The organism is Bacillus sp. FSL K6-0042 (genome assembly GCF_038006685.1).
GTDB classification, from domain to species: domain Bacteria; phylum Bacillota; class Bacilli; order Bacillales; family Bacillaceae_G; genus Bacillus_A; species Bacillus_A pseudomycoides.
On sequence record NZ_JBBOVS010000001.1, the window covers coordinates 3488358 to 3546028 of the forward strand.

The 57671-nt window shown below is 37.7% G+C and carries 51 protein-coding genes, 2 pseudogenes and 1 riboswitch (2 of these 54 cut by a window edge); of the genes and pseudogenes, 32 read left to right on the forward strand and 21 right to left on the reverse strand.

Translation table 11 applies throughout. The features are described from left to right. From MHH45_RS17815 to MHH45_RS17850, 8 genes are all read left to right on the forward strand, one after another. Positions 1–148: the end of an ABC transporter substrate-binding protein gene (locus MHH45_RS17815; RefSeq protein ID WP_016112601.1), read on the forward strand. 887 nt of this gene lie to the left of the window's left edge; the window shows 148 of its 1035 coding nt (coding positions 888–1035); its start codon lies beyond the left edge, outside the window; the stop codon is at positions 146–148. Positions 149–167: 19 nt separating this feature from the next. Further along, entirely contained in the window at positions 168–1508 is a 1341-nt protein-coding gene (locus MHH45_RS17820; RefSeq protein ID WP_016112600.1) for an MFS transporter, read from the forward strand. A 368-nt stretch (positions 1509–1876) separates the two neighbouring features. Then, positions 1877–2323: a hypothetical protein gene (locus MHH45_RS17825; protein WP_016112599.1), complete on the forward strand. Its 447-nt coding sequence runs from the start codon at positions 1877–1879 to the stop codon at positions 2321–2323. A gap of 221 nt (positions 2324–2544) precedes the next feature. Continuing rightward, complete coding sequence (locus MHH45_RS17830; RefSeq protein WP_016131114.1) at positions 2545–3735, forward strand: efflux RND transporter periplasmic adaptor subunit; 1191 nt, start codon at positions 2545–2547, stop codon at positions 3733–3735. Then, on the forward strand, positions 3732–4412 hold the full coding sequence (locus MHH45_RS17835) for an ABC transporter ATP-binding protein (protein WP_016112597.1): 681 nt from the start codon (positions 3732–3734) through the stop codon (positions 4410–4412). The genes MHH45_RS17830 and MHH45_RS17835 overlap by 4 nt, the downstream gene beginning before the upstream one ends. Beyond that, a complete protein-coding gene (locus MHH45_RS17840; RefSeq protein WP_016112596.1) occupies positions 4409–5608 on the forward strand; it encodes an ABC transporter permease in 1200 nt (399 codons plus the stop codon). Before MHH45_RS17835 ends, MHH45_RS17840 begins: the two co-directional genes overlap by 4 nt. A gap of 133 nt (positions 5609–5741) precedes the next feature. Further along, the gene (locus MHH45_RS17845) at positions 5742–6437 is read left to right on the forward strand and encodes a Yip1 family protein (RefSeq protein WP_016112595.1); all 696 of its coding nucleotides are present in this window, start codon (positions 5742–5744) and stop codon (positions 6435–6437) included. 215 nt (positions 6438–6652) lie between these two features. Beyond that, positions 6653–7126 carry a sigma-70 family RNA polymerase sigma factor gene (locus tag MHH45_RS17850; protein ID WP_016112594.1) on the forward strand — a complete coding sequence of 158 codons (474 nt, stop codon included), beginning with the start codon at positions 6653–6655 and terminating at the stop codon, positions 7124–7126. Between the two features lie 63 nt (positions 7127–7189). Here MHH45_RS17850 and MHH45_RS17855 read toward each other — a convergent pair whose 3' ends face one another. Continuing rightward, complete coding sequence (locus MHH45_RS17855; protein ID WP_003209016.1) at positions 7190–7681, reverse strand: competence protein ComK; 492 nt, start codon at positions 7679–7681, stop codon at positions 7190–7192. Positions 7682–7914: 233 nt separating this feature from the next. On the opposite strand from MHH45_RS17855, the gene MHH45_RS17860 reads away from it, so the two are divergent. Next, positions 7915–8313 carry a DUF4359 domain-containing protein gene (locus tag MHH45_RS17860; protein WP_016112592.1) on the forward strand — a complete coding sequence of 133 codons (399 nt, stop codon included), beginning with the start codon at positions 7915–7917 and terminating at the stop codon, positions 8311–8313. A 20-nt stretch (positions 8314–8333) separates the two neighbouring features. Here MHH45_RS17860 and MHH45_RS17865 read toward each other — a convergent pair whose 3' ends face one another. Both MHH45_RS17865 and MHH45_RS17870 read right to left on the reverse strand, forming a co-directional pair. Then, on the reverse strand, positions 8334–8549 hold the full coding sequence (locus MHH45_RS17865; RefSeq protein ID WP_003203134.1) for a DUF2922 domain-containing protein: 216 nt from the start codon (positions 8547–8549) through the stop codon (positions 8334–8336). Positions 8550–8577: 28 nt separating this feature from the next. Beyond that, a complete protein-coding gene (locus tag MHH45_RS17870; protein ID WP_003203136.1) occupies positions 8578–8802 on the reverse strand; it encodes a DUF1659 domain-containing protein in 225 nt (74 codons plus the stop codon). 109 nt (positions 8803–8911) lie between these two features. Between MHH45_RS17870 and MHH45_RS17875 the strand changes: the two genes are divergently transcribed. Beyond that, positions 8912–9397: a VanZ family protein gene (locus MHH45_RS17875; protein WP_003203138.1), complete on the forward strand. Its 486-nt coding sequence runs from the start codon at positions 8912–8914 to the stop codon at positions 9395–9397. A gap of 81 nt (positions 9398–9478) precedes the next feature. On the opposite strand, the gene MHH45_RS17880 is transcribed toward MHH45_RS17875, so the two are convergent. Continuing rightward, positions 9479–12235 carry a DEAD/DEAH box helicase gene (locus MHH45_RS17880; protein ID WP_016112591.1) on the reverse strand — a complete coding sequence of 919 codons (2757 nt, stop codon included), beginning with the start codon at positions 12233–12235 and terminating at the stop codon, positions 9479–9481. Next, complete coding sequence (locus MHH45_RS17885) at positions 12219–13838, reverse strand: SWIM zinc finger family protein (protein WP_016112590.1); 1620 nt, start codon at positions 13836–13838, stop codon at positions 12219–12221. The genes MHH45_RS17880 and MHH45_RS17885 overlap by 17 nt, the downstream gene beginning before the upstream one ends. Before the next feature lie 153 nt (positions 13839–13991). Between MHH45_RS17885 and MHH45_RS17890 the strand changes: the two genes are divergently transcribed. Genes MHH45_RS17890 through MHH45_RS17900 form a run of 3 tightly spaced genes read left to right on the forward strand, consistent with a single transcriptional unit; the run spans position 13992 to position 17420 of the window. Beyond that, positions 13992–14483 carry a zinc ribbon domain-containing protein gene (locus MHH45_RS17890; protein WP_016112589.1) on the forward strand — a complete coding sequence of 164 codons (492 nt, stop codon included), beginning with the start codon at positions 13992–13994 and terminating at the stop codon, positions 14481–14483. Between the two features lie 5 nt (positions 14484–14488). Further along, positions 14489–16027, forward strand: a complete 1539-nt coding sequence (locus MHH45_RS17895) for a zinc ribbon domain-containing protein (RefSeq protein ID WP_016112588.1) — start codon at positions 14489–14491, stop codon at positions 16025–16027. Positions 16028–16040: 13 nt separating this feature from the next. Beyond that, positions 16041–17420 carry a zinc ribbon domain-containing protein gene (locus tag MHH45_RS17900; protein WP_016112587.1) on the forward strand — a complete coding sequence of 460 codons (1380 nt, stop codon included), beginning with the start codon at positions 16041–16043 and terminating at the stop codon, positions 17418–17420. 56 nt (positions 17421–17476) lie between these two features. Here the strand turns inward: MHH45_RS17900 and MHH45_RS17905 are convergent, their stop codons facing one another. Both MHH45_RS17905 and MHH45_RS17910 read right to left on the reverse strand, forming a co-directional pair. Next, complete coding sequence (locus tag MHH45_RS17905) at positions 17477–17770, reverse strand: DUF3910 family protein (RefSeq protein ID WP_016112586.1); 294 nt, start codon at positions 17768–17770, stop codon at positions 17477–17479. A gap of 194 nt (positions 17771–17964) precedes the next feature. Beyond that, positions 17965–18861: a cell wall-binding protein EntA gene (locus tag MHH45_RS17910; RefSeq protein ID WP_098116716.1), complete on the reverse strand. Its 897-nt coding sequence runs from the start codon at positions 18859–18861 to the stop codon at positions 17965–17967. 656 nt (positions 18862–19517) lie between these two features. Here MHH45_RS17910 and opuD point away from each other — a divergent pair. Continuing rightward, positions 19518–21032 (forward strand): glycine betaine transporter OpuD, encoded by a 1515-nt coding sequence (opuD, locus tag MHH45_RS17915; protein WP_016112584.1) that lies wholly within the window; start codon positions 19518–19520, stop codon positions 21030–21032. Positions 21033–21286: 254 nt separating this feature from the next. After that, complete coding sequence (locus MHH45_RS17920; protein WP_003205060.1) at positions 21287–21421, forward strand: hypothetical protein; 135 nt, start codon at positions 21287–21289, stop codon at positions 21419–21421. A gap of 357 nt (positions 21422–21778) precedes the next feature. Here MHH45_RS17920 and MHH45_RS17925 read toward each other — a convergent pair whose 3' ends face one another. From MHH45_RS17925 to MHH45_RS17940, 4 genes are all read right to left on the reverse strand, one after another. Continuing rightward, complete coding sequence (locus tag MHH45_RS17925) at positions 21779–22990, reverse strand: NupC/NupG family nucleoside CNT transporter (RefSeq protein WP_016112583.1); 1212 nt, start codon at positions 22988–22990, stop codon at positions 21779–21781. A 623-nt stretch (positions 22991–23613) separates the two neighbouring features. Beyond that, positions 23614–25326: a C40 family peptidase gene (locus tag MHH45_RS17930; RefSeq protein WP_016132414.1), complete on the reverse strand. Its 1713-nt coding sequence runs from the start codon at positions 25324–25326 to the stop codon at positions 23614–23616. Positions 25327–25537: 211 nt separating this feature from the next. Beyond that, positions 25538–26422 (reverse strand): D-amino-acid transaminase, encoded by an 885-nt coding sequence (locus MHH45_RS17935; protein ID WP_088093762.1) that lies wholly within the window; start codon positions 26420–26422, stop codon positions 25538–25540. A 429-nt stretch (positions 26423–26851) separates the two neighbouring features. Beyond that, complete coding sequence (locus MHH45_RS17940) at positions 26852–28780, reverse strand: LTA synthase family protein (protein ID WP_016112580.1); 1929 nt, start codon at positions 28778–28780, stop codon at positions 26852–26854. An 899-nt stretch (positions 28781–29679) separates the two neighbouring features. On the opposite strand from MHH45_RS17940, the gene MHH45_RS17945 reads away from it, so the two are divergent. The 3 genes from MHH45_RS17945 (at position 29680) to lldP (ending at position 32634) form a co-directional block, all read left to right on the forward strand. Further along, positions 29680–30045: a YkvA family protein gene (locus MHH45_RS17945; protein WP_016112579.1), complete on the forward strand. Its 366-nt coding sequence runs from the start codon at positions 29680–29682 to the stop codon at positions 30043–30045. A gap of 50 nt (positions 30046–30095) precedes the next feature. Then, complete coding sequence (locus MHH45_RS17950) at positions 30096–30590, forward strand: metal-binding protein (protein ID WP_016112578.1); 495 nt, start codon at positions 30096–30098, stop codon at positions 30588–30590. Between the two features lie 382 nt (positions 30591–30972). Then, a complete protein-coding gene (gene lldP / locus MHH45_RS17955; RefSeq protein ID WP_016112577.1) occupies positions 30973–32634 on the forward strand; it encodes an L-lactate permease in 1662 nt (553 codons plus the stop codon). Positions 32635–32917: 283 nt separating this feature from the next. Here lldP and MHH45_RS17960 read toward each other — a convergent pair whose 3' ends face one another. Further along, positions 32918–33172, reverse strand: a complete 255-nt coding sequence (locus tag MHH45_RS17960) for a SunI/YnzG family protein (RefSeq protein WP_016132413.1) — start codon at positions 33170–33172, stop codon at positions 32918–32920. Between the two features lie 414 nt (positions 33173–33586). After that, a riboswitch (TPP riboswitch) is annotated at positions 33587–33702 on the forward strand. A 266-nt stretch (positions 33703–33968) separates the two neighbouring features. Between MHH45_RS17960 and thiC the strand changes: the two genes are divergently transcribed. Continuing rightward, entirely contained in the window at positions 33969–35729 is a 1761-nt protein-coding gene (thiC, locus tag MHH45_RS17965) for a phosphomethylpyrimidine synthase ThiC (RefSeq protein ID WP_016112575.1), read from the forward strand. A gap of 150 nt (positions 35730–35879) precedes the next feature. On the opposite strand, the gene MHH45_RS17970 is transcribed toward thiC, so the two are convergent. The 3 genes from MHH45_RS17970 to MHH45_RS17980 form a co-directional block, all read right to left on the reverse strand. Next, positions 35880–37238, reverse strand: coding sequence for an arsenic transporter (locus MHH45_RS17970; RefSeq protein WP_077294677.1), 1359 nt, complete (start codon positions 37236–37238; stop codon positions 35880–35882). 432 nt (positions 37239–37670) lie between these two features. Continuing rightward, a complete protein-coding gene (locus tag MHH45_RS17975) occupies positions 37671–38696 on the reverse strand; it encodes a cytochrome d ubiquinol oxidase subunit II (protein WP_016112573.1) in 1026 nt (341 codons plus the stop codon). Further along, the gene (locus tag MHH45_RS17980) at positions 38689–40044 is read right to left on the reverse strand and encodes a cytochrome ubiquinol oxidase subunit I (RefSeq protein WP_016112572.1); all 1356 of its coding nucleotides are present in this window, start codon (positions 40042–40044) and stop codon (positions 38689–38691) included. Before MHH45_RS17980 ends, MHH45_RS17975 begins: the two co-directional genes overlap by 8 nt. A gap of 281 nt (positions 40045–40325) precedes the next feature. On the opposite strand from MHH45_RS17980, the gene MHH45_RS17985 reads away from it, so the two are divergent. The 3 genes and pseudogenes from MHH45_RS17985 to MHH45_RS17995 all read left to right on the forward strand — a co-directional run. Further along, the gene (locus tag MHH45_RS17985) at positions 40326–40469 is read left to right on the forward strand and encodes a hypothetical protein (RefSeq protein WP_003205090.1); all 144 of its coding nucleotides are present in this window, start codon (positions 40326–40328) and stop codon (positions 40467–40469) included. Between the two features lie 108 nt (positions 40470–40577). Beyond that, positions 40578–41663, forward strand: coding sequence for a glycosyl hydrolase family 8 (locus tag MHH45_RS17990; protein ID WP_139350032.1), 1086 nt, complete (start codon positions 40578–40580; stop codon positions 41661–41663). 210 nt (positions 41664–41873) lie between these two features. Further along, positions 41874–42083: pseudogene (locus MHH45_RS17995) on the forward strand (YhgE/Pip domain-containing protein); the annotation flags it as partial. A gap of 38 nt (positions 42084–42121) precedes the next feature. On the opposite strand, the gene MHH45_RS18000 reads toward MHH45_RS17995, so the two are convergent. Together MHH45_RS18000 and MHH45_RS18005 are read right to left on the reverse strand one after the other, a co-directional pair. Next, entirely contained in the window at positions 42122–43291 is a 1170-nt protein-coding gene (locus tag MHH45_RS18000) for an acyltransferase family protein (protein WP_140385961.1), read from the reverse strand. Between the two features lie 170 nt (positions 43292–43461). Beyond that, positions 43462–44063, reverse strand: a pseudogene (locus MHH45_RS18005) (cation:dicarboxylate symporter family transporter). 232 nt (positions 44064–44295) lie between these two features. Between MHH45_RS18005 and MHH45_RS18010 the strand changes: the two are divergent. From MHH45_RS18010 to celF, 9 genes are all read left to right on the forward strand, one after another. Continuing rightward, positions 44296–44598, forward strand: coding sequence for a PTS sugar transporter subunit IIB (locus MHH45_RS18010; protein WP_003202011.1), 303 nt, complete (start codon positions 44296–44298; stop codon positions 44596–44598). 14 nt (positions 44599–44612) lie between these two features. Continuing rightward, positions 44613–45923 carry a PTS cellobiose transporter subunit IIC gene (celB, locus tag MHH45_RS18015; RefSeq protein WP_077294671.1) on the forward strand — a complete coding sequence of 437 codons (1311 nt, stop codon included), beginning with the start codon at positions 44613–44615 and terminating at the stop codon, positions 45921–45923. 1 nt (position 45924) lies between these two features. Then, positions 45925–46242 (forward strand): PTS lactose/cellobiose transporter subunit IIA, encoded by a 318-nt coding sequence (locus MHH45_RS18020; RefSeq protein WP_016112563.1) that lies wholly within the window; start codon positions 45925–45927, stop codon positions 46240–46242. 133 nt (positions 46243–46375) lie between these two features. Beyond that, the gene (locus MHH45_RS18025; protein WP_016112562.1) at positions 46376–46825 is read left to right on the forward strand and encodes a LytTR family DNA-binding domain-containing protein; all 450 of its coding nucleotides are present in this window, start codon (positions 46376–46378) and stop codon (positions 46823–46825) included. A 6-nt stretch (positions 46826–46831) separates the two neighbouring features. Next, on the forward strand, positions 46832–47245 hold the full coding sequence (locus MHH45_RS18030) for a DUF3021 domain-containing protein (protein ID WP_016112561.1): 414 nt from the start codon (positions 46832–46834) through the stop codon (positions 47243–47245). A 534-nt stretch (positions 47246–47779) separates the two neighbouring features. Then, positions 47780–48082 (forward strand): PTS sugar transporter subunit IIB, encoded by a 303-nt coding sequence (locus MHH45_RS18035; RefSeq protein WP_077294668.1) that lies wholly within the window; start codon positions 47780–47782, stop codon positions 48080–48082. A 16-nt stretch (positions 48083–48098) separates the two neighbouring features. Then, positions 48099–49406, forward strand: a complete 1308-nt coding sequence (gene celB, locus MHH45_RS18040) for a PTS cellobiose transporter subunit IIC (protein ID WP_077294665.1) — start codon at positions 48099–48101, stop codon at positions 49404–49406. 184 nt (positions 49407–49590) lie between these two features. Further along, on the forward strand, positions 49591–49911 hold the full coding sequence (locus MHH45_RS18045; protein ID WP_077294663.1) for a PTS lactose/cellobiose transporter subunit IIA: 321 nt from the start codon (positions 49591–49593) through the stop codon (positions 49909–49911). Between the two features lie 3 nt (positions 49912–49914). Beyond that, positions 49915–51240 (forward strand): 6-phospho-beta-glucosidase, encoded by a 1326-nt coding sequence (celF, locus tag MHH45_RS18050; RefSeq protein ID WP_077294661.1) that lies wholly within the window; start codon positions 49915–49917, stop codon positions 51238–51240. Between the two features lie 317 nt (positions 51241–51557). On the opposite strand, the gene MHH45_RS18055 is transcribed toward celF, so the two are convergent. Further along, complete coding sequence (locus MHH45_RS18055; protein WP_077294659.1) at positions 51558–52718, reverse strand: chromate transporter; 1161 nt, start codon at positions 52716–52718, stop codon at positions 51558–51560. Positions 52719–52941: 223 nt separating this feature from the next. Here MHH45_RS18055 and MHH45_RS18060 point away from each other — a divergent pair, with 223 nt between their 5' ends. Beyond that, the gene (locus MHH45_RS18060) at positions 52942–53367 is read left to right on the forward strand and encodes a CHRD domain-containing protein (protein ID WP_077294656.1); all 426 of its coding nucleotides are present in this window, start codon (positions 52942–52944) and stop codon (positions 53365–53367) included. 43 nt (positions 53368–53410) lie between these two features. Here MHH45_RS18060 and MHH45_RS18065 read toward each other — a convergent pair whose 3' ends face one another. The 3 genes from MHH45_RS18065 to MHH45_RS18075 all read right to left on the reverse strand — a co-directional run. Then, positions 53411–56086, reverse strand: a complete 2676-nt coding sequence (locus MHH45_RS18065; RefSeq protein WP_088093764.1) for a PRD domain-containing protein — start codon at positions 56084–56086, stop codon at positions 53411–53413. A gap of 102 nt (positions 56087–56188) precedes the next feature. Further along, the gene (locus MHH45_RS18070) at positions 56189–56923 is read right to left on the reverse strand and encodes a polysaccharide deacetylase family protein (RefSeq protein WP_375337731.1); all 735 of its coding nucleotides are present in this window, start codon (positions 56921–56923) and stop codon (positions 56189–56191) included. A gap of 200 nt (positions 56924–57123) precedes the next feature. Next, positions 57124–57671 carry the 3' portion of a glycosyltransferase family 4 protein gene (locus MHH45_RS18075; RefSeq protein ID WP_016112550.1) on the reverse strand. Its footprint extends 523 nt past the window's final position, so the window shows 548 of its 1071 coding nt (coding positions 524–1071); its start codon lies off the right edge, out of view; it ends in the stop codon at positions 57124–57126.

Genomic DNA, 57671 nt, shown 5'->3' on the forward strand with positions numbered 1-57671 from the left:
TTTAGAAAAAGTTTCGTTTGGCGTACCAACAATGCTTGCGAAGAATCAGAAAGAAATAGAAGGTCAGCCTGTTAGAAGAACGAATAAAAATGTATCAGATAGTGGAGTAATCGAGATATGGAATAGACAACGTCTCTCTCAAAAGTGAGAAAAGGAGAAGAGATGATATGTTTAAATGGCTTAAGCCAGCGCCAATAATAGAGCGCTTACCAGCAGATATGATTGATAAAGTATACAAACTCTTGCGTATTCGCGTGTTACTGGGAATTTCGGTTGGGTATGCAGCGTATTATTTAGTTCGTAGTAACTTTACGTTATCTAGTACGTACTTAATGAAAGAATATGGTTTTAGTGCAACGGAATATGGTTTATTAGGTTCCGTTACGGCGATTGTGTATGGACTAAGTAAGTTCTTTATGGGAAATTTATCAGATAAAGCGTATGCTCAGCGGTTTATTGCGGTTGGTTTATTCTTATCGGCAATTATAAATATTTGTTTTGGTTTTGCAAATTCATTTGGCATGATTTTAACATTATTAGTTTTCAATAATATTTTCCAAGGGATGGGGGCACCGCCTTGTAGTACCGTAATGACAAAGTGGTTCTCGAAGAAAGAGCGCGGTACAAAAACAGGACTTTGGAATATTTCACATAATGTTGGTGCGATGCTTGTAGCACCACTTGTTGGAATTGGTATTGGTATTTTCGGTGAAAGTCATTGGCAAGCTGGCGTGTTTATCTTCCCAGCGATCATTGCAATGGTCATTTCAGTTCTTATGTGGGTGAATGCAAAGGATACACCAGAATCTGTCGGTCTTCCACCAATTGAAGAATATCGTAATGACTATGAAGGTCTTGAGAAGGCAGACAATGCTAACGAAATGTCACCAAAAGAAATTCTGATGAAATATGTAGTGAAAAACAAATTTATTTGGTATTTATGTATTGCGAACGCATTTGTATATTTAATTCGTTTCGGTGTTATTAACTGGGTACCGATTTATTTAACAACGGTTAAAGGATTTACAAAAACAGAAGCGCATGCAGCATATTCAATTTTTGAAGCAATGGCAATTCCAAGTTCATTAATCGTAGGTCTGTTAAGTGATAAGTTATTTAAAGGAAAACGTATGCCACTATGTGTGTTTAGTATGGTTGGTGTTGTTATCGGAACGCTAGTATACTGGCAAGCATCGAATATACTTGTTGTGAGTGCGGCAGTTTCGATTATTGGTTGCTTAATCTACGTACCACAATTTTTAATTGGTTTAAGTGCAATGGAATTAGTACCAAAATTCGCAGTAGGTACAACAGTTGGTATGTGCGGCTTGTTCGGTTATTTAGGAGGAAGCCTTGTTGCAAACGCAGCGATTGGTGTTATCGTTGATCGCTCTGGTTGGGACGGCTGTTTCATTCTATTATTAGCCGGCGGTATTTTATCTACTGTATTCTTATTTATCGTTCAATTTGGTCATGAGAGAAAAGGTCCTGAGAGCAAAATAGCATAATCGTTTATTTAAGGGAGCTGTCCAAAAGTACTACTTTTGGGCAGCTCCTTTTATGTACATCTTATCAGTATAGATTTATATAAAATGAAAGAGATAAGGTGTAGTTTTTGAAACTTAGTAACAGTTTATCAAAAAGGCACTCGTTTTCGGATGCACTTATTACATAATGTTATTTCTAGTACATACAGTATGATGGTTATAAATTAATAGATTATATGCGATATCTATTAAGAATGAGTGAAGGGGTAGAGTGAAAGTACATTATATATAGAAAATTAACATTTATTTTACAATATCTTCAAAAATAAATGTTAAAATTTAGTAGGAGTTAGCAAGACAAATTATATGTATGAAGGAGATGCTGAAAAGTGGGAATCTTTGTATCAGAAGTAGAAACGTTTTTATTCTGTTCCGCAACAGTCACACAGCAAGATTGTACATTTGATTTTGTCGTTCGTAGTACGCCGATAGGGATTGCGATTTGTTTAGTAGAAGATTATGAAGTAGAGTGGCTTCCGATGAGAATTGAAACATATTTGAAAGTAAACGGAAGTATGTTTCCAGATGAAGATGCCAAAGAGGAATTTCGCAAGCAGTTAAATAGTGAAAATGGCTGGATGTTAGACAAGCAAGGTGATAACCCAGAAGGCATTGTTCAAAGGGCAATGCAAGCTGACGAATATGAAGCGTTTCAAACGGTAGAAAAGAATATTCCGCGTGAGATGAGAAAAGATGTGACAACTCTTCCATTTGAGCATGATTTGGATCAAGCGAAATTGAGTACTTGGAGGAAACGTCCAAACCGCCTTATGTAAGGCGTTTTTTTTTAGTCTTTTCATATGGCTTTTAGGTTTCTTAAAAATTGCTTAAAAGATAAAGTGTCATATTTCTAAACATTGGTATTTTTGTTACAATATAAAGGATAGTGTAAAACTTTGTAAAGAAAGCGTAATAATTTAAGAGATGCGAGTATCGTTTTCTGAAAGTCTTACATAATTGAAGAAACACTATATAAAGATATAAAAGGAGCGAGAATATGTTACCAAATACGGTTCGTACTCCAAACAAAAAGAAGAAATGGATTATCATTGGGGTTATTGCATTAATTGTCGTCGTTGCAGCCGTCAATATTTTTATCATGCAAGGAAAGAAAAAAGGCGCGACACAGGGAGACGCTGTTAGCTTTGAGAAAGTAACAGAACGTACATTGAATAATACGAAATTGATTTCCGGACAAGTAAAGCCTGGAAATATTGAGAGCTTCTACGCAGATCCGACAAAAGGAAAAGTGAAGGATATTGCGGTGAAAGAAGGACAGGAAGTAGAAAAGGGCGCGAAATTATTCTCTTATGATAATGAAGAAATCAATTTACAAATGAAACAAGCTGAGCTTGATCAAAAAATGGCAAGTATGCGCTATGATCAAGGGAAAAAGAAAATAGATTCACTAAAGAACCAGATTAAGAAAGCAAAAGATAGCGGTGCTGGGAAAGAGGTAACAGATCCGTTAGAAGAGCAAGTAAGCGAATTAGAAATAGGGCAAAAAACAATTGACCTTGAGAAAGAAAAAGGTCAATTACAATCACAACAATTAAAGAAAAAACAAGATGAACTCACAATTTATAGTAATTTCGCTGGTGTTGTGCAAAAGTTAGATAAAGATGCAGCACAAAGTTCAGCGCAAGCAATGGGTGGACAAGGAAAATCATTTTTACAAATCGCTTCTAAAGATTCATTCCAAATTCAAGGGACATTAACAGAACTTCAAAAATCACAAATTCAAAAAGATCAACCATTTACTGCAACTGCAAAAGCAAATAGTAAGAAGAAATGGACAGGTAAAATTACAGAGGTAAGTGAGTTCCCGACAAGTGCAGAAATGGCGCAAGCAGCTGGCGCGGGTGAGGGAGCACAAAACATGTCTCAGTATACATATAAAGCTAGTTTAGATGGACAAGAAGGTTTATCCCCGGGCTATCATGTATCTCTACAAGTAAACCTAGAAAACAAGAAAATGATTGCTGTTCCTAGTAAGAGCATTGTAGAAAAAGATGGTGAACCATTTGTTTATATGGAAGAAAAAGGGAAACTTCGTAAACAAAATGTGAAAAAAGGTTCTACTGATGGAGACTGGACAGAAGTTCTTGAAGGCGTAACAGTGGGGCAAAAGGTGGTTAAAAATCCTTCCGACAATGTATATGACGGAATGGAAGTGAAAGAAAAATGATTACGTTAAACAATATTCATAAAACATATTATCAAGGGAAACTGGCGGTACCGATTTTACACGGCATTAGTTTAACGATTCAAAGTGGTGAGTTTGTTTCCATTATGGGACCATCTGGATCAGGGAAATCGACGCTCATGAATATTATCGGTTGTTTAGATCGTCCAACAGAAGGCGAATATATGTTGAACGATGTGAATATCTTAACAGCAGACGAGTCAAAGCTTGCTCTCATTCGCAATGAATATATCGGCTTTGTATTCCAGCATTTTAACTTATTGCCACGTCTTTCAGCGGTAGAAAATGTAGAACTTCCGCTTATATATGGCGGCGTGAAGAAAGCGGAGCGCCGTCAGAGAGCTCTTGAAGCACTTGGGAAAGTCGGATTGTCTGACCGCGTGCATCACTTGCCAAGCGAACTTTCAGGTGGGCAAAAGCAGCGTGTTGCTATCGCGCGTTCCATTGCAAATGATCCAACTTTTATTATGGCCGATGAGCCAACTGGTGCTCTTGATACAAAGTCTGGACAGCAGGTTATGGATATTTTTACAAAGTTAAATGAAGAAGGTACAACGATTGTTATGGTTACGCATGAGGAGGAAGTTGCGGCGTATTCTTCGCGCCGAATCGTGCTACGAGATGGAAAAATCACAGAAGATAGAAGGTGTGCGGTATGAGTTTACTAGATAGTATAAAAATTGCCCTATCTTCTATTCTAGCTCATAAACTGCGCTCAGCACTTACAATGCTCGGGATTATTATCGGCGTTGGTTCCATTATTACTGTTGTTGCGATTGGGCAGGGCGGGGAGGCAGCGTTAAAGTCGCAATTCGTTGGATCTGGTAATAACGTAATCCCAATTCACTATAGTGCGGATATAAATGATCAGTTTGGTATGGGAATGATGGAACAACCAAAGTTAACTGAGGAAGATATTTTTGAAATAAAAAAACTTCCAGAGATTGCGCATGTTCTTACAACCAATTCAAGTATGGAGCCACTCGATATTGAAGATAAAAAAGAGATGGTGAGTATTACAGGATTAGATAGTGAGTACTTCTCAGTAAATAAAGTGAAAGTGTTAAAAGGCCGATCCTTACAGGAATCGGATATTGCGCAAGGTAATAACGTCGTGATGATCAGTAAGAGTATGGAAGAAAAGGTCTTCAAAAAGGAAAGTCCAGTCGGAAAAATTATTGAGATGAAAGGACAACCGATGCAAATTATCGGTGTCTATAAATCAGATAATGAGTTTATGGGAATGGGGTCATCGGAAGCTTTAATTCCAATTACATTATGGCCAACATTATATGGAAAAGATGAGATTCAAAGTATTTCTGTTCAAGCGAAAAATGTGGATGATTTAGAAAAAGCGGGTAAAAAAGCTGCCGACGTATTAAATAGTCGTAAGCCAAGTGATGCATCTGGTAAATACGAAGTGATGAATTTAAAAGAAATTCAAGAAGGTATTTCAAAAATGACGGGCATTATGACAATGATTATTGGTGGTATTGCTGGTATTTCATTAGTCGTTGGTGGTATTGGTGTTATGAACATTATGCTCGTATCTGTAACAGAACGTACACGTGAAATTGGAGTACGTAAAGCACTTGGAGCAACGCGCAGTAAAATCTTGCTGCAATTCTTAATTGAAGCTGTTATGTTAACGCTTCTTGGTGGATTGATTGGAATCGGTCTTGGTTATGGTGGTGCATATATTGTTTCTACATTTGCGAAATGGCCACCGCTCGTTTCATGGGAAGTTGTCGTTGGCGGCGTGTTATTCTCGATGACGCTCGGTATTATTTTCGGATTAATTCCAGCGAATAAAGCAGCGAAACTAGATCCAATTGAAGCACTTCGCTATGAATAGATTGGTAGTGTAGTAGAGAGGGTCTCTCTACTACACATATCTATTGTTCTAGTGGGCGGTTCACAGTCTCTGGGGAAGAGGAAGTGAACCGCCCACTAGAACGGGTGAGAAAAATACAAGGAGGTTTTTTAGAATGGAACCGAATGTTAATTCGCAAAAGGTTAGTGGAGAAAAACCATCTTTACTAGGAATGATCACATCTCCTGGCTTACAGTTTGAGAGAATGAAAGCGACTGATAAGGTTTGGGGTATGTTCTTTTTGGTTGCGTTGTTACAAGCACTTGTAAATGGATTATCTACATATGTGGCGCAATCATCGCCTGAGATGATGGAAATTCAGAAGAAATTTGGCACAGGCCAAGAAGACTCTATCGGATATTTAGTTGGTAAGTCAATCGGTTCAGGTTTTATTGGGATAATAATTGGAACTCTTATTGTAGCAGCTGTCTATAAAATCTTTATGATGTTTTTTGGAAATGATACTTCGTACAAAAAATTGTTAGCCATTATTGTATATGCGAATATTGTGCTTGTAATTGGTGGACTTATTAATTCTCTTTTAGATTTAATTCTTGGAAGTGGTGCAACTGGGTATACAAGCTTGGCACCATTATTTGAACAAGGTACTACGGGGTATGCAATCGGTAGTATAGTTGAGGTATTCTATTTATGGAATATCGTTTTAATCTGGATGGGATTACAAATAACAGCTGGGTTAGGAAAAGTAAAAGCTGCGGTTCCAATTATCGTTCTCTTTATTATTAAAGTAGCGTTTGTAAGTGTAATGATTATCGCATTAGCAAAGTTTATGCAAAGTTTCAATGGATAGGGATATGTGTAAAAAACGGCTCATATAGAGCCGTTTTTTTTATTTTTGTATGTATTTGAAATACTAGGCCTCGTATTTCAAATTTCCTCTACAGATATTTGAAATTTCCCTATGCAGAATTTCAAATAACTCACCATGAAATCCTCTTTATCTTCTTATATTGTAAAGGTACCGCGGAATAACAAAGAGGTATACCTTTTAGAAATAGGTATAATATGAAACCGGCTACTTTTACAGAAACAGTTACGTTGTATGAAAAGATGATTAAAAATCAAATGAAAAAGCTTTATCTGTACCGGGATTATGAAGAGTACTATCAATGCGGTTTAATTGGACTTTGGATGGCATATGAAAAGTATGAGGAGGAGAAAGGAACTTTTTCAGCTTATGCACTTGTAACAGTACGTGGATATTTGCTAGAGAAATTAAAGAAAGAAAATCGATTTCAAAAGCGGCATACATTCACCGGACAGGAAATGTTACAAAATGTATGCGGAGCGGAAGTGTCGTCAGAAACTCAGGATTATATGAGTTTGTTAGATGAGAAAGAGAAACATATTATTTACGAACGTTTTTATGCAGGAAAGAAGATACATGAAATTGCGGAAGAGATGGAGATGACATATCATCAAGTGAGATGGGTATATCGGCAGGCGCTGGGGAAGATGCGCAGCAGTATAAGAGAGTGAAAAAAGAAAAATGGAAGGCAGGAATATTCTGTGTCTTCCATTTTTTTTTATAACAAATTTGTACTAGCAAGGAAGTAATGGTTTGTCTAGGAGGCGCATGACTTTATAAATATCTCGAAATTGTTGTGAATCTTGCATGTTCATGCGGCACAAGAGGAATCCAGCTTTCAAAAATTGTTGTTGCATTTGATAAAAACTAGTGGCAACAATTATGGTTGTACCATTATAAAAATGAAGTTTGGATTGCTTGCGATTATTATAAATTTCTATTTTGTTTATATGACTATAGAAAACCCAAATACAGTCTGGAGATGCAGGAGATTTCGTTGGAATGGCGCAAATATAATGACGATGATCAATTGGGATTGGAATATTTTGTTTAAAGTAATAATTTTCTTGAATCGCATCTCGCCTTCCTTTATATGTAGAATGGTTATGTAATAGGCAAGATAGCTGTACCAATTGTAATGATGTTTTAGATGAAAACTTAATATTCCCGTCATTTTCTGTTATTTTAGTACGGTGAAAAGGATGGGCGTAAGGCTCAAGTATCATTGTAGAACTAGAGATAGTATCATGACTAACTAGGTCGTCCAAAGGAAAAGCCTCCTTAAAAGTATTTGTTTACATATTTTAGTATATAGATAGAATATAAAAATAATTTTAAATATTTGTAAATATTTGTAAAGTTTATATATCACTTCTATTTTTTCATAAACAGTAAGTTTTCTAATTTGCATCGCTTGTACATATATATGAAAATAGAAACAGTTAGGCGGTGATAGAATATGAAACGGAAGTATATTATTATGGCACTTGTTGTCCTTCTTTTCGTATATTTAGCAAACAGCAACCCGAGTAAAGAGGAATATACAGAATGGGCAGCAAAGCAATTTATGAATCGCAATGATATTAGTAAAAAATTAACAGAGGTTGAAAAAGAAGATCCAGATGGGCTTGTTGGTGAACTTGCGACAATTGGTAAGAAGTTAGCAAAGAAATATGTAGAGCCACAAGTTGACGTGTTGATTAACCATTATACAAAGCGAAGCGATTATATTTTCTTCTCGACGTATAAGACGGAATTTACAATTGGGAAAGAAAACTATAAATATGTTTCAGTCGGATTCTCTCATATTTTTATTCCGATTGAGATGCCGAAGAAAAAAGACGAAGCTGCAAATTGATGCAGCTTCGTCTTTTGCGTTTAAGGAGCAACTGTTACTTCTGATACTGTCTTTTCAACAAGGCGTGCCCCTTTTTTACGAGTGTTCCCACTAAGTGATAAGAAAATTGCAGAGGAGAGAATTGTGTCCATCACTTGGCTTATGGTTTGTTCATTCACAGGTGTAATCGGATTGTCGATAGAGAAGACGACTGTTTTTCCATCCTCTTTTAAGAAAATCAGTTCGAGTACTGTCATTGTTATTTACCTCCTTGTCACTAAAGTTTTACGGATTTGAGATGTCAGATGTACTTAAAAGCTGAACTGCATGAAGCTTTAATCCTTGTAATGAAGCAAGGGCACGTCCCACTTCATGGACCTGTGCTACATCAGCGTTTGGTTTTACTCGTTTAAACTGTTTGTTTTTCAAAATAGTTTTCCCATTTTTGTCTGTGCCACCGTTTAGGACAAGGCGCAAGCTTAAGTCAGTTACAATCGTTTCAATCGCCATTTTTTCACCCCCTTTTCGTCATATATATAGGAGGCAACGGTCATATTTTGGCGTGAAATTTTTTCTTTTTTTTGGTACGCTTAGAAGAATAAGAGAGGAGTTTCTATAGATGAATCGTAAATGGTTAGTTTGGATTCCCGTTTTACTATGGATGGGGATTATTTTTTATTCTTCAGCACAGCCGTATAAGAAGCAGGATATGCGTTCAGATATTGAGAAGTATGTTCCGTCTCAATTTGTAGAAGAAAAATTCTCCGGTGTATCGATTGACTATGGCGGGGGAACACCGGTTAGCATTGAAAATAAAGGCGTTGGTGGTTTTGTTGAGTTTTTCCTTCGTAAAGGAGCTCATTTCACAGTATTCTTGATTCTTGGTGCGCTTTCGTATTATGCATTGCACCGTTCTGGTTGTTCAAGAATGCGTTCCTTCGTATTCGCACTTCTGATTGTCGCTGGATATGCAACATTCGATGAAATTCATCAATCGTTTACAGGTGACCGTACACCGATGTGGCAAGATTCAGTTTTAGATACGTCGGGCGGACTGACAGGAATTATAATAAGCAATTGGTTTTGGCATAGAAAAAGGAGCTAACCCTTCGGGATAGCTCCTTTTTTGTGAATATATCGACGCCTCGACAATATGCGACACAGTATCTCATTATTAAAATGGATTTTATACACCAAGTAATTCCTTCAACTCGTCTGTGGAGAGTTCTGTCATCCAGCTATCACTTGTGATAATAGCGCTACTCAGTGATTGTTTACGTTCTAGCATTTCATCAATTTTTTCTTCAAGTGTACCTGTTGTAATGAGTTTATGAACGTGTACAAATCGCTTTTGACCGATGCGATATGCTCGGTCTGTCGCTTGATTTTCTACAGCTGGATTCCACCAGCGATCATAGTGAATGACGTGGTTTGCGGCAGTTAAATTTAGACCTGTGCCGCCAGCTTTTAATGAGAGGATGAAGATGTCGTATGTTCCATTTTGGAACTGTTCGATCATCTTATCACGTTCTATTTTCGGTACACTACCGTTTAGGAAGAGAACACGCTGACCGAATTTCTCTTCTAATATTTTCTGTAACATATTTCCCATTCCGATATATTGCGTGAAAATTAAGCAGCTTTCATTTTGATCTTTTATATTTTCAATAAGATCCATTAATGTTTGCGTCTTCATGGAGCGCCGTACAATATCTTTCGGCGCTTCTTCTTTTAAGTAAAGAGCGGGATGATTACAAATTTGCTTTAGCTTACTGAGCATCATTAAAATAAAACCGCGTCTTTCAATGCCTGTTAAGCCTTCAATGTTTTGTAGTGTATCTTGTACGAGTTGTTCATATAGTGATGCTTGCTCACCTGTTAGCGGACAGTACTCTTTTTGTTCTTGTTTGTCCGGTAAGTTTAATGCGACTGTTTGATCTTGTTTTGTCCGGCGCAGTAAGAACGGTGAGATGAATCTTTGTATTTGCTGAATTTTCGCTTCATCACGATCTTTCTCAATGGGTGTTACGAAGCGGCGCTGAAATTGTCCTAGGCTACCAAGATATCCGTGGTTCAAGAAGTCGAAAATAGACCATAGCTCTGCTAACCGGTTTTCCATCGGCGTACCTGTTAAAGCGATTTTGTGATTTGCTTGTAAATTACGAACCGCTTTCGATTGTTTCGTTTGCGAGTTTTTAATATTTTGCGCCTCATCCAGGATGATCGCATCCCAGCACTGCACGTTTAACTCTTCTTCATCAAGTTGTGCTAATGCATAAGAAGTTAATACGACATCTGTACTCTGAAGAAAGTCCTTAAATGAATCGCCTTTCGAACGGTTGCTTCCATAATGTAATTGAACCTGTAAATGCGGCGCGAAGCGTTCAAATTCCTTCTGCCAATTTCCAAGAACAGACGTCGGTGCTATGATTAGTGCCGGACCTGTTTGGAGGCTTTTTTCTTTCACATATAATAAGTAAGTAATGGTTTGGATACTTTTTCCAAGACCCATATCATCCGCTAACAACGCTCCAAATCCGAGCTCTCGTAAATATAAGAGCCACTCTACACCGTGTTCTTGGTATGGGCGAAGTGTGGCTTGCAAGGAAGATGGGATTGGAACTTTTGGAATGTCTCCGATATGCAATAATTTTTGGAAGAGCTCTTCGTAATAGCCATCTAGCTCAATTTCAATGTCTGTAAATGGATTATCTTCTTCTACAATTTCTGCTTCGGCAGAGTTTGATAAGTGTTGCTGCAAAACATCCTTCATTTCAAGGCCATATTTATCTGCACGTTTCATTAGTTTTTTCACTTCTTCAATAAAGGCAGGGTCGAGTCTCATCCATTGTCCATTTAAATTGAAGAGTCGTTTGTTTTGTTCGACAAGATCGAAAAACTCACTCTCTGATAGGTCGATGCCATCTGTGGAAACGCGCCAGTCAAAATCAACGAGAGTGTTCATGCCGAAGAAGGATTGTGTTTGATTCGTACTTTGCTTCAATTGGACGCGTAACTTTGGTTTCGTTGCTTTTAAGTTTTGCCACCAAGAAGGTAGTAAAATATCAACGCCGGCTGCTAATAATTCGTTACTCGCCTCTGTTAAGAAGTTCCATGCTTCTGTTTCATAGAGCTCAGTTCGAAAGTGATCATCTTCCTTAAGCCATGGAACTAGCTTGCCGAACCCTTCCTGCGTTTCTTGAATACGCTCTTCGTAGTTATGCCATCTTTTTGGTAGTGAATCGATGTCATTATAGACGTATATCCGGTGTGCTCCGCGTTTTGTGGTGATAATCGTTTCAAGTTTCCACAGTTCAAAATCATTGTGTGGTTCTTGGAGACGAAGTCCAATTGTGAAGGGAAGATCATCCTCGATGTAGCCGATTTTCCGGAGCCAATCTTCTTCATGCATTGCTGTTACAAGCTGTCTTTTCGTAAAATCATAGTGCTCATATAGTCGCTTCGCATCTTCCCAGCCATCATTAGAGCGAGCATCTTGAAGAATACTCTCATTAACTGCCTGAGAGAAAAGTGATGCTAGCGTATCATCTTGAGCTGAAACATTGCTAACCTTCCATGACGGATAATCGGACCAGCGCTTCATATCAGGTATAAAGCTTCCAGTTACAAAGGCATCCCATAGTTCTTTTGCATTTGGCGTAAGTGCGGTAATAGGATCATTCATTTGCAGCCTGGCAAATGAATTCATTGGTTTCTTGGCGATATATTCAAATGCTTGAACGCTTGTTAGCATAATCCCGCTTCGTCCTTCGTATGTAGCTTCTTTCAAGAAGGTGCCATAGAAGGACGTTGAATGCCATGTGAAGGCATGTTGTTTCCAATCTCTTGCAGGTAAGAGACTGCCGGTTTCATCTTCTCCCCAAAGGAACCAACCTTGACTTACGTGCTGGAGCCGAATTGTTACTTCAGTTTGTATGATCATCGATTAACTTTCCTTTCCGCAGTTCTTCCTGTAGTGCTCTTAGACGTGAATATAAGTTAGCGATTTGGACAATGAAAATGTGCCATTCATCTGTTCGTTTGAGCCGTTTATAGAGCATACGCAATTTCTTTAAGTAACGGACTGCACGGCGGTATGACTTGCGATTCCGTTCTTCAATTGCTTGCATCGTTGCAAGATGATAGAGCGGAAGAGCTGCTTCTGGTGCTTCTTTTTCAATTTCTTTCAGTGGTTCTTTTAGCAATTCAATTGCTTCAAATCCATACAAGAGATGAAGTTCTGTCCATGCATGATATTGTTTTTTTGCTAGTACATATTGCTCGTAGTTTGTGAAGCTGTATGGCAATAGTTCTTGCAAAATCATTTCAAGACCTGCTTGTTCATTTGTGTGTGTTGCATATGTTTCATACATCATGACAAACAAACGAACGATATCTTTTACAAAAAGGGGATCGGCCTGATCATTCATTGTTTTCTTCACTTGTTTATATGTGAAAGACAGCCAATTCTTGGCGCGCTCCCATTGCATTGTACTCAGTAAATCTTCGAGCCAGTCGAAATAAAGACCGACAACTTGAGTTGGTTGTGTTTCGAGTAAGTTCATAGCTAAATGATCCTCTTCTTTTAAAAAGAGGAGGTGAGAAGAGGCGAGTGCTTTCGAAAGTGGATTCATCTTCGCATCAATTCGTTTTTCTTCTTCTTGTATCCAAGATTTTTCTGCTAGCAACTCTCCCCATATATGCCGGTAAATAAAGAACCTCTCCTGTGTATAGGAATCGGTAGAGAAGAAAATATCATGCACTTGGTGAGCTGTTTCTTGCAAAATTGGTTCGCATTCAGCAGGAATCGATTCTGATTTCAAGTCACGTACAAGTGATTCAACTTTATCGACAAATAGCCGGACAACGTTAATAGGTTGGTGATAGGAATACGTTTTGTTTGTCTCAAAGTCAAGGATTTCTTCTAATAGCTTTTGAAAGCAAAAAAGTGCGCCGTGTAATTTGAACAATTCATGTATAGCAACGACACGCGGCGCTTTTCGTTCTAATTTCATGTAAAAGTCTGTAAAGATGCTCATAAGAAAATACATTTGTCTATACGAGAGTCGTGTTTGTTCTTTTTTAAATGCGTCATATTCAGATTCAAAATATGCGTGCCAACTTGTAAAGTCCGTTTCTTCAAATGCAGACGATTGTAATACTTGTCGTGCTGTTCGAATCGGAGGGAGTGATGGTTTCGTTTTATTTTTAAATAATGTTAATACTTCTCCCACTTGTCCGAAGCTAGAAGCAGCAGATAGTAAAACAGCGAGCATGTGCTCGCACTGCGTCGGAGCGAAGCAATCACAATAGCTTTCCGCGATATTACGAATCGGAATATGAACGCTATACACGTTTCCTTCAGCATCTACGGTACCTGATAACGTATAGCCATCAAAATCAACGTTGTAGACAAGACCGCTGCGATATAAATGACGAGCAGTGGCAACATGCTCTTGATCGGCTACTTGCTGCGGATCGAGTCCTTGAACAAATTCATTCGCGATCATCATAATTTCATCTTTCGTAATTGAATGTTGCAGCATAGTTTTCCTCCGTACAAAAGATTTATTTCCTTTACCATTATAAACAAAAAGAGGCGAAAACAGAAAAAATGAATTTGCTCGTACTTAATATAGAAAAATATGGTAATATATATAGTTAAATACGTGACTTTTTTGTTTAGGAGGGAATTTGATTTGTCAGATTTGCAGACGAAATTAGGAAACGGTATGAATAAGCTACAAGAAGGAATTGAACAGGGAAAGATAAAGTTGCAAGTGGCACAAGAGATTGCGCAATTAAAAAAGGAAATACAAGTGCAGCTTCATAAGAAGACAGAAGTTTTATTAGAGCTTGGCCAACAGGTATATGTTCAGATTCGAGATACTGGAGTCAAGGAAGAAGTATTAAAGCAATTAGTTGCTCCGATTCAAGAATTTGACGTTTTAATTTATCAAGCACAAAAACGAATTGTTGAACTGCAAAAACAACAAGGAGAGAAAGTAACGTGTGAGTGTGGAGGCTCTTTATCAATTGGTGATAAGTTTTGTGGGACATGCGGAAAACCAAATCCAATGCTAATTGTAGAGAGCAACGTAGAAAAGGTTACGTGTGTATCATGTAATGAACACATTGCAAAAGGCTCCATTTTTTGTCCAGTTTGTGGAATTAAGCAAGGTGGGGAGTGAACGAAATGTACTGTCGCATGTGTGGGAATCAACATGGAGAAGAAGTGAACTACTGTCCAAATGAAGGAAGTATGGCAATGGTGTCTGGAGACAGTGTCGTTCTTGAGCAAGACAACTCTAAATATTGCCGTGGTTGTGGCAATGAAAATGCAGAGCAGAACCTGTATTGCCAAAAGTGCGGACATTCTTTATTTACAGTGAAGAAAAAAGAACATATCGTAAAGTTACCTAGTATGGAAAAAGGTCATAAAGTTGAATTAGGCTTACATAAAGGTGGTCTGAAGACAGGGATAATTGGTGGAGCAATTGCAAGCGTTCTTATGTTACTTGCGGGATGGCTTGGAAGTTTAGCGGTTTCAGAGATAATGAAAAAGATATTCCATGAATTTGCTAGGGAATTAACAATGTTACCTGATTTTTATGCGAGTACAACCTCTACACTATTAAGCTATCATTTACTTGGTTTTTCAGCAGGAGATGAAGGCAGAATTGTTATGTCGTTATCTTGGCATACTCCATTCTTTTTACTATTAATTATTCCATTTGTTATTTTATGTGGAGTAGGGATTTGGATAGGGAAACAACGTGTTGCAAAGACGATTGGAGAACAAATCGTACTAGCGGCAACAGTCGGTATTATTTATGGATTGTTCTTATTTGTAATCAGTTTTATTGCCTCACAATCAGCTACATTCCCAGAAGTAGGAACGATAACAGTTGGATACTCTTCGTTGAAAAGTTTAGTAAGTGGTTTTATGTACGGAACTTTCTTTAGTTTATTTGGATTGATTGCGTATACAAGCCGAAACAATATAGCAGATGCGTTTCAGGAGCTACTTCCATACGGGGCATCGCTATATCATGGAATGGCAGCGATGGTGAAAGGTCTTTTGCTGACAGCGGCTATTTTTTGTGTGACGACATTCATTGCACTATCTGGTAGTAATGCAAAGCCTTTCGAAGATGTAGCACCGACAATTTCAGCGCGCGCAATGATGGCATTGCAACTCACACCAAATGTATGGAGTATGACTCATTTTGCACCAGTAGAAATAAAGGTTCCAGCGTTACAAAAGGAAATGTCTAAAGTGATGACAACAGGTGACAAAAGTATGATAGAACTTTCATTCATATCAGGTGTATCTGCTGGTGGCGTTAAAATAAAAGATATTTTAATTGCTGAAGGTGCTCCGCCATCAGTAATGGAAAGTTTTGATGAGATAAATGGTAAATTCCACCTTGGTTTGTTGCTCCTTGTGATCCCAGTATTCTTTATGTTTAGAGCGGGACAAAAATTAGCGAGGGTGCCATTCTCTAATATGTATGTAACGTTAGCTGTATGTAGCGGTGCTTATACAATTATGATGATTGTAATGAATCTTCTTTCTAAAATTGAGATTAATATTGCAGGAAAGCTAACAAAGGAATTTGGAGTAGGTGGAACAGTATTTTCTATGCAGAGCGGCTGGATCTATTTAATACTCGGTAGTTTTATTCTGACATATGCAGCTGCCTTCGCTGGAATGAAATTGGCAAGGAAGTAGGGGGGGAAGTATCGTGAAGTTTTGTGGGAAATGTAAAAAACAAGTCGCAGATTACTTGAATTTTTGTTCTGAATGCGGAAGTAAAGTAGAAGTGATTGAAGAAAATGTAGCGGCTTCGAGAGCAGATGTACAGAGGGAAATGCAACCAAAGAAGAGCAAGAAAAATATTGTACTCCTCATTGTATTCGTCGTACTCGCTGCTTTACTATTTGGAGCATATAAATTCGGAGCATATAAATTCTCGAAAGAAAAGCAAATCAATGCATTAATTGATGCTTTCAATAAAAAAGATATAAATACAATTGATTCTCTTATAAAATCGGATGACCCAGGCTTGAAAATTAAAACAGAAGATATTAAATCTTATTTACGTTATTTAAAGGATAATCCTTCGTACAATAAAGAATTGTTATCTTATTTACAAAAGCAAACGGTAGATACAAAGCTCGTTAACAAAGAAAGCTTTGTGGACGGACAAATTGTAGAAGATGGAAAAGAGTGGTTCTTATATCCAAAATATAAGTTCAGCATTAAGTCGTATTTTATGACGGTCAGCACAACTGCAAAAAATGCAGAAGTATATGTAAATGATAAAAAAACGGCGGATATTTCTAGCGGAAAATCTTCTAAAGAAATCGGACCCTATTTCCCTGGGACGTATGTTGTAAAAGCAAAGGCGAAGGCAGAGCTTACTGAACTAGAAACGGAAAAGGAAGTTGAGTTAGCTGGAGAAAAAGAAGGGAAAGTGGATGTGAAATTACCACTTGAAGGAAAATATGTTACAATCTCTTCTGACGAAAATAGCGCTAATGTCTTTGTAAATGGTAAAAAACGTGGGAAACTAGAGTCTGGAAGCTATAAGCTCGGACCAGTACCAACAGATGGGACGGTGGAAGTTCATTTAGAGAAACAAACTGATTTTGGTGTTGTGAAAACCGAAAGCGTAAAAATTGGTGATGAGGAGAGCACGTATTATTTGAGATTCCCAAAACAAACATCTGAAACTGCGGTTGGTGATTTCGTTCGAAATCATATTTATGACAATGTACGGGCTATTTCTTTAAATGACTTTAGCTTAATTGAAAATAATTATGATAAGAGCGGAAAATCATATAAAGAAGACCATGATTATCTGCAATATTTAAAGAAAAAAGGAATTACTGAGGATTTATTAAAATTTGAAGTCCGTAATGTTGAACGTCAAAGTTCTACGAAATATAAAGTAACGACATATGAAGAATACAATATTCGCTATGGTGATGGATCTGTAAAGTTTAAGAGCTTTAGCAATGAACATATCGTTACAGTAAATGCGGATGGGAAACTAATGTATCATTCAATCAGTGCGAATAATACATTGAAAACAGAAGAAGTATCTGGCCCAACGCATTAAAATGTGAAAAGACTATCTCTTTACAAAGAGGTAGTCTTTTTGATATATCGACTTCTCTACAAAATACGACAAGCTTGTACATATGGATCTTGTAGAATTCTTTCTACTAACGGAAGCATTTCTTCTTGAAAGGGTATATCAATTGGAAATGGTTTTTGTGATCCCGGTTTTGTGCCGTATTGCACAAACTTATATTGAACGGATTGATCGTGCTTGAGCACCATCAATTTATAGCGATTGTCATCATGCTCAAGTGAAAAATCAATTGTAGCCCCGTCGTATGTTACATCATCTTTGTAGATGTATGGCTTCGGTGTGCCGATCCAGTCTATTTTTGCATGTGGGTTCATGGTATAGCCTCCTTATCGTCATTATATATATATCCATTTTGGTTTTCCAACATATAAGTCGCTGCTAGGAGACTTGCGCTCGTTTTTACTTTGCATGGGGTTAAAAAAGGATGTTTTTTCATTTGTGTTTATATAAAAAAGTAAAAGCCAGATCTCAATATATGAGAACTGGCTGAATTTTTAGCAGTCATTGGTTATTTTAAAATTTTCACTTTAACGGATTTACGTCCCCATTTGTTAGCAGCTGAATCAGAGCCAACTAGAACGTCGATACGGTTACCTTTAATTGCGCCGCCAGTGTCACCAGCGATTGCTTCTCCGTAACCTTCTACCCATACTTTTGACCCAAGTGGAATCACTTTCGGGTCAACAGCAATCATTTTCATGTTTGGATTCGCTGTTAGGTCATGACCCATTGCAGTTAATACACGACCACCATATGTGCCGCCATTTTCACTCGGATGAGCTGTATATGCTGTAGCTTCAACTGTTAGTTCACGACCACCAGAAGGAGTGTTTGTTTCTGCTGCTTTGACAGCAGGTTTAGCAGCTGGTTTTTCTTGTGCTGCTGGTGCTTTTGCCTCTGCTTTAGCAGGTGCTGCAGCTTGAGCAGGAGCAGGCGTTTCTTGTTTTTCAATAACAGGTGCTGTACCTGTTAAGAAAGGAACATGAACGTAAGCCGTTTTCCCATTATATTCGAATTGTAACCACTCATTTTGTACTTGGTTCGTTGTTTCGATCATATCGTCTTTCTTAAGCGTACCAAGAATTTCTGAGTTTGTGTTTGCTTCAGCACGTACGTTTAATACGTTTGCTGTTACGTAATAGATGCTTTTTATAAATTCTGCGTTTACGAATGCGTCTTTACCATCTAATTTGATTTTTGACCATCCGTTTTCTGTATTTGTAACATCTAATTTATGACCATTTAATACTTTGCCTACAACTTGTGATTCAGTAGTTGGGTTCTCGCGTACATTTAATACGTCTGTTGTTACAACAGTTTCTGCTTTTGCAGAAGTAGTGAAAATCCCAAGACCAAAAACCGCTGCCGTTGCTATACCAATTAATTTTTTCATGATAGCCTCCATTGCGTTTGTTTTCGTGTCCTCATTATAGCAACAGTTTTTTTCGGAATTTGGGAAATCACACAATTACAAACCATTCGTAACAAATCATTAATACTCTGTAATATAGAAAGAAATAATAGAAAGCGGTTTTCATTCCGTGTTTTTAAGAGGTTTGATAGATATCTCTATTACCTATAGCACAGAGGATGTTTTTCAACTGAGCTAATAATGTTACGCAGTTATTACGGTAGGTTTACTAAATGGTTACAATCCTTGAGTAATTCGTCGATTTGTGACTAAAATAGTTATATAAACATAAACAATTTGTTTGTGTATTCACAAAGAAGTGCTATATCCTTACAAAAACAACCGCATAATTGTTACAAAAAGAAAGAGCTGCCATCCGTAAATTTGGCTTTTTTCCAACTGTAACACACCTTTTTTGGGAAACACACTCCCATCCGCATCTATCTCGCACGATTTGGCGGTAACATCTCCATTTTATAATCCGAACGGTTATATGGAGGCTGAACTGTCCATAAGAATTCTAATTGGTGAAGGCTGATTTTAGAGAGCTGGAAGAAAATCACCGCAAGAAATATTTCACTTTATCCGATTTAACATATCGTAATTAGAGTCATTTTACGAAAAAAAGAAACCTACAAAAGGGGGATTTTATGAGGAAACTGACAAAAACATTTATTGTCTCATTAACATTATGTATTGCATTTACAATTTGGGGGATTATTCCCGAATCTATAATCGGAAAAGGTAATTTAGGAAATGTGACTACTGCAATTCAAACTGCATTAGTTAGTAAATTTGGTTGGTTCTATATCATTTCTGTTTCTGTTTTCTTAGGTTTAGCTATCTTTTTAATCTTTTCAAAATATGGTTCGATCCGTTTAGGGAAAGATGATGATAAGCCTGATTATAGTTATATGACCTGGTTCGCTATGCTCTTTAGTGCCGGCATGGGAATCGGTTTGATTTTTTGGGGAGTTGCGGAACCATTAAATCATTTATACGCACCGCCATTTGGGGAGAGTGCAACAGAAGAGAGTGCACGTCTTGCACTTCGTTTTTCATTCTTCCATTGGGGATTACATCCATGGGGTTTGTATGCACTTGTAGCACTTTGTATTGCTTATTTTACGTTCCGAAAAGGGAAACCAAGTACAATTAGTGCAACAGTTGGTTCTTTATTTAAGAGTGGTGAGCACGGACGGATCGCACATACGTTTGACGTATTAGCTGTATTTGCGACAGTATTCGGTGTTGCAACTTCATTAGGACTTGGAGCAAAACAAATTGCAGGTGGCCTTAGTTACTTAACATCTATTCCAAACTCATTAACAACGCAGTTAGTTATTATTGGGGTAGTAACGGTCCTATATATGTTATCTGCACAAACAGGATTAGATAAAGGGATTAAATATTTAAGTAATATAAATATTATTTTAGCCTTTGCACTTATGGCAATCTTATTATTTGCAGGTCCAACGAACTTTATTATGAATTACTTTACTTCTACAATCGGTTCGTACATTCAAGAGTTGCCAAGTATGAGCTTCCGTTTAAGCCCATTAAATGAGGGTGGTAACCAATGGATTCAATCATGGACGATATTTTACTGGGCATGGTGGATTGCATGGTCCCCATTCGTTGGTACATTCATTGCCCGTGTTTCACGTGGACGTACGATTCGTGAGTTTGTTATTGGTGTGTTGCTCGTTCCAACAATTATTGGTGCGCTTTGGTTCTCTGTATTTGGGGGAACAGGTATTCACATGGAGATGTTTGATGGAGCAAATATTTATGGACAAATTAAAGAGATGGGTACAGAAATTGGATTATTCGCTATGTTAGATCATATGGGCAGCATAGGACCAGCTTTATCTGTTCTTGCGATTTTACTGATTTCAACATTCTTTATTACTTCAGCAGACTCTGCGACATTTGTTCTTGGTATGTTAACGACAAATGGTAGTTTAAATCCACCAAATCGTATTAAACTGGTTTGGGGTCTTGTTCAAGCAGCATTGGCAGCGATTTTATTATATGTAGGTGGATTAGAGGCATTGCAAACTGCTTCGATTATCGCAGCATTCCCGTTTGTATTTGTTATCTTCTTTATGGCTGCTTCCCTATTTAAAGAATTACAGAAGGAAGTTCGTCATCACCATAAATAATAGAAGGAAAGAGCTGATTTTGAATCAGCTCTTTTTTGGTAGGTTGTGCGAATTCCTGTTGATTAGCAGTTGTCGCAGGTTGTCGAATGGTCGATAAGTTGTGTCGAACCGCTGATATATTGTCAAAAGTAATCCATATTTTTGTCAAAAATTTGTCGGAAATGTGTTGTCACTTTTGCGTATATGTGCTATATTATTTCCTGTAAGCGATTTCAAATGGTTTTTAAGCGTATTCAAGGGGGACAACTAGAATAATGAAGCGTTACGAAAGAAAGTGGAAGCATATTTGTTTGAAACGTGTGGCACATCGCAGTGTCCAAGAAAACACGGAACCAAAGACTGAAGTGTCTAAAGAACAGCAAGAGAAGCAATTGGTTTTACAAAAATAGCAGTCACTTTTTCGTATATAAATGAAAGTAGATCGTTCGTTGGGGGATGGACGTGAAAATATTACTTTCGACTAAGGGGTATTGTCCGATATATAGATTTAAAGTAAAAATAAGCACAGAGCATACGGCGCTCTGTGCTTATTTTTTTAATCAAACGTTTGTTTAATTTTAAACGAGCCGCTGCCACTTTTACTTTTTAAACCTGACTGTCTTGTCCCATCCGATAATTTGTTTTTTATTTTTAGCGCGTAAGTATAGGAAGAGGCTTCTGATAAATAGGTACGTAAAGAGCTGGGCGTATGTGAAATACATTCATAAAAAAAGCTGACCCGAAAATTCGGATCAGCTCGATTTTTATTATAAGAACATCATACCTGCAACTGCTGCATTTAAGAAGTTCGCTAGTGTACCAGCGATTACTGCTTTAATCCCTAACTGTGCAATTTGTTTACGGCGAGAAGGAGCAAGTGTCCCTGTTACACCTAATTGAATTGCGATAGAAGAGAAGTTTGCAAAGCCACAGATTGCAAATGTTAAGATCATATTTGTTTTATCAGAGAAGTCTGCCATGTGTGGACCTAAGTTTGCATATGCAACGAATTCGTTGATTGCAAGCTTTTGTCCGATAAAGCTTGCTGCTTGTACAGCTTCGTTTGGTGAAACACCGATTAAGATAGCAAATGGAGATAGAATATATCCAAAGATTAAATCAAGGCTAAGTTTAATATGGAACCAAGATCCAACCCATCCTAATAGGCCGTTTAATACAGCGATTAATGCGATGAACGCCATTAACATTGCTGCAACGTTAATAACAAGTTGCATTCCTTCAGAAGCTCCGCGTGCTGCTGCATCGATAACGTTAGCATCTTCACGCTCTGTAGAAAGTTTTACATTGTTATCCGGTTTTTCTGTTTCTGGCATAATTAGTTTTGCAATTAATAGGCTTGATGGTGCTGCCATAATTGCTGCTGCTAATAAGTGCTCTAGCGGAATTCCCATTGCTGCATAACCAACAAGAACTGACCCAGCAACAGCTGTCATACCGCTTACCATAATCGTGAAGAATTCACTGTTGGTTAGACGTGCTAAGTACGGTTTAATTAAAATTGGTGCTTCTGTTTGTCCTAAGAAAACAGTTGTTACTGCATTTAAACTTTCTGCTTTAGAAGTGCCAAGAAGTTTGCTTAATGCACCACCAACGATACTAACGAACCATTGCATAATACCTAAATAATATAAAATTGCTACTAATGAACTAATAAATACAATTGGAAGTAGTGCTTGAATGACAAAAATGAATCCCCAAGGACCATCTTTATCTAATAAGTTACCAGCGACGAATTTAATTCCCTCATAAGAAAAATTGATTAAGCCTTGAACGCCGTCAGAAGCAACTTTTAAGCCAGCTTTTCCGGCATCCCATCGTAACACGATGAAAGAAAACGTAATTTGTAATGCTAGCGCGATTAAAATTGTGCGCCAATTAATAGCTTTGCGGTTGGAAGATAGTAAAAAAGCAACTGCTAAAATTCCAATCACGCCGCCAATTCCCCATAAAACATTCATGTAGTGTAAATCTCCTCTCTCATAGTAAAAAAGTATATATAACAGATGTCTATACTCTACGAAAATAGCATCTTAAGTAACTTATCACACCGGACATCAGAGGTCAAACGTCTATTGAAAAATTTTAATAGAAAGAAAATTCCTTAAGAAAACACATATCAATCTTATGGAGGTGAAATAGGTTATGCTTTTTAGGGGGATATATTCATTATTATAACGTTATGAGCTGTTTTTATAGAATATAGTGTATGAAATAAGAGGAGAGAAACATATTTGTAGAAATACGAATTAAAAAAATGATAAAGACTTTTCTTTTATAGGTAGGGAGAGAGCGTCCGGCCATGGATAGAAGCGGCCAGGGCCTTTTTTCGCCTCGTGCCGAATTGAAAACAAAAGGAGAAAAAGAGAGCAGGTCACCTTTTGTTCTTCGTAGCAGCGACTTATATGCAAAAAATCAAAAGGATTTATCCCGCATTAACGGGCAGTAATATTCCCACCTCAAAATGCGGTGAAAGCAAAGAGGTTAGGTGGGAGATCAACTGCCCGTAAAACCCCCACTGATTAAAGTTTCACTTTATATAAAAAGAGCCTTCTAGTAATCTAGAAGACTCTGAAACTATGACTTAAGGTGCTTTTGTATATCCTAAGAAGTGGCTGCTCCAGTAAGAGTTATTCATTGAAACAATTTTAACTCCGTTGTCACCAGCTTGAATAAATGATCCGCCACCAAGGTAGATACCCATGTGAGAAGGACCTGGCTTATAAGTGTTTTGGAAATAGATTAAATCGCCTGGTTGTGGATTTGAAGTTTTTGGTAGACTGCTCCAATATCCTGCTACAGTTTGACGGCTAACGTTGTGACCGAATTTGTTAAATACGTGGAAAATGTAACCACTGCAGTCAACGCCATTAGCAGAAGTGCCACCCCATACATATGGTACGCCTTGCATTGATTTTGCATATGCAAGAATAGATGATGTATCACCACTTGTGTTGCCTGCGTTGTTATTATTATTTTGGTTGTTGTTATTGTTACTGTTGTTAGGTTTATTGTCTACAGCGCCACCGACTGGTGTTTTAGATAGGAAACGAGTTCCTACATAGCCAGTGCGACCGTTGTAGTTAATTTTACTCCATCCATAATGTTCAGAAATAACTTGTACTTTTTGACCTTGTGGAAGAGCACCGATTACGCTGTAATTTGTACCTTCGCCGCTACGTACATTTAATGCGGCCGCATTAATGTAGTATTCACCAACAGAGGTTTGTGGTTGCTCAGGCTGGTTTGGTTGTTCCGGTGTCGTTGTGCCACCTTTAACAAATTTCACAAATTCGCTGCTTACATAGCCAGTTTTACCGTGATGATTAATTTTGTACCAACCATTTTCTACACCAATTACGTTTAATGTTTGACCGTTTAATACGCCGCCAAGTACACCGTGGTATGTAGCTGGGCCTGTACGAACACGTAATGATGTTGTATTAACAACATAAGTACCGCCAGTTTGAACAGTTACGTTGTTATTGATTTCTTGTTGTTGATCATTACCTTGGACAACATCGTTACTAGAACCACCTTTTGTTACGTAGTCCTTGCTAAGGTAAGCAGTTTGTCCAGCATAGTTAATTTTGAACCAATCTTGAACTTCGCCAACAACTTGTACAACTTGTCCTTTATGAATAGATCCTAAAACTGTATGAGAAGTGCTAGGGCCTGTACGGACGCGAAGAGAAGATACATTTACTGTATAGTTTCCGCTTGCTGCTTGAACATTGTTGTTATTTGAAGAACCAGCATTTGAAGAAATGCCAGATACGAATTGTCCACTAACATAACCAGTTTTGCCGTTATGGTTAATTTTAACCCATCCGTTTTCTATGCTAATAACTTGCAATGTTTGTCCTTCATATACACGTCCCATAATGGAACTAGAAGCATTTGGGCTTGTGCGAACACGCAATACATCAGCAGTAACTTTGTTTTTGCCACCTGTGCTTACGTTTGGTGTTGCACCATTTTTTGATACGAATTGTCCACTAACGTAACCAGTTTTACCATTATGGTTAATTTTAACCCAACCGTTTTCTTCACCGATTACGTTTAATTTTTGACCCTCATATACGCGAGAGATGATGTCGTGAGAAGTGCTAGCTCCTGAACGAACGTGTAATACGTCAGCAGTAACTGTGTAGTTTGAATTGTTTTGTGGTGCAGCTTGAACAGTTTGTGTAGCAGGCTTTTGTGTATTTTCAGGTGCAGCTTGAACGCTATCTAATGTCGGGGCTGCTCCTCCTGCTACAGACACTGCCGCAAGACCGGCAAGATATTTTTTCATGTTTTGTCGATTCCTTTCTGTCTGTAATATAGTAATGAAATATTTACCAACTGTTAAAAATTCTAAAAGGCATGTCGATTACTGTCAAGGCTTATGCGGTAATCTGAATATGTCAAAAATATTACGAAAAAAAAATCAGGGTGCATGCTCCACCTTGATTTTGAACGAAAATACATACATTATTTTATTGTGAAATTTAAAATGTTCGTGTTTAAGGTAATGAGATATTAGAAGTTGAAAAACTTTGGACAAATGTTTTTTGTAGTAGTTTGGTGATTGGCCCAACTTGCCCATTTTGGATGGCAGTTCCATCAAGATGTGTCATAGGCAGCACTTCTACAGTTGTTCCTGTAAAAAAGCACTCGTCAGCATTATAGACATCACGAATACTGAATAATTCTTCTTGAACAGGAATCTGTAGTTTATGGGCTAAGGAAAGAATATATTGACGAATAATCCCATTTAGGATTAGGTGATTAGCAGGGTGGGTATAAAGGATCCCGTTTTTTACAAGAAAAAAGTTCGAGTGACTACCCTCTGTAACTATTCCGTTACGAACGAGAAGGGCTTCTTTACATCCTTTGCGTTCTGCTTTTGTGGCAGCCAATACATTTGGCAATAGATTTAAGGATTTAATATCACAGCGGAGCCAACGTGTATCAGGTTCTGATATGGCACGTATTCCGTATTCAATCCATAAAGCGGGTCGTTCTTTTTTTGAGATATAAGCATAAATCGTTGGGGTTACATCAAAAGAGAATGTGTGCGCACGATGCTGTACTCCTCGAGAAACTTGCAGGTAGATGGTACCATCTACCTGCAAGTTATTATTTTCGAGTAATTTGTAAAGTAGTGTAATGAGTTCTGCTTTAGAGAAAGCGAGTGTTAGTTCTATTTCATCCATTGAACGGTATAACCGAGTTAAATGTGGATCTAATAAGTGGATGTTTCCTTTATAAATACGAATTACTTCATAGACACCATCTCCAAATTGTAAACCACGTTCTTCTAATTGTATGTACGGTTGTTTGTTATTTGTATCAATAATTGTGTCATTCCATAATACAAATCTTTCGTATGCCATTTTACTTCCCATCCTTTCTTAATTGTTTAAATGATGAGTGGTGAGAGCCCGTATGGAAACGCCAATTTATTGTATTGCGCATATACAAATTCGCAAATGAGAAATGAGAATCCTGCTTTTTAGAAATAAAAAAAGCAACATTCATATAGAACGTTGCTTGCAACAATGTTGCATAAGAGGGTAGCTTGTTTCATAGGGATATTGTCTTGGTATAGCTTAGAAAGGTGACCAGTAAACCAAACGGCTTTACTAAGACAATGGATGTTACTTCCCGGTAACATCAGGGAAATTGTTACACAAATGATACTATTATTCCCCATGAGGAATGAACAGAACACTGTTTACAAATTCTATTATAGAGATGTTTCATGAATTTCATGTAAATATTTGGTGAAGATTGTGTAATTTTATCATACTAATGTAGAGAAAAAGACGCTGAGATTACTCAGCGCCTTTTTTGTCTTCTTTAATAATTGTTTTTACTTCGCCCGTTTTAATTTTGTTGCTTTCAGAGAAGCGAAGTAAGTCTCCCTCAATGAGTTTATCAGACATGTGCAGTTCATTTTGCGCACGATCAATCATCGCTTGAGCTTCTTCTTTCGGTACTTCTACAATTTCGCCTGTTTCGCGGTTATAGAATGTACTGTTTGTATATATATATTGTTCTGTTATAAAACTTCCATCACGAAGAACAACGAATGATTTATAATCTGGTGAGAATACATCATGACCGAAGCTAATGTCATTGCTTGAATCAACACCAAGTAAGTTTAGAATTGTTGGTTTAATATCAATTTCACCTGTTGGTTTTGAAATTGTTTTACCTTCTTTTTGACCTGGAACGTGAATGAACATTGGTGTACGTTGTAAGTTCATATGATCAAATGTTGTAATTTCTTCTTTTCCTAAGAATTGTGCCATCGCACGGTTATGGTTTTCAGAAATACCATAGTGGTCACCGTAGAATACGATAACCGAGTTATCATAAATACCTTCTGCTTTTAGACGTTCAATAAAGTTTTTCAGTGCTTCGTCTAAGTAACGAGCTGTTACCATGTAACGGTCAAATACACCATCACCAGAGTTGTAAGGCTCGATTAATTTTGTACCGTCATCATAAGTAAATGGATAGTGGTTGGTTAAACTAAGGAAGCGAGTATAGAATGGCTTCTTCACTTGTTTTAACATATCCACGGATTGATTAAAGTACTCAATATCTTTTAATCCCCAGTTTAACTTTGTTTCTGGTGTGATTTTGTAGTCAAGTTCGTTATAGTAACGATCGTAACCAAGTGCAGGATACATGATGTTACGGTTCCAGAATGTTGCGTTGTTCGCGTGGAATACAGCTGTGTAATACCCTTGCTGACGCAGGATTTCTGGTGTTGCAGTATATTCGTTATTACCATGTGTAAAGAATACAGCACCTCGGTCTAACGGATATAGTGATGTATCTACTAAGAATTCAGCATCCGATGTTTTTCCTTGTCCAGTTTGGTGGAAGAAGTTATCGAAGTAATAGCTTTCTTTTGCAAATTGGTTTAAGAATGGTGTAACTTCTTGACCATTTACTGTCGCACCAATTAAGAATGTTTGCAAGGATTCAAGAGAAACGACGATTACGTTTTTCCCTTTCGCAACGCCAAACATATTTGGATCTGGTTTCTCTTTGAGTGTCTTCACATAGTTTTCTGTTTCTTGTAATTTGCTACCATCAGCAAATGCTTTTTGTGAACTTGATTTTGCTTGTAAGCCAAGATCATATAATTGGTGAGTATATAAACCTAAGTTTTTTACGAGCATAACACGGTCAAATGAACGCGTTAATAGTTCCGGACGCTCAGTTTCTGCAAGACCTAAGTTTGCGAAGAAAATAGCAACCGTTGATACGAAGTATAAAGAACGCATTGGACGTGACACACGCTCCGTTTTTGCAAAGTCTTTCTTCTTTTTTAATAAAACGAAGAAAAGAATAATATCAGCAAATGCAACAATGATTTTGTAGTTGAGTAGTTCTTTTACACTAGAACCTAGCTGTCCAAAGTTGGACGTTTGCCCAAGTACCGGTAAAGTAACGAAATCATTGTAGAATCCGTAGAACATTACGTTACCAACAAGAACGATTGTTAAAACAAAATCAATTCCAAGTGCTATATAATTACGTTTTTTCCCTTTTGCGAATAATGCAAGACCCACAAGCAGTAATGATGTTGCCAATGGACTAATAAATAAGATAAATTCTTGCATGAAAGATTCAAGTTTCAAATCAAAGCTCGTACGCGTTATGATGTAAGTTTTTAGCCATAAGGCCAAAGCGACGAACAAAGTAAAACGCACACTATGAAATTGCGATTTTAAAGATTCCTTCATCCATTTCCACCCTTTCTCTATCAGGCTTGGTCGATTTTTGAGAGAAAAATGCTAAAATAAAAAATACATAGTTTTCTTGGCCATGAGCAGGGTTTTCTATATCACCCATATACGACTTTAACTATGCATACCCTTTTGGTTTCCTGCCATTTCTTTTGTTGATCCATAAGCATAACGTCATTTCTGTATTATACAACAAAATTCAATTCTTAGAAACACTATAACATTTTACAGTTTTTGTATTTTCGTTGTTACTACCAGAGAAAACTTTAACATTGGTTTATATGCTCGTCAACTAGAAAATATAACAAAGATAAAAGAGAATGTTAAGAGAAATAGAACATTTTATATTGAGAAATATTGATAGAAAATATATAAACCCTTTCTTTTTAGATGGGAGAGAGTGTCCGACTAAGCATAGAAGCTCGCCCCATGATGAGTTTAAAACAAAGGGAGGAGAAGAGAGCAGGTCCATTTTTGTATGCAAAGCAACTTATAAGTGAAAGAACAAAAAGGAGTTGTCTAGCAAAATTTCAATTGGTGATGGGAGTTTTAATATATAACCCCCCCTCTTTTTAGGTGGGAGAGAGCGTCCGCCTGAGTATAGAAGCTCGCCCCATGATGAGTTTAAAACAAAGGGAGGAGAAGAGAGTAGGTCTTCTTTTGTTCCCGAAGTCGTGATTTATATGTGAAAAATCTTAATATAAGTAGAGTAAATAGCGGGAAATGATTACGAACACTTGTTCTTTCTTGTGTTGTCTGTTACAATAAGTTTTTATCGATCGGTTATGTGTATATTTGATGAGCTTTTTATTGACTAATGGGGCTAGTTTTTTCTTTTTGAAGGCACATCTACTTTTTGCGTATAATGAAAAAAACAAAATATGGGGGCTCTTTATATGGAACGAAAATTTTCAGTTGAAGCGTTTTGGAATAAAGTGAAACATGTAGCGAAACAAGCGGGACAATCGGTTATTTATGCAAGTTTATTGCTGTTTTACGTTATGCAAAGACCGGATGTTCCAAAACGAGTAAAGGCAACCATTATCGGAGCGCTTGCTTACTTTATTGCGCCAATTGATGCGATTCCGGATTTTATAGCTGGAATTGGTTATACGGATGATTTAGGGGCATTAACAGCTGCACTTTTGCAAGCATCCATGTATGTAAATGAAGATGTAAAAGAAAAAGCGCAGATGAAATTAGCGGATTGGTTTGGTTCGGATATAGACACATCGTTTATCGATCAAAAATTAGATCAATAGGTGAGAACTGTCATGTGCTGGCAGGGCAAACATAAGCGAGGAAGTGTACTATGCCATCAGGAAAAACACATACGAAAATAAACTTACTTTCTCTTCCGATTGTTTTATTTATGCTTGTTTCGTATGGACTAACAAATTTTGATTTTTTACTTACTTTTGCGATAGGATTTTTAATCGGCACGTTTTTCTTAACACCAGATTTGGATATTCATAGTAACGCCTATAATAAATGGGGATTACTTCGTATTTTTTGGTATCCGTATCAATGTGTGATGCCGCATCGTTCTTTTTTAACGCATACGCTTGTAATCGGTGATCTCATTCGTATATTGTATATGCTTCTTGTCTTTTCTCCATTCCTATACATAGTAAATAAAATGGTACTAGACGGAAGGTTGCTTGAGATTGCAAAGGAACATGATGTTGCTTTAACGACATTTGTAATTGGAGTTATCACTGCGAGTGCACTCCATATTATAGCGGATCGATTGAATACGCGCCGGAAAAAGCTTATGAGAAAAAAGAAGAAAAGAAGAAGAAGGTAGGGCACTTGCGAATTGCGAGTGCTTTTTCTTTTTTAGTTGTGCTGAACGAGGCATAAGGCTTTTAATCAAACGTTTGTTTAAAGTGAAATACGCCAGAGTGATAGTCTTTTCTTTTGTTAATCAAACGTTTGTTTAAAATAATGAGGGAAGAATGAAACTTACTTTTTTCCTATTTATAGAAAGTGCAATTAAACGAAAAAACGGGAAAAATAATCAGAAAAATCTTTTTAAAATAAAAATGATATGGTAAAGTATAAATACAATAATTGAAAACGTTTTCTTAAACGTTTTTTATTTTAGACTTAAAGGTATGATGACCGGATAGTCTATTGATAGGATTATAAGAATTTTAAAACAGGGGATTACAGAAAGGGAGAGGACAATGGGCACATGGACACAAGTTTACGATCCGTTCGGTAACATTTGGATTTCCGCAGCGGTCGCACTTATTCCAATTATCTTTTTTTTCTTGGCTTTAGCAGTGTTTCGTATGAAGGGGTATGTGGCAGGATTTATTACAGTTGTATTAACAGTTTTAGTCGCACTATTTGCGTATAAAATGCCGTTTACAATGGCGATGGCAGCAACCGGATATGGCTTCTTATATGGGTTATGGCCAATTGCATGGATTATTGTAATGTCGGTATTTTTATATAAAATTTCTGTTAAAACAGGGCAATTTGATGTGATACGTGCATCGGTATTATCGATTACGAATGACCATCGATTACTCGTTATTTTAATTGGTTTTTCATTTGGCGCATTTTTGGAAGGAGCAGCTGGATTTGGTGCACCGGTAGCAATTACAGCAGCGCTTCTTGCTGGTCTTGGTTTAAATCCGTTATACGCAGCTGGACTTTGTTTAATTGCAAATACAGCGCCGGTAGCATTCGGAGCAATGGGGATTCCGATTACAGTTGCAGGGCAAGTAACGGGTATTGATGCTCATAAAATCGGACAAATGGCAGGACACCAATTACCGTTCCTATCATTATTTGTTCCATTCTTTATCGTATTTTTAATGGATGGCTTTAAAGGTATAAAACAAACATGGCCTGCACTATTTGTAGCAGGTGGTTCATTTGCAATTACACAGTTTATTACAGCGACGTTTTTAGGACCAGAACTTCCGGATATTACATCAGCGCTTGTCAGCTTAGTATGTTTAGCGTTATTCCTAAAAGTATGGCAGCCGAAAGAAATTTATCAATCTAATCAGGCGAACGCTGAAGTGGCAGCGACAACAACAGCTTCATCCATGCCGAAATTAACAGCTGGAAAAGTTGTGAAGGCTTGGTCACCGTTTATTATTTTGACAGTTATGGTTGTAGTTTGGAGTCAAGGATTCTTCAAAGCTCTATTTGCTCCAGGCGGGGCTTTAGAAAGTCTTGTCTTTAAGTTTGAAATTCCAGGTCTGCACAATTTAGTCATGAAGGCAGAACCAATTGTAAATAAGCCAACACCTTATGAGGCCGTATTGAAGTTTGATATTTTATCAGCAACTGGAACAGCAATTTTAATTGCTTGTATTATTTCTATCATTATTTTAAAAATGAGTGCAAAACAAGCTGTAGAAACATTTGCAGAAACTTTACAAGAATTAAAAATGCCAATTCTATCTATCGGTTTCGTATTAGGATTCGCATTCATCGCAAACTATTCTGGTTTATCGTCAACACTCGCGTTAGCATTAGCAGGAACAGGTGGATTATTCCCGTTCTTCTCACCATTCCTTGGCTGGATCGGCGTATTCTTAACAGGATCAGATACATCGGCAAACGCATTATTCTCCAACTTGCAAGCTATTACAGCACAGCAAGTTGGCGTCTCAGAAGTATTGCTTGTTGCTGCCAATACAACAGGTGGTGTAACGGGTAAAATGATTTCTCCGCAATCGATTGCAATTGCGTGTGCGGCAGTAGGTCTAGCTGGAAAAGAATCTGACTTATTCCGCTTCACATTAAAACATAGTTTATTCTTCGTAACCATTGTTGGGATTATGACATATGTACAAGCTTACTATTTAACGTGGATGATACCTTAAGTTTTTAGATGGGTATAAGCCGTCAACTTAACACAAACAAGCCAGGTGCTGAAAGTACCTGGCTTGTTTGTGCCTAAAATGATACATACCCTTAACCCGATGGTTACCCACGGCATGAAAGACTATTCATCCTCGAATAAATACCCTCCCAAGTTTATTAATCCCTCTATAAATAAGTATGCTGTTTGTGTTTTTTGATTGTTTTTTGCTATAAATTTAATAAAAGACAGCCTCACATTAGCTGCCTTTCGTTCTAAAAATTTATGTAATATAAATAAAGCAATTAAGCATTTATTTTATTTAAAATTGAAACTTTATTAGTAGTAAATAATATATAATTTTGTTTTATAGTTTTAATTAAGATACGATCAGTTGTACCATATGCTGTTCCTATTCGAATTGCATCAGCTTTTTCCACACCAGCATAAGTATCATCTTCAGTAATTTCGATGATTTCATCTAATGGAATACTAATTTTTGCTAATTGCCATTTAATAATTAATTCCTCTGTTGTCTTTATAACATCGATACCTAGCATATTACCAAGATCTCCCTATCCTGTTATCTGGATATAATTATATATCTTAATTGGATATCTATGTTTAAAAATAATAAATTATTTTTATCATTTTTGAAAGTAAACTTCTAAATAAACGTTTACATTGATGAAAATATTATTTTAGCTGAACATGGATAAGTTTTGACACCCACCTCAAAATTCAGTGGAAACAAAGAAGTTAGGTGGGAGATGAACTGTCTGTAAAAGCCCGATTGGTCGGGCTAATAATCAGTGGGGGGATGAAGAAAACCCCACTAATTAAGGTTCACTTTATCAGCGGTTCGATAAGGAGTATCGACTAGCAGATAAAAAACGACATGTAAAAATTGTACTTCATGCCTTTGCATTTTTCTGATTATCGTGTATGATGGGAAAGTATTGAAAATTAAATCAGTGATAAACTAGGGGTGCCCAAGAGAAGCGTGGGCTGAGAGAGAAGTACGAGAACTTCTTAACCCTCTGGACCTGATCTGGCTCGTACCAGCGTAGGGAAGTTAACGGCTTTACATAACTATGTCTTTATGAGCCAGGTCCTTGTTTTACTATGGACCTGGCTCTTTTTATTTTGGCATACGCTGGTCACTAGTTCTTGTCCTTTTCACAAGTAAAGCGAAAGCGGCTCGGTCAGAATGGGAGGGGATGGAGCTTCAGCTGAAGAGGCGAAGCCACCGACCATTCTAGCTGCTGAAGCGGGAATCGAATTGCCCAGAAGGTGGCCCAAGATTCTGAGCAAGTTCGATGTGCCTGAAATGATAAAGGGGAGGAAACACAAATTATGAAGCAATCTGTTTCAGCTGAGCAAATTGAATTGAAGTCGAGTTTACCAGGAAGTCAGAAAGTCTATGTTGATGGCCCGCGTGAAGGTATGAAAGTACCAATGCGTGAGATTGAGCAAAGTGATACAAACGGTGTACCAAATCCGCCGATTCGCGTGTATGATACAAGTGGTCCGTACACAGACCCTGGGTACAAAGTAGAGCTGGAAAAAGGCATTCCAACACCTCGCCGTGCTTGGATTGTTGACCGTGGAGATGTAGAAGAGTATGAAGGACGTGAAATTAAACCGGAAGATGATGGCGTGAAGGCTGCTTCTCAGCATACACCTGTGTTCCCGCAGATGGATCGTAAACCACTTCGTGCAAAAAAGGGCGCAAATGTAACGCAAATGCACTATGCACGTAACGGTATCATTACATCTGAGATGGAATATGTTGCGATTCGTGAAGGTGTAGAGCCTGAGTTTGTTCGTAAAGAAATCGCAGAAGGACGTGCGATTTTACCAGCAAACATTAACCACCCAGAAGCAGAACCGATGATTATCGGACGCAATTTCCACGTGAAAGTAAATGCGAATATCGGTAACTCTGCAGTTTCTTCTTCTATCGCGGAAGAAGTAGAGAAGATGACATGGGCAACGCGCTGGGGTGCAGATACAATTATGGACCTATCAACAGGGAAAAATATTCATACAACTCGTGAATGGATTATTCGTAATGCTCCTGTACCAGTTGGAACAGTGCCGATTTACCAAGCGCTAGAAAAAGTAAATGGTATTGCTGAAGATTTAACTTGGGAAGTATACCGTGACACGTTAATTGAACAAGCGGAGCAAGGTGTGGATTACTTTACAATTCATGCAGGTGTACTACTTCGTTACATTCCAATTACAGCAAAACGTACGACAGGAATTGTTTCGCGCGGTGGTTCTATTATGGCGCAGTGGTGTTTATTCCATCATAAAGAAAACTTCTTATACACTCACTTTGAAGAAATTTGTGAAATTATGAAACAGTATGATGTTTCCTTCTCTCTTGGAGATGGATTACGTCCAGGTTCGATTGCGGATGCGAATGATGAAGCGCAATTCTCTGAGCTTGAAACGCTTGGTGAGTTAACAAAAATTGCTTGGAAGCATGATGTTCAAGTTATGATTGAAGGACCAGGGCATGTACCAATGCATTTAATTAAAGAAAATATGGATAAAGAACTTGATATTTGCCAAGGCGCACCATTTTATACACTTGGACCTTTAACAACGGATATTGCACCAGGTTATGATCATATTACATCGGCGATTGGTGCAGCGATGATTGGCTGGTTTGGTACAGCGATGCTTTGTTATGTCACACCGAAAGAGCATTTAGGCTTACCGAACAAAGATGACGTTCGTGAAGGGGTTATTACGTATAAAATTGCGGCGCATGCGGCTGATCTTGCGAAAGGACACAAAACAGCGCAGCAGCGTGATGATGCTCTTTCAAAAGCGCGTTTTGAATTCCGCTGGCGCGATCAATTTAACTTATCATTAGATCCTGAACGGGCAATGGATTTCCACGATGAAACATTACCAGCAGAAGGAGCAAAAACAGCTCATTTCTGTTCCATGTGTGGTCCGAAGTTCTGTAGTATGAGAATTTCACATGACATTCGTGAATATGCAAAAGAAAATGATTTAGAAACAACAGAAGCAATTGAAAAAGGCATGAAAGAGAAATCAGAAGAATTTAAAGAAGCTGGTAGTCACTTATATCAATAATTGGATTTGAGATGGGGTACGAATGCCCACAAATAGTGGGAGATATGTACGGCTTCCGAACACCTTTTAACTTGATTGATCACGTGTATCTAATTTAAATATAGAAGAAGCCTCCTTTGCTAAGACGGTAGCAAAGGAGGCTATTGTTTTTTAGAGGGAGAAGAAAAGTTGTACCCAGTAGAATAAGAGGAATAATGTTACGATTGTTGAGAGCGGAATGACGATAAGGGATACGCTTAAATAATCTTTCCACTTCACTTTAATTTTATTTTGTTTTAGGATGTACATCCAAATGAGGGAAGCAAGTGTACCGATTGGTAATAATAACGATCCCATGTCACTACCGATAATATTTGCAAGATAAATTGTTTTTAGAGTAACTGGATCGAGTCCCATCTCGGTTAATGTAATGGTACCAATCATTAATGCGGGGTGATTATTAAAGACGTTGGAGAGAAGTGAAACCAATCCACCCATTGTAAAGCTTGCGTATAGTAGATGTTGGTTAACAATCGGTTCGAGCCACGTTACAAGAAACGTTGTTAATCCTGCATTGTGAAGCCCGTAAATAATAACATACATGGAGAATGCGAAGATCAAAATGTGCCACGGTGTCTTTTTTAAGATATCGACAGGGTTTGTACGTAAATAGTACCATCTCCATATAAGGAGAATGAGTGAACCGAGTACAGCTACAATTTCAATTGGTATGGATAGGAAGGAAGCGACGAAGAGAAGACAGCGCATAAGAAATACGAAAAGTAATACCTTTAACATAAATTTTGTCCGTTTTTGTTTTGTATCAACGGAATTTTTTCCTTTTAGAGGATGGAAATTTTTTGTGAAGAAGATTTCTTCAATATCATAAGAGGAAACTGGTAATTTTTTAGGTAGTTTTCTTTTTAAAACAGTGTACATGAGCCATGACATAAATAGTAGTCCTAGTGTTGCAGGTACGAACATCATTGCAGTGTGCATATAAAGTGTCATGTGTACGATATTTAATGCGATTAAGTTTACGATATTACTTACACCAATTGGTGCACTTGAAGCAGTAGCAATTAAAGCACCACTTAGTAAATACGGAATTTGTTGGTGTGGTTTTAATTGAAGGTTTTTGAGAAGTAAAATTAAAATTGGAGTTGTAATTAAGATGCTGCCATCGTTGTTAAATAAAAGAGTCATGAGGAAGCATAGTAATTGAATGTACCAGTATAAACGGTGACCAGAACCTTTTGCTAGATTTGCCAGTTTTGCAGCCGCCCAATGGAAGAAGCCAAAGCTTTCTAATATAACGGCCATAACGATAGTTGCTAAGATAGTTATGGAGGCGCCTCCTATTTTACTAATAATATCCATAACATCCGGTTTTGATACAAGTCCTGTAAGGAGAATGATACCAGCGCCAATTGCAGCGGGCCATGCTTCATTCAATCCCCGTGGTCGCCAAAAGATAACGACCATGGTTAAGAAGAAGACGATGATAGTAATCAATATTTCAGTACTCATTGTTAGCCTACCTTTCTTTTTTACCTGAGCAAATAGATTTGAGCTTGTCTCAAGTGTATACAGCATTATATTCAAAAAAAAATAAGAAGAACTAGGCATGTACCTGAATCTAGTGAATATGTATATTTGATGTTAAAAGGCAAATATAGATATGAGAGAGATAACTAGTGCTTTTTGATAGAGAGAAGAACCTAGATAAATAAAAATTGAAAACATGATATAAAACCTTTTTTGGGGTGGGAGAGAGCGGCCGCCCGAGTGGGAATCTTCTTTTGTTTTCATAGCCGCGACTTAGTATGAAGGAAAAACAAAATGGATATATATGGTATTTTTGTTTGTAAAGATGTAGAAATTATTTAGGGAGTCATTATTATAAAGAGAAGCTACTCTAGACATTTTAGTAAATGTTTGGAGTAGCTTCTCTTTAAATCGTTATTTTTCTTTGAGGAACGTTCGATCCTTTAAGAATAAATTCCAGAAGAAGATAAAGCCTGGAAGCAAGATTGCGATGCCGATTGCATAGAGGATGAGCAGCGCATAGAATGTTTCTTTCGTTGTAAAGCTTGTAAATACAGTAACGTCCGGATAAATGATATACGGTAAATGCGCGACGCCGTAAGCGTAGCTAGCAAAGGCATATTGTGCAACAACTGCTAAAACAGCGATGCGAGGCCAGCCGAGTGAACCGTATTTTTTATTTGTCCACCAAAGGGAAGAATACCCGATTACAAATAAAAGAATGGAGACTGTGAACCATGGAAACTGCTTAATTAATCCTTGCATGAGCCACTGTGTTTCTGGTTCCATAACAACAAGGGCGATAATGGCTGTAACGAGCGTCGCCGGACCAAGTACGATGGCGTTTCGTCTGTAGAGTCGATACGTATCCTCTGAGCGCTGCTCTCTTGCAAAGTCAGCTAGAAAAAGAGAGGATAGGAACAACTCTGAAGTTAACCCAAATAACATATACCAATAGATTACAGGGCTTGATAGAAGTTTCCCGTATAATAGCACTTCTTTTCCACTAGAGGTCGTAATATAAGCACCTTCTGTTACTGGCAAAACTGTAATTAATAAGGCTGGAATTAAGAGCCCTGTAATACCAGAAATAAAGCGCAAGATATGCTCATACTTCGGTACGGAATATGCAAAAACCATGAATGTGCTACGAATGGCAACGAGAACTAAAATTAATGTCACCGGTACAAACATCACTGTTGCGAGTGTAAAAGCTGCTTTCGGAAAGAAGCCAAGAAATGCGACAACGACAAAGACGAGAAATGTATTCGTTACTTCCCATGTGGGCGATAAATAACGATTAGCAAGCTTTCCAGCTAGCGTCGGGTGCTTCGCGTATACCATGCCCCAAAATCCGGCCCCAAAATCAATGGAACCTAAAATGCTGTATACGAAGATAATGGCCCATAAGATGATAATCGCAATACTTGCCTCATGCACGAGGATCTCCTCCTTGCTGCCCTAGATCATTTTTTAATGGATGTCTTCTAAAGAAAGTTCGTAGTACAAAAATCGTTAAAGCGCCAAGACCGATATACAAAATGATGAATAAAATAAATAAAGGCCCGACGAAATCAGCGCGCGTAGCAGCATCCATTGTGCGCTGCATCCCATAAATCGTCCAAGGTTGACGACCGCTACAACTGAAAACCCATCCGAATTCAATGCCGAGCATCATAATCGGTCCGCACGCAGCAGTGGCCCATAGAAGCCATTTTGGTAATTCTGCCCCTTTTTTTCGATAGATAAAGTACCAATATACAAGAGCGATTGCTGCTACAGCAAAAGTGAATGCAGCTGTACCAACCATTAAATTAAAGAACGTATGGGTATAAAATGGCGGCCACGTTTCTTGTGGAAATTCATTTAACCCCTTTACAACGGTATTAGGATTAAATCCAACTAACATGCTTAGCATATTTGGGATTTCGAGGGCGTAGTTCAGTTTAAGAGTTTCAGGATCGACAACTCCGCCAAGGGACAAAGGAGCATGTGATGTCGTTTCAAATAAAGCTTCTGCAGATGCTAATTTTTCCGGAGAATGTTCATGCAAAGCAATTGCTGATTCATGTCCAGAAAGCCACATCGTAGCACCTGTAATAAACGTGACAACGAGGCCTAAAAATAGTCCTTTTTTATGATAAGCAATTTCCCGTGGACTTATATTTCGTTTTAATAATTTAAATCCAGCGATAGAAGCAATGACTGCTGCACCTGTTGCATAAGCCGTAATGACAACGTGAAGGGAGCTTGTGAAAAAGCTTGGATTAAAGAATGCTTTCCACGGGTCAACGTTAAAAACAGAGCCATCAGGATTCATAGAAAAGCCTGCCGGTGTATTCATCCATGTGTTTGCTGAGGTAATTAATACGGCAGATGCAGTGGCACCAAGCATGACAAAAAAGAGTGAGATTAATCTCATAAATGGTGGTAATTTATCTGCTGCATATACATAAATGGACATAAATAAAGCTTCTAAGAAGAAGGCGAAAATCTCAATCTGAAATGGAACAGAAATCACTTGACCGACAATTTTGGCGAATCCGGGCCAAAGAAGTGAAATTTGTACACCGACGATTGTTCCAGTAGGAATTGCGACACCAAGAAGGATGGCGAAAGCCTTTGTCCACCTTTTTGCCATAACAGCGTAATCAGAATCCTTTCTCCAGTGATATAATACTTCGCTTATAAAAATCATTAAAGATAGTCCGATTCCAAGTGTTGCAAAAATAATGTGGAATGCTAGTGATGACCCAAAGAAAGCCCGTGACAATGTAACAGTATCCATAATTCTACTCCTCTTCATTTTTGCCATTATTTTCTGATTGGATTGGAAAATTTATTCAAAAAAATGCCAAAAATATATATGTATTTTAAAAAGTGGATATGATATTATAATTTTGAAATCTTCAGAAAAGAAGGATAATAATATTTTATTTGTGTTTTAGAACAAAATCTTTTATAATGCTTACGCGAACGTTAGTTCTGTCTAAGGGGTTTTATTTGTAGAAGGACAAGCTAGAGTTTAACAGAATGTGGAAGTTCACGTAAAACGGAGGGGATGTTTGTATGTATCCTGAAGTCATTAGAAAAATGGCGTTTTCGAAAGAGCATAAAGATTTGTTATTAAAGTTATATAATAAAGAAATTACACGGCGTGAATATGATCACCTTGTGCAATTATTGTATCGCCCTACAAAAGAGGCTAATTAACGTGTGTAAAGGATAGAAAAGTGAGAGACAATCTAAAGGATTGTCTTTTTAATGTTTTCGTATGCTCTACTAAGATTACGGTTAGTCTTATTATAGAGGTGAGAAAAAGTGCGGAAACGTTTGTATATATGGATTGCGTTAACTTTATTTATGGTTTTAGGTGGAATTGTTTTTTGGACTGCACTACAAGGAAATCGAACAGAATATTTTATTATGAGACATATGATGAACGAGAATGGGACGCTCGCAACATATCGCATAGCTGATTCAAAGGTAGGAACGAACGAGGCTACCGGCCGTGAAGCATTATCAGAATCATCAGGGCTATGGCTACAATATACGCTTGATATGGACGATCAATCATTGTTTGATGAACAAGTAAAGGTGATCCAAAATTATTTTATACATCCAGTCCATATTGTGTTATGGAAGATTTCTGAAACAGGAGAAAGACAGGTTGGTACGAATGCTCTCATTGATGATCTCCGCATCATCGAACAGCTATATCGTGCTTATGACATGTATAAAGAAGAGCGGTATAAGCATCTTGCGGATCAAGTGAGTGATGCTGTACTACGTTATAATAAGAAAAAGAAAATCTATGTTGACTATTATGACGCAGATAAGGGGATGCAAAATAACATATTAACGACATCTTACATAAATCCAAGTGCATTCTCTTATATGAAAAAGTACGGAAAAATTTCAGAAACGCAGTATCAGGAAGCTATTCAATTTTTAGCGGATTATCCAAGACGTGGCTGGGCATTCCCGAAAGAATACAAAGAGGATGGTGCATTTACATATGAAGACCGGGTGAATCTCATTGATCAATCGTATGTTGCCTACCATCGTAGTTTAGGCGGAATTTCCTCCGAAGCATATTTAGAGTTTATTAAAAAGGTATTCCGCAAAGATGGAAAGTTATACGGTCGCTATGATTTAGAAACAGGAAAACCAGTAGTAGATTTTGAATCACCAGCAGCATATGGGCTAACGATTTTATATGTATTACAAGTAGGAGATAAAAAATTTGCCCAAGAATTGTATGAGCGCATGAGTGAATTTCGGAATGACAATGTATTCAGCAGGTTTTATGGTGGATATGTGATTGGGAAAGAGAACAACACGCATATTTTTGATAATGTGTTGCCGCTATTAGCTGAGACGGAATTGAAAATGGATAAGAAGTAAAATGAAACTTTAATCAGTGGAGAGCTTTATTCCCCACTGATTATGACCCTTCACCAATCGGGATATTACTGCCGGTTACTGCGGGATAAAAATGTCACTGAAAAGTGGCATTTTTATTTTGGAGATTTTTTAAGTACGTGGTGATGAAATGCTCGAGAAATAGTGAATAACGAATTGACGGAACTTCTGAGCTGTCGATGATAAGTAACAAATATAGCAGTATTAAGTAAGAGTGGAGAATTCCTTCCAATGTCTCATTCTCTCAGAGGGCTTCAGGATGTTATATCTCTAGGAGATTGGTCGCAATTACAAATGCAAATTTTAATTTTATTATGTTATTTAGTTGATGCTGGTGGAATTGCTTGGATTACAAGTCACATACAGCATAAAGAAACTTCTGCAGAGCAGGTTTCTTCCTAAAAAGAAGCTGTCCAAAAAATCTTTTTGGACAGCTTCTTTTACTTTTTACTTCTTAATAATGGCAGTAAAGGCAGGAGCGTTGGCCATTTTAATACAGGCGTGGGAGAAGGTCCTGTAATCCATGTATGGAATGGAATCGTGCTACATATAACCATTGTGATGATAGAGAATGTTGCTGTTAGAAGAAATAGTAATAGACTATATAGAATTGTATTTGCCTGTATTGTAAATAGAGATAGTAATTTCGTAATTAGCTGTAAAAAGAAAAAGTGTGCTAAATAGGCTCCGTACGTGTAGTTTCCGATAAAGCGTAATGTTTTATATAAAGCACCTCGCCGCTGTACAATCATGATAGATAGTACGTATAGTATTAAAATTTCACATACAATGTACAGAAACATGGATGGCTTTAAATAGGTAGATACAGTAAGGTGAATGGAATCTACACCATAAAAGCTAAATAGTTCATAGTTGATGAATAAGAATAGAATAAAAAATAAGATTGTTATAAGTGGTATGTGTTTCATTACAAATAAGCGCCAAGCTTGAAGTGCTACAGCAGCGATTCCTCCTATGACAAAGTAAAATGAATAGAAGAAGAAGGAACGATCTGTATAATGCAAAACAGTTGATTGAGTTAGCACTTCACCGTTAAAAATATAGTGAGAAGAATAACACATTAAGAGAAAATAAATGCTAGCGAAAGCGGCCATGTATCGGTATATATCTTGCTGATTTTGTGTTCTTTTTTTAAACCAATAAAATAAGGTGCATAATAAGGGAAACAGCAAATGGATTTGGAACATCATAATGACATACCAAAGATGAGGCGCAGCTGTTCCGAGCAATAGGCTCTTTATCCCGCTTTGCACTGTAACGACTTGGTTTGTTGTCAATAAGTAAACGACGGACCAGAAGAAGTAAGGAGCAAGTAAGTGTGCTGTTTTTTCATAGATGTATTCTGTATAGACCATTTGTTTTGTGTATTGCCGAATTAAATGGAACCCGACAATGAAGATGAATGCAGGTGCTGAAAATTTTGCGAGATTAAATAGCATTCCCATAATGAGAGATTGTTCTAGTAGAATATGTCCTTGATTCATTGTATATAGTAAGGAACTTTGCAAAACAACAGCAAGGAACGCAATGCTTTGCAAAACTTTAAACTCTGGGGCGCTGTGTGTCATAGTTTCCATCTCCTTTTCCATACATGATTATAGTACGAAGGAGAGGAAAGGGCTATGGAAACTTTGTGAAAGTTATAACAAATTTGTGGGTGTAGCCTGAGTAAAGTGTAGATATAAAACAAACTGATAAAATAAATAAAGAAGCTAGAGTAAATATCTAGCTATTTTTTATTTTAAAAGAATGATAAGAACTATTGTATTACTTTATTTTTAATCCAGTTCTTTCCTTCAACAAGACGAGCTGTCATTACGGCACAAGCGTTATCGCCTGTTACGTTTAACATCGTTGCTGGTGGGTCAATGATTGTACTAATAGCTGCGATAATTGGTAGAGCTTCTGGTGGAAAACCGTATAGAGAAACGATTAACATTTCACCAATCATACCGCCGCCAGGAATAGCACCCATTACTGTTCCAACTAATAGAGAAACAACAAGAGCGATTGCTAATATTTTCAACCTTATCAGGTCTTGTTAATTCTAGTACAACACCTTGTGCTGGCGGGAATACTTTCACAACAATAATCATAAAAATTGCAGCAATAATACTCGTAAATAAGAAAGTCCCAGCCATGCTAGACATAATTTTTCCGAAACGTTTTAACCCATCCATATTGGCAATAGATGAGGCAATGCTAAAGAACACGAGAGGTACGACAATCGTAAAACATTAAGTTTAAGAAAATGTCACCAAGCGGTTTTAAAGCAACTGCATCGGTACCCATGAAATAACCAATGAAACCACCAATTAGGATGGAAGATAATAAAATAAGTGGAAAGCGATAAGCCTTCATCATATATCTCCTCCTATCTAATGTAAAAAATCATACTGAATTATTATAGTGATTTGTGAGGCAGTTTACTAGGAAAATACAGATAGCTGGAATAGAGTGAAAACGGAGAAATTTTTGTTTTTATGCTCGTCATATGGAAACCAATATAGACATATACATTGGTAACCTAGTAGTGGATATGAAGAGAAATGTGGATAGGATTCCAGCTGATTAAAAGTAAGGAGGGAGTTTAATGAACATTTTACTTTGCTGTGCAGCAGGAATGTCTACTAGTTTGCTTGTAACGAAAATGGAGAAAGCGGCACAGGCAAAAGGGTTAGAAGTGAAAATTTGGGCTGTATCGGGTTCGGAAATACGGAATCATATTGATGAAGCGGATGTGCTCTTGCTTGGACCTCAAGTGCGTTATTTATTACCGAAGATGAAGGAAATGTGTGAAGAAAAAGGGATACCTGTTGATATTATTCACTCTGTACATTATGGGCTTTGTAACGGAGAAGCCGTATTAGAGGCAGCGTTGTCAATGAGAGCATAAGGAGAGTGGAGTAGATGGTCCGGTTTTTAGAGAAATATGTTATGCCAGTAGCAGGGAGAATTGCGCAGCAGCGGCATTTACAAGCAATTCGTGATGGGATTATTTTAACGATGCCTTTCTTAATTATCGGTTCATTTTTTCTTATTATCAGCGCTTTGCCAATACCTGGATATAACGATTTTATGGAAAGTTTATTTGGAGGGAATTGGCAGAAGGCGTTAGGGTATCCAGTTAGCGCAACATTTAATATAATGTCTTTAATGGCTACTTTTGGAATCGCTTACAGACTGGGAGAACAATATAAAGTAGATGCATTAGCAGCAGGAGCATTGTCACTTGTATCCTTTTTACTAGCAACTCCATTTCAAGTGACACATATTATACCTAGTACGAAGGAGAGTGTAGTAGTAGATGGGGCTATACCTGCTGCATTGATGGGGAGTCAAGGGCTATTCGTGGCGATGATTATAGCACTTATATCTACCGAAATTTACAGGTTTATTATCCAGAAGAAGATGATTATTAAAATGCCGGAAACGGTTCCACCAGCTGTAACACGTTCATTTACTGCACTCATTCCAGGTTTTATCGTTGTGACGGTTGTTTGGATTCTGCGCTTAATTTTGGAGCAAACCACTTTTGGTAGTATTCATAATATTGTAGGGCAGCTTCTGCAAGCTCCGCTTAGTGCACTTGGAGCAAGTCTTTTTGGCGCGGTGGCAGCGGTTATTGTTGTTCATGTGCTTTGGGCATGTGGGATTCACGGGGCCGCAATTGTAGGCGGTGTTATGAGCCCGGTTTGGTTATCATTAATGGATCAAAATCGTATTGCTTTTCAGGCAGGGCAAGATGTCCCAAACACGATAACAGCACAATTCTTTGATTTGTGGATCTACACAGGTGGATCTGGTGCAACGCTTGCACTTGTTGTAGCGATGTTATTATTTGCACGGAGTCAGCAATTAAAAAGTTTGGGTCGGCTATCAATCGCACCAGGCATTTTTAATATTAATGAAATGGTCACGTTTGGAATGCCAATTGTACTGAATCCACTTTTGCTCATTCCATTTATACTTGTTCCTGTCGTTATGACATTTGTTTCTTATTTTGCAATGGAATGGGGACTTGTTGCTCGGCCAAGCGGTGCGGCAGTACCATGGACTACACCAATTCTTTTTAGTGGATATTTAGGGTCGGGTGGGGAAATTTCAGGAGTTGTCTTGCAAATTGTTAACTTTATACTTGCATTTTTGATTTATTTACCGTTCTTGAAAATATGGGATAAACAAAAAGTAGCCGAAGAAAAAGGGGGATTAGGCAATTAAGATGGATATATTAGAGACACAAGCCTTTCATCTAATTTTACATGGAGGGAATGCGAGAAGTTGTGCGATGGAAGCCATTGATTATGCAAAGCGCGGAGAATTTCAAGAAGCGGAGGCGAAATTGCAGGAGGCCTTACAAGAACTACAAGAGGCACATCGTTTACAAACGGATTTAATACAGAGGGAAGCTGGGGGGGAAAAGACAGAGATTACACTGCTCATGGTTCATGCGCAAGATCATTTAATGAATGCGATTACGGTGAAGGAATTAGCAAGTGAATTTGTAGAGTTATATAAGAAAATGTTAGCGAAAGAATGAGGCCTTGCGTATGCAAGGTTTTTTTATGTTTGAAAAAGAGTCAGTTATGACGTAAAGAATACCACTTATGTACCAATCTATTTCTTTTTTTGAAATATATGTAACAATAAGGGCGTAAGGGAGGTGGAAGGCAGTGAAAATTCACCTTGAATTAAATCCATCACAAGATGAGATAGAGATTATTGTCAAAGCAAAAGAAGTGACAGATGAAGTTCAGAAACTTTTAAAGAGGATAGAAGGGGGGAATGTGAAGCAAATTGTTGGAGTATTGAAGCAACAATATTATTTGTTAGAGCCAAAAGATATTTATTGGTTTTATACAGAGGATCGAAAGGTAATGGCTCAAACGACGAAAGGAATTCTTGAAGTGAAATCCCGTTTGTATGAATTAGAAACAAAATTACAGGGTGATCGCTTTGTACGATTTTCAAAGTCTACAATCGCTAATTTACAGCATGTAACAAGTTTTGAAATGTCTTTTAGCGGCAGTATGTGTGCACACTTTTCAAATGGAATGAAAGAGTACGTTTCAAGAAAATATGTACCACTTATTAAGGAAGCTCTAAATATGGGAGGAGGCTAGAATAATATGGTTACATTATTTGATAGAATAGGCGCCAAAGTGATTGCAGGAATGGCGATGGCAATGGTATATAGCATGTTGTTTTTAGGAATTGGTTATGCAAATGGAATGGATGTATTAGAGACAAAGACATTGCTTACTCACCTTGTCACAGCAAATATTGTGGGGTTGATTTTCTCATTTGCTTCATTTGTATTTGAGAAAGAAGAATGGGGCATTTTAAAGCAAACAATCATCCACCTTATCATTTTATTAGGCACATTTTTACCGACTGCAATTTGGGTTGGTTGGGTTCCAAATCATCTCGTTCCGCTTCTCATTTGCACAGGTAGCTTCATCGTTATTTACTTCATTATATGGTGTGCGATGACAATGTATTGGAAGAAGAAAATTGAGGGATTGAATAATAGCTTGAAATAAAGGAATCGAAATGAAGTAGGCCATTTAGTGAAAATCATATTGTTTTGGTGGAGCTCAATGATAAATCGAGAGTCGGTTTAATCACATTTAGTCTTGTATGAATCATAACAGTACCATCAGTGAATCCACTGATGGTACTGTTATGACTGAAAGTCCTCGCTTTTCATAGTTGATATATATGAGTTCTTTCCTCTTAATTTATCCTTTTGTATATTGAAAAATATAATTCCCATAAATTTTTTCTTATTACAGAGAAAATGAATGTTTTTTATAAAAATATTTTATTTTATGTTTTAAGCACAACTAGACACTAATCTATTTTCATACAGATATGTGTTGCAAGCGTGTTGTTTTATAACACACTATCAGTATTTTGGGTAACACACTTTTTGAAAGCGGTAACACACAATAAAAACATAGGGAAAAACGTTAATTTTAGGCGGTTTAAAAAGTTGGCACGGAAGTTGCATTAATAAAAGGCGTAAAGAAAAACAAATAAACAAAAATAGTTTACATGCATAGGGGGACTTATTAATGAATATTTTACTTTGTTGTTCAGCAGGAATGTCTACAAGTTTACTAGTTACAAAAATGGAAGCAGCTGCAAAGGCTCGCGGGTTAGAGGGAAAGATTTGGGCTGTATCTGGGGATGCAGTGAAAAATAACATTGATGAAGCAGATGTATTATTACTAGGGCCACAAGTTCGTTATATGCTGTCTTCAATGAAAGCGCTTGCCGATGATAAAAACGTTGGAATCGACGTTATTAATCCAATGCATTACGGCATGATGAATGGAGAGGCGGTTTTAGATCACGCATTAACACTAAAAAAATAATTAGGGGGGAAAGAAAATGCAAAAGTTTATTGCATTTATGGAGAAATATGTTGTTCCAGTCGCTGGTAAAATCGGGTCACAACGTCATTTAGCTGCAATTCGTGATGGATTTATTGCTGTTATGCCACTTATCTTAGTTGGTGCCCTGGCATCACTGATTAATGGTTTTCCATCTGAAGCCTTCCAAAATTTCATGAAAGGTACATTCGGAGAAGTTTGGAAAGACGTTGGCGGAGGAATGTGGACTGGTTCTTTCGCAATTTTAGCATTAATTATAGCGTTTACAACAAGTTATAATTTAGCAAAATCTTACGGTGTTGATGGATTGTCAGCAGGTATTATTTCATTTGGTGCGTTAATTATTCTTACGCCAACAACACCGAAAGAGGGCGGATTGAACTTAGCTTGGACGGGGGCACAAGGCTTATTCGTAGCAATCATCGTGGCACTTCTTGTTACTGAAGCATTCCGTTTCTTTGTACAAAGAGAGATTACTTTCAAAATGCCAGACGGAGTACCACCAGCAGTTTTAAGATCATTTGCAGCATTAGTTCCGGCGTTTGTTATTTTAACAGTAGTTGCAGGTATTCAATTAGCAGTGAAATTAGCAGGCACAAGTGTTCATGAATTTATCTTTAATACAATTCAATTACCATTACAAGGTTTAGCAGGTACATTACCAAGTGCGATTGTCATTGTACTTCTTGTTCACCTTCTTTGGTTCTTTGGTTTACATGGTCCAAACATTGTTGGGGGTATCATCGAGCCATTATACTTACCAGCATTAGAAAAAAATATCAAGTTATTCCAAGATGGCACATCTTCATTTGATGTTCCAAACATTATTACAAAACCGTTCTTTGATACTTTCGTATATCTTGGAGGTTCTGGTGCAACATTAGCATTCTTAGTTGTTGTATTAATTGTAGCGAAAAGCGCGCAAATGCGAGGTGTATCAAGGCTATCAATTGGACCAGGTGCATTCAATATTAACGAACCAGTAATTTTTGGTACACCAATTATTTTAAACCCAATTTTATTCGTTCCGTTTATTGTGACACCAATCGTATTAGTAATTACTTCTTATACAGCTATATCTCTTGGATTGGTGCCAAAAACAGTTGCGATGATTCCATGGGCAACACCACCAATCATTAGTGGTTACCTTGTAACAGGCGGACACATTTCCGGTACAATTCTACAGTTATTCAACTTTGTAATCGCGATGGTGATTTACTATCCATTCGTTGTATTATGTGACCGTTCTATCATTCGCACTGAAAAAACTACAGCACAAGGAAACGATCAATCTGTACCTATGTAATACATGATTGTTCTCACGGGTGAAACGAGCTCGTGAGAACAATAACTTTATATCTTGTTCAGAAAGATGGCACACATCTAGAAGAACACCAAAGCCAATTTAAGAAAATAATATTTTCATAGACACGTTCAAACTGAAGGGGTATTTTAATCGGTTGAACTATATAGAGAGGGCGGTATTTAGGATGACTACAGCAGAACAAATCCCATTCCAATTAATTTTACACAGCGGTAACGCAAGAAGCTATGCGATGGAAGCACTGCAATATGCAAAACAGGGGAAATTAGGGGAAGCAGATGAAGCGATGGTAAAAGCGAAAGAAGCGATTAATGAAGCACATCATTTCCAAACAGAACTCATACAATCAGAAGCAAGAGGAGAAAAAACAGAGATTAGTGTTCTTTTAATTCATGCACAAGATCATTTAATGAATTCAATGACTGTGAAAGAATTAGCAGCGGAATTTATCGACCTTTATAAAAAGCTTGATGCGAAAGGGGAATAAGATATGAGCGGAATTAAAATTGCTACAATCGGTGGTGGCTCTAGTTATACACCGGAGTTAATTGAAGGGTTTATTAAGCGTTATGATGAGCTTCCTGTTCGTGAAATTTGGTTAGTAGATATTGAAGCGGGAAAAGAGAAGTTAGAAATCGTTGGTAACTTAGCAAAACGTATGGTGAAAAAAGCAGGTTTACCAATTGATATTCACTTAACACTTGATCGCCGCGCGGCATTAAAAGATGCTGATTTTGTAACAACGCAGCTTCGCGTTGGTTTATTAGAGGCGCGCGCGAAAGATGAAGCAATTCCATTAAAATATGATGTGATTGGTCAGGAAACGAATGGTCCTGGTGGTTTATTCAAAGCATTGAGAACGATTCCTGTTATTTTGGATATTTGTAAAGACATGGAAGAGCTTTGTCCGAATGCTTGGCTGATTAACTTTGCAAATCCAGCTGGTATGGTAACAGAGGCTGTACTTCGTTATACAAGCATCAAAAAAGTAGTTGGATTATGTAACGTTCCAATTGGTATTTGTATGGGACTTGCAAAGATTCTTGAAGTAGATGCGAGCCGTGTTCATGTTGACTTTGCTGGTTTAAATCACATGGTCTACGGATTAGATGTGTATTTAGATGGAGTAAGTGTGATGGACCGAGTGCTAGAACTTGTAACAGATCCAGAAAAGCAAATTACGATGGAAAACATCGCTGCACTTGATTGGGAGCCAGATTTCATTCGCGGACTTCGTGCAATTCCATGTCCATATCATCGCTACTACTATAAAACACGTGAAATGTTAGAAGAAGAAAAACAAGCTTCTATTGAAAAAGGGACACGTGCAGAAGTGGTGAAACAATTAGAAGATGACTTATTCGAGTTATATAAAGACCCGAATTTAGATATTAAGCCACCGCAATTAGAAAAGCGCGGAGGAGCGTACTACAGTGATGCAGCATGTAGTTTAATTACGTCTATTTATAATAATAAAGGTGATATCCAACCTGTTAATACAAGAAACAATGGTGCAATTGCAAGCTTGCCACATGATTCTGCTGTTGAAGTAAACTGTATCATTACGAAGGATGGTCCAAAGCCGATTGCAGTAGGTGATTTACCGGTTCCTGTTCGCGGTTTAGTTCAGCAAATTAAATCATTTGAGCGCACGTCAATTGAAGCTGCTGTTACAGGGGATTATCATAAAGCGCTGCTTGCTATGACAATTAATCCACTTGTACCATCAGATAAAGTAGCAAAACAAATTTTAGATGAAATGTTGGAAGCACATAAAGAATATCTTCCGCAGTTCTTCAAAAAAGTAGAAAAGTAAAAAGCGGCGCTGACTCAGCCCGCTTTTTTTCATTTTACAGGAGGGAAAAATCTATGATTCGATTAATTGTAAATGCAGATGAACTACAGATTTTAACGGAAAGTGTTTTACCAGAAGGGATAGAGCTTGTGAAATTTTAATATAAAAAACTTTCCTTTTAGGAGGGAGAGGGAATCCGCTCATGGATAGAAGCGGTCAGTGCCTCATGCTAAGTGGAAACCTCTTTTCGTTTTCATAGCCGCGACTTATATGCTTGAAAATCAAAGGGAAGTTATATAGTAAAAAAGACGATTTAGTAAGACCGTCTTTTTGTATGTTTAGATAATAGAAAGAATATAGCCACTAAAAGCACCAAGAACAACAACGATCCATGGTGGTGCTTTCCAAAATGCTAATAGACAAAATAGGAGAGAAGCAATAACAAAATCAGTTTTACTCATGATTGTGCTTGTCCAAATAGGGTCATAAAAAGCAGCTAGTAAAATACCGACGACGGCGGCATTAATGCCAAGGAGCGCCCCTTGTACATAAGACAAGCGTCTCACTTGATCCCAAAATGGCAATACACCAATGACAAGTAAGAATGCCGGGAGAAAGATAGCGATTGTCGCAATAGTAGCTCCTAGTGCCCCGTCTAGTACCGTTCCTATGTAAGATGCAAATGTAAAAAGAGGACCTGGAACCGCTTGGGTTAAGCCGTATCCTGCTAGAAACTGTTCTTTTGTCATCATGCCATTTAATACAAACTCATTTTCAAGAAGGGGAAGAACGACATGTCCTCCGCCAAACACGAGTGAGCCAGAGCGATAGAAACTATCAAACATGGCAATCCAGTGCGAAAATGGTCGTAATAGTGGTAACAAGAATAATAAACTAAAGAATAGTAAGAGACAAAGGGCAGCTGTTATACGTGAAACAGGAATATGTGTTTTGCTAGCAGATGGAATTTCATGCTTACGATATAAGAGCCAACCGAGAAGACCAGCAAGTAGAATAAGCGTAACTTGTGTCCAAGCGCTTGGAAATAATAACGCAATTGCAGCAGTAATAATTGCAATTGTTGCTCGGTTACGGTCCGGTGTTAATTTCTGTGCCATTCCCCATATTGCATGTGCGACAATCGCTACTGCTACAAGTTTTAATCCATGAATCCAGCCAGCTTCCACCACATGAAATTGCTGGATTAGTGAAGCGGAAAAAACAAGAAAGAGAACTGACGGGAGTGTAAAGCCAATCCAAGCGACTACAGCTCCAAGGAGCCCGCCTCGTGATAAACCGGTGCCAATTCCAACTTGGCTGCTTGCAGGACCGGGTAGGAATTGACAGAGTGCCACTAAATCCCCATAGCTCCGCTCATCCATCCATTTTCGTTTTTGTACATATTCATGATGAAAGTACCCAAGATGAGCCACGGGTCCTCCGAAAGAAGTAAGGCCTAACTTGAGTGATACGAGAAATATTTCTATTAATGTTTTCAAAAAGAACCTCCTGAAGAAATTTCAAATTTACGTGCATTATACAGGAAGCAGTGTGGTGTGAGGAATGATTGTTATGTAATTTTTTTGTAAATATTTCTTGAGTAGAATAGCCATTATGAAAAAGCATTTCTGAAAGAGTCATAATTGATCGTGTCCCAGCAATAAATTAGTTAAAGAGATATCAGCATGAGTTTGAAATTTATATAAGGAGAATGTTGCTAGTATGACAAAACATTTTGTTGCTAAGCTGAAAGGTGATAATGAACTACCTCCTGTAAAAACGAAAGCTTATGGGGTCGCGGAGCTTATTTTTAATAGTGATTTTACGAAACTACATTATAGGATCATATTGAAAAATATTGAGAAGGTAACATCTTGTCAAATTCATTTAGGGAAAGGAAATCAGACCGGGCCAGTAGTTGTGTTTTTATATGGACCTGTGAAGCATGGAATTAGCGTAAATGAAGGAACGATAACGGGTGTGGTGTTCACTGAAGATTTAGAAGGACCTTTGCAAGGGAAGACGTTTGAAAATCTTGTGCAGGCAATTGATGAAGCGAATGCATATGTAAATGTTCATACAAAAGCACATGCAAGGGGAGAAATTCGTGGGAAGGTAAAAGAATATAGCAGGTCCATGAGCCGGTAAATAAACATGCCCATGAATTTTGAAATTCACGGGCATGTTTACGTTACTCTTTTTTTTCTGGTTGGTTTCTTATGAAGAAGTCCATTACATAAAACACTTCATCATCTGGAATCTGCACATCAAACGTATTTTCAATTGGTTGCAGGGCTTTTTTTACTTTCATATACATCCAATATTCATCTTGTCTACGCGCTTCTTTGTCAGGATAAGGGAGGAGCTTTTCTCCCTTTTGAAGCCGGTCAATCATACAGCTCATATGCAAAATAACTCCCATTAAACTATCAGAGTTTAACTGTAAGGAGATGAGCTCTTGAATTGTATTGAGCGCGTACCGTATTGTTTTAATCATCAGTGCCCCATCATGGCGCTGCATTTGTTGCCCGAGAATATCAGCCATTTTTGCATATGTTTCTTCATACGTAATTAATTCTTGAATTTGCTGAATGGCTTTATAGTTTACAATGTCTTGGAAATGATAAGTTAAACATGGTACTTGTACATCAAAGTTTGTGACAATACAAATCATATTGCGTTCTTTCTTTATGTTTTCGATCATTTTTGTTAAATCTTTTTCATGAACGATACTAATTGGAATAATTTCTATTAAATCTTTATCGAATCGTAAATAGTTTTCAAGCATTTTTTGAATGGCCAGTGCGCTTCCTTCTCCTGTTAAACAAGCTGTTAAAATGACTGATTTCATGGGAGCAAGTGGCTTTTTCTTTTCTTCTTGTACATTAAGGTAAAACGGTGTTAAGTTTTTCACGGTTTCATATAACGCATCTAATGAGTACCCGAGCTGAGCTTTTCTTGCTGCTTCTAATGCATGCGGCGTACTTGTCATAGAGAGAACGCGTACAGGGATATGAAATTCCGTCTCTAGTATATCCCCGATATAGGCAAGTGAACCCATATCGACGAGTAAAAGCAGTCCGTTTATATGCCCGAGTGTTTTCATGTACACTTTTACTCGTTCTAAGAAATCTTTCGGTGATTCATGAAGCGGCATATCAATTCCTGTTACTTCATCAATACCGAGGAGTTCATTCGCGACATTTGCCATTTCTGTTGCGATACCATTGCCGTGGGCTAAAATTAATACTTTTACTTCTGTTTGGGAAGCAGGAATGGGATCAACAACGAAAAACATCGTTAAGAATCCAGCTTCATCAATTGGCATCGTTACTTGTAATTCTTCTTCTAATAGTTGAATACATTGCATGGCAACTGAGAAAGCTTCTTTATATTTCGTGCGAATTTGATTCAGCTGCGGGTGATGAATTTGTTTCCCGCCCTGCAGTCGTTGTAAAGTTGTCTGTACATGTAAATTTAAAGCAAGAAAGACTTTTTCATCAAATGTCTTAGCTAAATGTTTTTCGGCTAGTTCAGCGATTTTTTCGCATACAGAAACAATATTGCGATCGACAATTTTAAGGACATTTTCATGACTTGTCTTTTGTGACATTTGATTAAAATACTGAACGAAAAAGCTTTGGAGATCGTTGTCTATTAGTAATTCTAATTCTTCTTCTTCAATACCGCGTGCTTGTAATTCTTCATATTTATGATCAATGTAATCATAAATGGAAGAACGTGAATCTTCTGTTTTATGTTTGCTCCATCCTTCGTCACTCGTAAATACAAATGTTTCGTTTGGCACTTGATACAGATGACGGCTTTTTCTTTCAATAAACAAGCCTTCCTTCATGTACCATGGCAAGTCAGCACTTGAAACGCGGACATGCTCTCTTTTCTTTGTTACGAAATCAGAATAGGCTTTCGCACAGGCAATTTGTACATCGGTTTTTAATTGTCCGATATTGTTTGGACATTGATAAAAGACGAAAGCACGCATTGCGTTCGGACTGACATGAATTTTTTTTCGCAGACGAATTGCTTCATTTGTAAAAAAGAGCTGCAAGAGAGCGAAGCGTTCCTGATGCGTTCGCTCACGAAGTGGTGGAAGCGTTACGGTCATCGGAATCCGTCTCGTAAAGGTTTTGAGTAAAAAAGAGTTTGGTTCTTCTGTTGTTGCAGTAATAATTAATACTTGTGCTCGGCGCTCGTTCTCTGTTTCCCCAAGGCGGCGATATACACCGCGGTCAATAAATGTGAATAACATTTCTTGACCTTCTGGCGGGAGGCGGTGCACCTCATCCAGGAAGAGAATTCCTTCGTGGGCTTTTTCGATTAACCCTTTTTGGTCACTTGCACCAGTGTAAGCCCCCTTTTTTATCCCGAAAAGTTGTCCAAGCAGGAGCTGTGGATTATTTGCGTAATCCGCACAGTTAAAAACGATAAACGGTGCATCTTTTGGGAGCTGATTTACTTCAATTGCATACTCGTGCATTAAAGAGGCAAACATAGATTTCCCGACACCCGTTTCTCCAAGTAGTAATGTATGCATACCATTTGGAGGATAGAGTACAGCAGCCTTTGCTTTTTCAATCGCAATTTTGAGGCTTGTGTTTTTTCTTGCAAAGGCATCGAGTGAAGTGTTATTTTGTGAATGCGTTTCCACGTGGGAGTTGTCTCCTAAATAGAAACGGACAGGGCGTGTTCCCGTTTTGGATAAACGACCATCTTTCACAAGTTTATTTAAATCGCTGCTTACATTTGCACGGTCTAGCTGTAGAAGTGTAGCGAGTTCAGATGCTGTTACACCTTCTGAGTAATTCCCTTTTTGTATTGCATTATAAATGAGGTCCATTCGTTTCATTTTTCTTCACCTCGAAACTTTGTCACTATTTAAAATTTTACACAAAAATGGGAAGTGTGGGAAGAGAAAAAGAATAAACAGCTCTAGTCTATACTAAAGCTGTTACAATCTTGCGTCCTTCCAGAAATTCACTTCTGAATGAGAGGAAGGATTATAGGGAAGAAGCGTGTATCCTTTCGCCTTAAGGTAGTCAATTACCTTTGGAAGAATTTTCACTGTAACGCTAGAATCATGCATTAAAATAACTTCAACTTGTTCGTCGCTTTGGTTCATAACACGCTCTAATATAGCAGAAGGATTATGATAACTTTTCCAGTCATATGTATCGATTGTCCAATCCCACATTTTGTACTGAGCGGAAACAAGTGCATCACGATAATTCTTTTTTAAATAAGGCATACTACCATACGGAACGCGAACAAGGTGTGTATCTAAATTTGCTATATGGCGCACAATAGAGCGGGCCTGCTCCATTTCGGTAATTAAAACGGATGGATCACCAGTATATAAACGCTTTACGTCATGAGACATGCTATGAAGACCGATATAATGACCTTCTTGTATGAAACGTTTCATTGTTTGTGGATAATGTGAAGCCTTGCCACCAATTACAAAGAAGGTTGCCTTTCCCTGCTTTTGCTTTAAGATGTTTAAAATTTGTGATGTGTATTTGTTTGGCCCATCATCAAATGTTAAGTATGCAATTTTGGGCGGAAGAGCCGCGTTCTGAATCGTAGATTGATGTGTAAGTGGGGAGTTAGCGGCTGCTTCAGTATAAGATACCGGACATGTAGTAATACTTAAAAATATAATAATACATTGAAGCATTTGCTTCATCAAAATACTCACCCTCAGTCTAACAGTCATGGAGAAGGAGTTAAGATTGTAGTCTCATTATCCTCTTTACATATATATCTTTCTCCAATAGAAGAACTCTCAAACAAACTATATTTTGGAAATAAAAAATAGCACCCTTTCTTTAAGAAGAAAGAGTGCTATTTGAATATTTTACACTAATAAAGGCTATACTACAGTTATTATTCGCGTTTTTTTACTTTTTTATAGAAGGAAATAATTGGTTTGTAACGTTCGTGCACAAGACCAATTACTTCTGCTACGATTTCAGTAAAGAAGATTAAAGCGAACAGAAGGATAATGGATAACCACAATGTTGCGCTAGTGAAAATAATTGCATTTACGCTAAAGAAAATACCAAATGCGTAAATGATAAGTACCGTCGTACGATGAGAAAAGCCCATTGCCAATAGACGATGATGTAAATGCGATTTATCTGGTGCAGAAATTGGTTTTTTATTCACAATTCGTCTGATAATCGCAAATGTTGTATCGAAGATAGGTACACCTAAAATGATAATAGGAACAAGGAAACTGAATAACGTTACACTTTTGTATAATCCCAGTAACGATATAACAGAAATACAATATCCTAAAAATAATGCACCTGTGTCTCCCATGAAAATTTTTGCTGGATGGAAGTTATAGAATAAAAATCCAAGTGTACTTGCAAGTGCAATGAGTGCTAGTGGCAGAATAATAACAGCACCAGTACCCATAGGGCTAGTAA

Coding starts and splice junctions, on each gene's coding strand:
- MHH45_RS17820 (WP_016112600.1), top strand. CDS start 168: ATGTTTAAATGGCTTAAGCCAGCGCCAATAATAGAGCGCTTACCAGCA.
- MHH45_RS17830 (WP_016131114.1), top strand. CDS start 2,545: ATGTTACCAAATACGGTTCGTACTCCAAACAAAAAGAAGAAATGGATT.
- MHH45_RS17835 (WP_016112597.1), top strand. CDS start 3,732: ATGATTACGTTAAACAATATTCATAAAACATATTATCAAGGGAAACTG.
- MHH45_RS17840 (WP_016112596.1), top strand. CDS start 4,409: ATGAGTTTACTAGATAGTATAAAAATTGCCCTATCTTCTATTCTAGCT.
- MHH45_RS17845 (WP_016112595.1), top strand. CDS start 5,742: ATGGAACCGAATGTTAATTCGCAAAAGGTTAGTGGAGAAAAACCATCT.
- MHH45_RS17850 (WP_016112594.1), top strand. CDS start 6,653: ATGAAACCGGCTACTTTTACAGAAACAGTTACGTTGTATGAAAAGATG.
- MHH45_RS17855 (WP_003209016.1), bottom strand. CDS start 7,681: ATGATACTTGAGCCTTACGCCCATCCTTTTCACCGTACTAAAATAACA.
- MHH45_RS17860 (WP_016112592.1), top strand. CDS start 7,915: ATGAAACGGAAGTATATTATTATGGCACTTGTTGTCCTTCTTTTCGTA.
- MHH45_RS17865 (WP_003203134.1), bottom strand. CDS start 8,549: ATGACAGTACTCGAACTGATTTTCTTAAAAGAGGATGGAAAAACAGTC.
- MHH45_RS17870 (WP_003203136.1), bottom strand. CDS start 8,802: ATGGCGATTGAAACGATTGTAACTGACTTAAGCTTGCGCCTTGTCCTA.
- MHH45_RS17875 (WP_003203138.1), top strand. CDS start 8,912: ATGAATCGTAAATGGTTAGTTTGGATTCCCGTTTTACTATGGATGGGG.
- MHH45_RS17880 (WP_016112591.1), bottom strand. CDS start 12,235: ATGATCATACAAACTGAAGTAACAATTCGGCTCCAGCACGTAAGTCAA.
- MHH45_RS17885 (WP_016112590.1), bottom strand. CDS start 13,838: ATGCTGCAACATTCAATTACGAAAGATGAAATTATGATGATCGCGAAT.
- MHH45_RS17895 (WP_016112588.1), top strand. CDS start 14,489: ATGTACTGTCGCATGTGTGGGAATCAACATGGAGAAGAAGTGAACTAC.
- MHH45_RS17905 (WP_016112586.1), bottom strand. CDS start 17,770: ATGAACCCACATGCAAAAATAGACTGGATCGGCACACCGAAGCCATAC.
- MHH45_RS17910 (WP_098116716.1), bottom strand. CDS start 18,861: ATGGAGGCTATCATGAAAAAATTAATTGGTATAGCAACGGCAGCGGTT.
- opuD (WP_016112584.1), top strand. CDS start 19,518: ATGAGGAAACTGACAAAAACATTTATTGTCTCATTAACATTATGTATT.
- MHH45_RS17920 (WP_003205060.1), top strand. CDS start 21,287: ATGAAGCGTTACGAAAGAAAGTGGAAGCATATTTGTTTGAAACGTGTG.
- MHH45_RS17925 (WP_016112583.1), bottom strand. CDS start 22,990: ATGAATGTTTTATGGGGAATTGGCGGCGTGATTGGAATTTTAGCAGTT.
- MHH45_RS17930 (WP_016132414.1), bottom strand. CDS start 25,326: ATGAAAAAATATCTTGCCGGTCTTGCGGCAGTGTCTGTAGCAGGAGGA.
- MHH45_RS17935 (WP_088093762.1), bottom strand. CDS start 26,422: ATGGGAAGTAAAATGGCATACGAAAGATTTGTATTATGGAATGACACA.
- MHH45_RS17940 (WP_016112580.1), bottom strand. CDS start 28,780: ATGAAGGAATCTTTAAAATCGCAATTTCATAGTGTGCGTTTTACTTTG.
- MHH45_RS17945 (WP_016112579.1), top strand. CDS start 29,680: ATGGAACGAAAATTTTCAGTTGAAGCGTTTTGGAATAAAGTGAAACAT.
- MHH45_RS17950 (WP_016112578.1), top strand. CDS start 30,096: ATGCCATCAGGAAAAACACATACGAAAATAAACTTACTTTCTCTTCCG.
- lldP (WP_016112577.1), top strand. CDS start 30,973: ATGGGCACATGGACACAAGTTTACGATCCGTTCGGTAACATTTGGATT.
- MHH45_RS17960 (WP_016132413.1), bottom strand. CDS start 33,172: ATGCTAGGTATCGATGTTATAAAGACAACAGAGGAATTAATTATTAAA.
- thiC (WP_016112575.1), top strand. CDS start 33,969: ATGAAGCAATCTGTTTCAGCTGAGCAAATTGAATTGAAGTCGAGTTTA.
- MHH45_RS17970 (WP_077294677.1), bottom strand. CDS start 37,238: ATGAGTACTGAAATATTGATTACTATCATCGTCTTCTTCTTAACCATG.
- MHH45_RS17980 (WP_016112572.1), bottom strand. CDS start 40,044: ATGGATACTGTTACATTGTCACGGGCTTTCTTTGGGTCATCACTAGCA.
- MHH45_RS17985 (WP_003205090.1), top strand. CDS start 40,326: ATGTATCCTGAAGTCATTAGAAAAATGGCGTTTTCGAAAGAGCATAAA.
- MHH45_RS18000 (WP_140385961.1), bottom strand. CDS start 43,291: ATGGAAAAGGAGATGGAAACTATGACACACAGCGCCCCAGAGTTTAAA.
- MHH45_RS18010 (WP_003202011.1), top strand. CDS start 44,296: ATGAACATTTTACTTTGCTGTGCAGCAGGAATGTCTACTAGTTTGCTT.
- celB (WP_077294671.1), top strand. CDS start 44,613: ATGGTCCGGTTTTTAGAGAAATATGTTATGCCAGTAGCAGGGAGAATT.
- MHH45_RS18020 (WP_016112563.1), top strand. CDS start 45,925: ATGGATATATTAGAGACACAAGCCTTTCATCTAATTTTACATGGAGGG.
- MHH45_RS18030 (WP_016112561.1), top strand. CDS start 46,832: ATGGTTACATTATTTGATAGAATAGGCGCCAAAGTGATTGCAGGAATG.
- MHH45_RS18035 (WP_077294668.1), top strand. CDS start 47,780: ATGAATATTTTACTTTGTTGTTCAGCAGGAATGTCTACAAGTTTACTA.
- celB (WP_077294665.1), top strand. CDS start 48,099: ATGCAAAAGTTTATTGCATTTATGGAGAAATATGTTGTTCCAGTCGCT.
- MHH45_RS18045 (WP_077294663.1), top strand. CDS start 49,591: ATGACTACAGCAGAACAAATCCCATTCCAATTAATTTTACACAGCGGT.
- celF (WP_077294661.1), top strand. CDS start 49,915: ATGAGCGGAATTAAAATTGCTACAATCGGTGGTGGCTCTAGTTATACA.
- MHH45_RS18060 (WP_077294656.1), top strand. CDS start 52,942: ATGACAAAACATTTTGTTGCTAAGCTGAAAGGTGATAATGAACTACCT.
- MHH45_RS18065 (WP_088093764.1), bottom strand. CDS start 56,086: ATGAAACGAATGGACCTCATTTATAATGCAATACAAAAAGGGAATTAC.
- MHH45_RS18070 (WP_375337731.1), bottom strand. CDS start 56,923: ATGAAGCAAATGCTTCAATGTATTATTATATTTTTAAGTATTACTACA.